The organism is Burkholderia sp. Ax-1724 (assembly GCF_011752995.1).
GTDB lineage: Bacteria > Pseudomonadota > Gammaproteobacteria > Burkholderiales > Burkholderiaceae > Paraburkholderia.
On record NZ_VWWL01000015.1, the window covers coordinates 115344 to 172382 of the forward strand.

The following is a 57039-nucleotide window of genomic DNA, read 5'->3' on the forward strand; positions in this document are numbered from 1 at the left end:
GTGCCCGCGCATCTGATCGTCGATGCGGCATTTCTCCACGAGTATGGCCTCGGCCTGCTGATGCCCGGCCGCGGTGCGGGACGCATCGCCGAATTCGAACGCTCGGGATATCTGGTGAAAGGCAACACGCTCGACGAACTGGCCGCGAAGCTCCAGATCGATGCGGCGGGCCTCGCCTGCACGGTCGAAAGTTATAATCGCGACGCCGCCAATGGCAACGACCCCGCATTCGAGCGAGGCAGCAGTCCGATGAGCCGCTTCAACGGCGACGCACGCCAGCAGCCCAACCCGTGCATCCGGCCGATCGGTGCGGGACCGTATTACGCCGTAACCGTATGGCCCGCCGATCTCGCGTGCAGCGCGGGACTGAGCGGCAACGCGAACGGCGAAGTGATCGACGAGGCAGGCCACGTGATTCCAGGCCTTTTTGCCTGCGGCAACGACCTCTCGTCGATCTTTCGCGGTACGTACCCGGGCCCCGGCACGACGCTCGGCCCGGCCATCGTGTTCGGCTGGCGCATCGCAAAGTTCGTCGCGCACGGCGGTGCGGCGAACGAAACACCCGGCGCGCGCGAGGCTAAAGCGCGCGTCTGACACGGAGAAAACACTCATGCAACGCATCGTCAATCGCCATCAACTGAACATGCCCAAGCTGGGCCTCGGCACATGGCCCATGCTCGGCGACGAATGCACGCGCGCTGTCGTGCAGGCCCTGGAACTCGGCTATCGTCATATCGACACCGCCGCCGCGTACAACAACGAAGCGGCGGTTGGCGACGCCCTCGTGCAATCGACGGTGCCGCGCGAGCAGATTCACGTGACCAGCAAGGTATGGTGGGACCAGTTGAGCCCCGAACGCATGCGGGCCTCGTTCGACAATACGCTGCGCGCGCTGCGTTCCGATTACGTCGACCTGTTCCTGATTCATTGGCCGACGCAGGACTGGGACCTCGCGCGAACCCTCGAAACGCTCGTGTCGTTCAAGGAAGAGGGACGCGCGCGGGCGATCGGGGTGGCGAATTTTCCGCTCGCTCTGGTGCGCGAAGTCGTGGAAGTGATGCAGGTGCCGCTGGCGGCGATGCAGGTCGAGTATCACGTCGCGTTGAGCCAAGCCAAGCTGCTCGACTTTGCCCGCCAGCACGATATGGCGCTGATTGCCTATAGCCCGCTGGCCCGCAACAAGGTCTCCGAGATGCCGGAAATCCAGCAAATCGCCGCCAGGCACGGCGTGCAGCCCACTCAGGTCGCGCTGAAATGGCTCGTCGAGCAGGAGCAGGTCGCCGCCGTGCCGAAGGCGAGCGGCAAAGCTAATCAGCTCGCCAATCTGGCATCGCTCGATGTGCCGCTCGATGACGAAGATCGCGCGCTCATCGCGCAATTGCCGAAGAATATCCGCATTGTCAGCCCGGCCTTCGCGCCGGCTTGGGACGCAGAGTGAGAGCGTAGCGCGGGCACGATAACGGGAGCATGTAGAATCAGGCGCTCACCTCTGCCCCGCTCGTCGTGCGAAACGTGCGAAACGTGCGAAACCCAATCGGACCTTCATCGTGCCAACCGTGAAAACACAGAAAGCCCAGCAAACTCAGGCAACGCCAAGCGGGCAACGAAGTGTCAACGCGGTCGGATCGACGAGAAGCAAGCTCAGCCGCAAGGATGAGGCCGATGAGATGACTCGCCAGATCGATTTGTCGCGCTGCGTGCCGGCCGTGCTGACTGCCGCAGCCAACCGGGTATCGCACGGCGCATCGACTGCGTACAGAAAGCACGCCGGCATTGGCTTCGTCGACTGGCGGATCGTTTGCTTTCTCGCCGCGGAAGGCTGGTCGAGCGGAGCCGAACTGGCGCAGGGACTCGGCCTCGACAAAGCGGCAATCAGCCGTAGCCTGAGCGCGCTGGTGAAACAGGGGGTCGTCGAAACGCGTGCTTCCTATGGAAGACGTAGTGAATCGAATCTCACGCGCGCGGGCACATCGCTCAGAACCAGGGTACTGCGGCTCGCACTTGACCGGGAAGAAGCCATGCTGCGCGGATTGACCACGGACGATAAAGAAAGATTGATTTCCATGCTCAATCTTATCTCACGCAATCTGATTGAAATCGACGGTTCTCAATAGGATTCGTGGTTCCACCGATACCGGACAACCTGGATTTCACCAGGCCTTAGGCACCCTCGACAGCAATAAAATCGGCGATCGCATAACCTTCACGCAGCGCCCGAGCCTGAGCGTACTCCGCTGATTTGTAATACGCCTTTGCCTGCTCGAACGACTCGAACTCGATCACGACATTGCGCGATCGACCGCTGCCTTCAAGCACCTCGCATGGGCCGCCACGCACCAGCACGCGACCGCCATAGGCTTTGATAACGGGAGTCGCGAACGCGGCATACTTTGCGTATTCCTCTTCGTTCTGAACATCCACTCGCGCAATGATGTAACCCTTCGGCATATGACCTCTGCTCATCCCAATCTCTTCAGGTTCCCGGCACCGCTCTCACCCTCGGCGGCCTTTTCTTCACAGATCAAATAATATTCTCGTCTTTCCATCCAGCAGGCGTGCAAACGCGAGGTTTCTCTTCGCACGTCTCCGCGCCTGCTGCATAACCCAAGCAATCAATCCACCGGACCGCCATGTGCCGCCCAACCGCCGTCCACGCTTAACGTCACGCCCGTAATATAGGTGGCGGACGACGACGCCAGATAGGCGACCGCATCGGCAATCTCGGACGACTCGGCAAATCGTCCCATCGGCGTACGCTTTTCGATTCCTGCCGTATTCAGGCGACCGTCCGCCACCAGGGTACGCACGATCTCGGTCATCACGTAGCCGGGAGCCACGGCATTGACGCGAATGCCGCTGCGCCCCCACTCCACCGCCATCGAGCGCGTCATGGACGAAATCCCCGCCTTCGCCGCACCGTAAGCGTTGCGCCCAGGAATGCCGCCCAACCCGGCAATAGAACTGAGGTTGACGATGGCCCCGCCCCCTGCGCCGAGCATCACCCTGGCCACCTCGCGAGACATCATGAACGTACCGCGAAGGTGAATGGAAAGGACCCGGTCGAATCCGTCGACGGTCTGCTCAACGGTCGAACCGGGCTGCTCTCCGATGCCCGCATTGTTCACGAGCACGTCGATCCGGCCATATTTCCGCGCCACCTCGCGCACCAGGGAAACGACGTCGTCTTCACTCGCCACGTTGACCCTGGCCGCCGTGTGTGAATCTCCGCTTAACTCCCCGATCCGCGCAGCGGCAGCGGCTTCGTCCAGATCCGCGATAACGACGCTATACCCGAGTTGCGCGAACTTCTGGCTGATCCCCCAGCCGATCCCACTTGCGCCACCCGTGACGATCGCCACCATCCTGTTCTCGGGATTCGACAATCCGGTTTCCGTGCTCTGACTCATCACTACCATTTCTCCGCACAAGACTGTCCTTCAAACCACGAGGTCAGTCGATGATCGAAGTGTATTGAGTCTTATGTTGATATGTCAACATGACGAAAACCCTGAGGCGATACCAGCCGTGTCCGAGATCACGCGCCGCCATCGCGCGAGACCTCGCACCGCACACCTGAGACGCCAATCAAGCGCGTGCGTCGATCACGCGTCGCGCCGCTTCCAGCGCCTGCGTCGCCCAGCCCAACGGCCCGAGCAGCGGTGCGCGCTGATCGTTCGGAATTTCGATGCTGACAGGCAGATCCCTCGGCAACGCATTCCAGAGCGCCACGAGATCGATGCCGCCTTCGCCGGGCAGCAGGCGTTCGCAACGCGCAGTGTGGATCAGCTCCGCATCCGTGCTCGGCGTCCCTCCCGGCGCGTCGCACATCTGCGCGTAGTGCAGCCATTTGCGCGGCAACGCGCGCACTTCGTCGAGCGTCGAATCGGAACGTGCGAAATGCAGCGCATCGACGAGCACGCCGGCGTTCGACGGCGTCCCCGCCTCCTCGACGAGCGCGACCGCATCACGCAGTCTCTTGACCGCGGTCCACGGCATGAACTCGATGTTGGCCGTCAGACCGAACGGCGCGGAAAGCTCGCACAAGGCGGCAAACGCCTGCGCGCGCCGCACGGGATCGCTGTCGTCGCATCCGACGAGCACAGCGCGCGCGCCGAGCTTTGCGCCGGTTTCGAAGAAGTGAAGATAATCGCGCGCATCGAAGCGCTCGCCGAGGCGGATAATTTCGAGATCGAACACGCGCACGCCGGTATCGGCCATGCGTGCGAGCGTGTCCTTCAGCATGGCCGCATCGGTCATCAACGAGTAGGCGGGCCCGCCGGGCGTGGCAGGCAGCAGGCGAAAGCTCACCTCGTCGTAACCCGCTTGCGCGGCAACCGATACGAGCTCGGGCGGCGTCAGCGACAACGCCGTCAGATGCGCGAGCGAAAACGCCGGCTTTTGAGCAACGGCCTCAGTCATGAACAATCTCCATCCGGTTAGGCGCGTGCGGCGAACTCCGCGCGCACGCGCGTGCATGAGGAATACGCGCTGGCCGCCTTACTTCAGCGGAGACACCGCGGTCGGCACGAACACCTGCGAACGCATCGACGTCGTCAACCAGTCGGGTCCGCCCTTCGGCGGCCAGATGCCCTGGCTGACCGAGTCGGCGCGCGCGGCGGCACGCTCGTCGAGGCTCGCATACGGCCAGATCTGCGTGAAGCGCGGCGTGCCATCGTAGGCAAACATCGCGGCCACGCAGGGCGAAACCTTCTGCCGCGCGGGCAGGTCGCGCTCCCAGGCGCTCAACGTCGGGCCGAGACCGCCCGTTTTGAACTCGTAGGTGCGGATTTCGTAGACCTTGCCGTGCTCGCCGGGCGTCGGCGCGGGCATCCATGCGAAGCCTTCATAGCTATGCATTTCGATCTTGACGAGCCATTCGCCGCAACCGAACGGATCGGCGCTGAGCAGCGTGCGCTTGCGCTCCGCGAGCATCTCCTCGGCCGTCTCGAAGCCGCGCAGCACGGCCATCTGATTGAGATCGCCGATATCCGAAAACCAGATGCCGTACAGCGTGCCGCGCGCCTGCGCATCGCGTGCGTAGGCATCGGCGGCGACGGACGCCTTGGCAACGGTGCCGAAGCGCAGTGTCATCGTGGTGAGTTCATAAAACATCTTTTTCTCCTGTCATTGCAGTACGGTTGGCGGATGCGGCCAGCGTCTTGCCGGCCGCGTCGTGTGCGGCGATATAGCCGAACGTCATCGCGGGACCGAGCGTGATCCCACCGCTCGGGTAACGCCCGCCCATCACGCTCGCCATATCGTTGCCGCACGCATAGAGGCCGCGCACGGGCTCGCCGTGCGCGTCGAGTACGTGCGCGTTCGCGTCCGTGCACAGGCCCGCAAACGTGCCGAGGCTGCCCGGCACGATTTGCACGGCATAGAACGGACCGTTTTCGAGCGGCGCCACGCAGGGATTCGGCGCGTGGTCGACATCGCCCTGCATGAGGTTGTACGGCGTCTCGCCACGCGCGAATTCGGGGTCCTGACCTTCGCGCGCGCTCGCGTTATACGTCGCGACGGTATGGTCGAGCGTCGCGGCATCGATGCCGCACGCTTCGGCGAGCGCCGCGATCGTTCTGCCACGCCGGAGGTATCCCGAACGCAGCCAGCGTCCGAGTGGAAACGGTGCGGGCTTGACGGCACCGAGTCCATACCGGCGGATAAAGCGGTGGTCGCACAACAGCCACGCGAACACGGGCTGCCCGGCAGGCACGGCGTCGAACAGCGCCTGCATGAAGTCGTAGTACGAATCGGCTTCGTCGACGAAACGCCTGCCCGCGCCCGTCACGGCGATCAGCCCGGGCTTGCCGCGCTCGATCAGATGAGGAAACGTGCCCGTGCTGCCGTCGGCGCGCTTGACGAGCGACACCGGCGCCCATGCGCCGGCCTCGGCAAACGAATCGTCGAGCATCCCACCGGCCGCTTCGGCAAGCCGCAGACCGTCGCCGGTATTGCCCGGCGACGCGGCCGACCAGTGCTCGCGCCCCGTCGGCGCATGCGCAAACAGCGCGCGCTTGCGTTGGACATCGTGCGGAAAGCCGCCGCACGCGAGCACGACGCCGCGGCGCGCCGTAATGTCGACTGCGCCTTGCGGCGTGTCGACATGCGCACCGCACACCACCCCATCGCGGACTATCAGGTGTTGGACCGAATGCGAAACATCGATCGATACGTTGTGATCGAAGGCCGATTTCGCGAGCCGCGCGACGAGCGCGTTGCCGTTCACGAGCTGCATGCTGCGCCCATGAAACAGCAGGTCCTTCAGATGAATCGCCACGCGCCGCGCCGCATAACGGAACGACGACCACGAGCGCGTCGCCTTCAGGAAGTGCCGCAGGTCCGCGCCCGCCGAGATGCCCATGCCCCACAACGACACGAGATCGAGCGGCGGCCTCAGGTCGCGAATCCGTGTGCCAAGCTCGCGGCCGTCGAACGGCGCGGCGCACACCGAGCGGCCGCCGGGCAACGCACCCGGCGAGCGGCCATGAAAGTCGGGAATGAGATTGCCGTCGATGAACTGCACGGCCGAATGGGCGCGATAAAACTCGATCATGCGCGGACCGTGTTCGAGGAACGCGTCGATGCGCGACTCGTCGTAGTACTCACCGAGTTCATGACGCAGATACGTGCGCGGCCCTTCTTCGTCTTCGCGAATGCCGGCGGCCAGCGCGAGCGGATTGCGCGGTATCCACATCCAGCCGCCCGACCATGCGGCCGTGCCGCCGAACACCGCTTCCTTTTCGAGCACGATCACGTCGAGCCCGAGAATGGCGGCCGTGACCGCGGCCGACAGCCCTCCGGCGCCGGCGCCGATCACGAGCAAATCACACGATCTCGCGGATTGCACCGGTCCCGCGTGGCCGTCCATGATCAGCCCTCCCCGACGAGAAAGTCGATCATCAGGCTCATCTCCGCGGTGAACATATCGACGCCGACGCTCGTCTTGCACCCGCGCGCGCGGGCCGCTTCGATCCACGGCGACACGAGCGGCGCCGTAATCACGCAGGCGGCAAACGCCTCGGGCGCGAGCTTCTCGACTTCGACGGGAAACGGGTCGCCGGGCCGCATGCCCATCGGCGTTGCGTTGACGACCATCCCGAAGCCCGTGGGGTCGGCGCTGCCAACGCTCACGCGCGCGTCGAAACGCGCCTTGAGCCGCGCGATCAACGTATCGCGGCGCGTCGCATCGGCATCGTGAATCGCGAGATGCGATGCACCGGCTTCGAGCAAGGCCAGCGCGATCGCACTGCCCGCGCCGCCGGCGCCGATCAGCAAGGTACGCTTGCCGTTCGGATCGCCGCCTTGCGACTTGATGCCGCCCAGCATGCCCAGGCCGTCGAGCATTTCGCCATGCCAGCCGCCATCGGCATTGCGGCGCAGAATGCTGACCGAGCCGAGAAAGTCCGCGCGATCGCTGGCCGTCGCGCAATGCGCGTACGTCGCGAACTTGTGCGGAATCGTGACGAGAATGCTGTCGCAGTTCTTCGCGAGCGACAGCCCGCGAATGAAGCCGTCGACATCGCGCGGGGGCACTTCGATCGGGATCACGACCGTGTCGTGCCCGCGTTCGTTGAGCATGCGCGTCACGTTGGCCGGCGATTTGACCTGCGCGATCGGATCGCCAATGATCGCGATCACGCGCGTGGCGCCGCTCAGGGTGGAATAGCTCATAGGGGTCCTAAAATCGGAAAGAATGAAAGTGGCTGCGGGTGCGCCTGCGTGGTTTACCCGACGGCTTCGGGCTCGCCCGTGACGCCGAGCAGACGCGCCTGCAGCGCGGCGTCGTTCGCCAGCGTGTGCGCGGGGCCCGCGAAGGCCATCTGTCCGTTGACCATCACGTACGCGCGATCGGCCATCGGCAGCACGCTCTCCGCGTGGTGCTCGACGATCACGAGGCTCGCGCGGCCGCGCAGCTTGACGACCGCGTCCATGATGTCCTTGACGACGGCCGGTGCGAGGCCTTCGAAGGGTTCGTCGAGCAGAATGATCCGGCTCGGCACCATCAGCGCGCGCGCAATCGCAACCATCTGACGCTCGCCGCCCGACAGCGCCTCGGCTTTCGACTTCTGCAGAACCCGCAGCTTCGGAAACAGTTCGTAGACTTCATCGAGGCTCGCGCCGCCCGCGCGTTGCGCGAGCACGAGGTTTTCGAGCACCGTGAGGTTCGGAAACAGCCGCCGCCCCTCGGGCACCATCGACAAGCCGAGCCGGTTGATTTCGTGCGGTCGCGCATGTGTGATGTCGCGGCCGTCGAACACGACGCGTCCCGCGCCGACCTGCGCGACGCCCATCATCGCGCGCAGCGTGGTGCTCTTGCCGACACCGTTGCGGCCGAGCAGCGCGACAACCTCGCCTTCGCGAATCTCCATGTCGAGGCGATCGAGCACCTGGCTGCCGTCATACCCGGCGCACAGCTTCTCGATCTTCAGGATCACACGGCCGTCGTGCTCGCGCGCCGCGAGCGCGGGAACCCCGGCCGGTGCAAGCGTTTCGGCGGCGTCCTCGTCCTTCGACTTGCCGAGATACGCGCTGATTACGTCGGGATGGCTCGCCACCTCGTGCGGCTTGCCGTCCGCGATCAGGCGCCCCTGGTGCAGCACCGTGAGCCGGTCGGACAACGCGATCACGCGATCGATATCGTGTTCGATCAGCAGGACCGCATGCGTCGACGCCAGACGCCGGATCAGCTTGCCGACGATCTCGCGATCGGCCTCGGCCAGCCCCGCGAGCGGCTCGTCGAGCAACAGCAGCTTGGCGTCGGTCGCCAGCGACACCGCGATTTCGAGCAGACGCTGTTCGCCATGCGAGAGATTCGCGCATTTCTGCTCGGCCCGGTCTTCGAGTCCCACGGCCTGCAACAGTGTCCAGGTCCGCGCGTTGATCGCGTCGATCCGGTATGCGTCGAGCCAGATCGAATGACGCAGCGGACTGCGCGCCTGCACCGCGACGCGCACGTTCTCGAACGCGGTCAGCTCGCGGAACACGCTGAGAATCTGGAACGAACGCGCAAGGCCGAGCCGCACGCGCTCGAACATCGGCAAGCGGCTCACGTCGCGCCCTTCGAACACGATCTCGCCCGTGTCGGGCCGCAACAACCCGCTAAGCATGTTGAAGAACGTCGTCTTGCCCGCCCCGTTCGGCCCGATGAAGCTGTGCAGCTGATACGGCATCACGTCGAGATCGATGCCCTTGGCCGTGACGATCGAGCCGAAGCGCTTGCCGAGGTTGCGCACCGAAAGAATCGGCTGGCCCGGATCGAGTTCGGCCTTCGCGCTCCTGAACGGCTCGATGACCGCGGGCCGCGCCGGGATCTGCGCACGCATGAGCGTCCAGCGCGGACGGCGCAGCAGCCGTTGCGCGATACCCTGGATGCCTTCGGGCGACGCCAGCGCCAGCACCACGATGATCGGCGCGAACAGCAGCCACCAGTTCTCGGTGATCGCACTGAGCTTGTCCTGCAGCAGCACGAAGCCGATCGCGCCCCAGAGCGGCCCGAGGAACTGGTGCACGCCGCCGAGCACGACCATCAGCAGCGCATCGCCGGCATGCTGCCAGCTCAGGTTATTCGCATAGACGCCCTGCATCAGCAACGCGAGCAAACCGCCCGCATAGCCGACCACCGCCGCCGACATCGCGAAGGCCGCGAGCTTCACGCGATACGCGTTGTAGCCGAGGCTCGACACGCGCTGCTCGTTTTCGCGCAGCGCCTGCAAGACGCGGCCGAACGGCGAGTGCGCGAGACGCCAGAGAAAGCCCATCGCGAGCACGATCGTGACCACGCTGAACGCATGGAAGGTGGGCATCGAACCGAGCCACGGACGCGCAACGTCCTGAATGCCGTTTTCGCCGCCGGTGAAATCGGTCCATTTGAAGGCGATTTCGTAGGCGATCTGCGAGCACGCGAGCGTGAGCAGCGAGAAGTACAAACCGCGCCGCCGCAGAATCACGAGCCCGACGAGCGAGCCGAGCACGAGCGAAAACACAATCGCAAACGCAAGCGCCTCGATTTCGTTCGAGAACAGGCGGCCCATACCGATACCGACGGCGTAACTCGCGCAGCCGAAAAACACCGAGGCGCCGAACGGCACGAGACCCGTGTAGCCGACCAGCAGGCCGACGCCCGCCGCGTACAAGGTGTAGATCGCGATCTCGGTGATGCGCCCTAGCGGAATGCCGAGGCCGACCGCGCCGAACGACAGGGCCGCGAGCACCAGCGCGAGCCAGAGGATCGGATGGCGAAGCATGGAAGAAGATTGAGACTTCATTCGAAACGCTCCCAACGTTCGCCGAACAGCCCGCGCGGCCGCACCAGCAGGATCAGCGCCATGAGCACGTACATCGCCGCGCCGGAAGCTTCGGGCTTGAACTGCACCGTCAGCGACGTGACGATGCCGACCAGCAGCCCGGCGACGATCGCGCCCGCATACGAACCGAGTCCGCCGATCGTGACGATCACGAACGCGGGCATGATCGCGTCGGAAGCCATCGACGGCGTGACCGTCCAGAGCGGCGCCGCGAGCAGACCGGCGACTCCCGCGATGCAGCAGCCGAGTCCGAACACGCCGGTCAGCACGCGTGGCAGATTGATGCCGAGCATCCCGACCATTTCGGGGTCGCGGCTGCCCGCGCGCAGAATGCGGCCGAACGGTGTATAGACGAGCCCCGCCCACAGCAGCACGAGCAGCACCAGCGTTGCGGCCAGCACCGCGAGCCGATAGGTCGTGAGCAGCACCGGACCGAGCACGACGAAGCCGGACAGCAGCGGCGGTGCGCTGAACGGCTGGCCGCCGGCGCCCCAGAACTGACGGATTACGGCCTCGACGAACAGCGCGAGGCCGAACGTCACGATCAGGCCGATCAGCGGCTCCTTGCCATACAACCGGCGAATCAGCGTGAACTCGACCACGACGCCGACGAGCCCGGCCAGCAGCGGCGCGAACACGACGGCGGGCCAGCCGAACTGCTGCTGCAACGTCACGGCGAAGTAGGCGCCGAGCGCGAAGAACGCGCCATGCGCGAAGTTCACGATGCCGAGCATGCCGAAGATGACCGACAGGCCGATCGCGATCAGCACGTAGAGGAAGCCGAGCACGAGCCCGTTCGCGACCTGGGACAGCAGGAGTTCAAGCATGCCGTGCTCCTTGAACGTGAATCGTGGCGTGGACCGTGGCGCGCATCAGAGCGCACCCATCTGGCAGCCGACGTCGGCCTTGTCGCCGTACAGCGCGTCGAGGCCCGCCGCGTTGTCGGGCAGCGTCTTGACGACGTCGAGGAAGTCGTAGTTGTCGGGGATCTTCGACTTGACCTTGGCGACGAGGATCGGCACCAGCATCTGGTGATCCCATGCACGGTAATACGCGGGCATCGGACGGTTGGGGTCGCGCCAAGCTTCGAGCGCCTTGACGATCGCGGCCGGCTCGACCGACTTCGCCTGATCGATCGATTGCAGCAGCGAACGCATGACGAACCAGCCGGTCCACGCGCGATCGGGCGCGGGATGCTTGTATTTCTTCTGATACGCGGCCGCGAAGGTCTTGTCTTCGGCGACGTTCGCGGAGTTGTTGAAGTACCAGTCCTTCGAGTAGTAGCCCGCTACCGCATTCGGACCGACGCCCCAGATATCGCTGTCGGCCGAGCCGATCTGCGCGATCGGAATCTGCCCTTTCATGCCCATCTCGTTCCACTGCTTGAGGAACGTCGAGACGTCGCTGCCCGCGAGGCCGCTGACGACGACATCGGGCTTGGCCTGGCGAATCTTCAGGATGTACGAGGTGTAGTCGGGCGTGTTCAGCGGCGCGGCATCGGCGCCGGCCACCGTGCCGCCCGAGGCGAGGAGCTGCTTCTGGAATTGCTCGCTGACGCCCTGGCCGAACGCATACGACGCGGTCAGGAAGTACCAGCGCTTGCCGAGCGTCAGCAGTTGCTGCGACATCGCGCGAACCTGCGGCTTGACCGGCAGATGCGCGCGGAACGTATAGCGGTTGCAGGCCTTGCCCGTGAGTTCGTCGGCCGCCGCGTTCGGCGCGATGAACGGAATCTTCGCGCGATTCGCGAGCGCGCTGAGTGCGAGCGCATTGGCGCTCGTGCCGCCGCCGACGATGGCGACCACCTTGTCTTCGTCGATGAGCTTCTGCATGTTCTGCTGCGCCGCCTGCGGGCTCGGCTCGTCGAGCCAGATCAGCTGCACCGGACGGCCGAGCACCTTGCCGCCGTCTTCCTCGAGCGCCATGTTCGCGCCCTGCATCAGGTACTCCGAGTGGATCGCGACGGCGCCCTGCTTGGCGAGCACCATACCGATCCTGATCGGCTCGTCGGCCCGCGCCGGCGCGGGCACGGCCGCGCCCGCGAGCAGGCACGCGAGCGCCGCGAGGGAGGTCGTTTTTTCAGTCCAGCGCAAAACCGCTGCCGACGCGGCCGGGCTCTTCGAATGACGCATGCGTTATCTCCATGATTTGATTTGTATTGGGGCGGCATGAGGGCAAGGGTCTCGCCGTTTTTTGAACTATATTCCATATTTACGTATTTTGGAAATTATTTCCAATAGACGACACTGGACGCGCCAGGTACCATCCAGGCTGGCAACCAGGTTGCAATGACTGACAGGAAGAGTGAGCTACTGATGGCTGGACCGACTACCCGAACCCTGAGCGTGCTCGAACATCTCGCGCATCATTTCGAAGGACTGCCGCTCGTGGCGATCGCCGACGATCTCGGGATGCCGCGCAGCGCAGCGCATCGGCTGCTGACCGAACTCTGCGACGCGGGTTATGTGCGCCAGGTGCGCAACCACGGCGACTACGTGCTGACGACGAAGCTCGCCTCGCTCGGCCTCAGCTATCTGTCGAATACGGGCGTGCAGGACATCGCCCAGCCGATCCTCGACCGGCTCGCGCAGGATTCGGGCGAATTCGTGCGCCTCGGCGTGATCGACGTCGATCACATCGCGTGGCTGGCGCGCTCGCAAGGCGCGCGCTCGGGCCTGCGCTACGACCCGGAAATGGGGATGGTCGCGCAGCTGTCGTGCACCTCGGCCGGCCTTGCATGGATGCTGACGCTCGCCGACGAAAAGGCGATCGAGCTCGTGTCGAAACAGGGTTTCGGCTCGCGCGACGAGTTCGGACCGAACGCGCCGCAAACCGTGCGCGAGCTGCTCGCGCATATCGAGGCGTCGCGCAAGCGCGGCTACAGCATGACCGTCGACATGTTCATGCCCGGCATGGCCGCGATGGCGGCGCCGATTCGCCGCCGGGGGCAGGAAGCGGTCGGCACGGTGAGCATCGCGGGACCTTCGTCGCGGCTGACGGAACAGCGCATGATCGAGCTGGCGCCGCGGCTGCTCGACGCCGCCAACGAACTCGCGGCGTCAGGCGGCGGCACGTTGTTGCTGAGGGGCTCGTCGCTCGCGGGCGGACATCCGGTGCTGTCGTCGGGGGATTGAAGCGATTGCAGCGCGGCATGGCGCATGCGGCTCCTCATGTGGCTCATAAGGCGCATGCGCCGGCTGACCCGAGGCGCAGGTGCACAGACCGGACACGACTCCTCTTTCCCACATCCAGGCATGTCGACAAACGCATCTGCTCATCCGGAACACTCGTGGTCAGGCGTGCTCGCGCTGACGCTGACCGCGTTCATCTTCAACACCACGGAATTCGTTCCCGTCGCGCTGCTGAGCGCCATCGGCGAGAGCCTGCACATGCGGCCGACCGACGTCGGGCTGATGATGACGATCTATGCGTGGACGGTCGCAGCGGTGTCGCTGCCGTTGACCGCGCTCACCCGCCACGTCGAACGCCGCAAGCTGTTGAGCGGAGTACTCGTTCTGTTTGTCGTCAGCCATCTCGTGACGAGCGTGGCGTGGAACTTCCCGGTGCTCGTCATCGGGCGCATCGGCATCGCCTGTGCACACGCGACCTTCTGGTCGATCTCCGTTGCGCTGGTCGTGCGGCTCGCGCCGCCGGAGCGGAAAAGCCGCGCCCTCAGCCTGCTGGCGATGGGCACGTCGATCGCGATGGTGGCCGGCATTCCGATCGGGCGCGTGATCGGCCAGGCGCTGGGCTGGCGGATCACCTTCCTGACACTCGCGTGCGCGTCGGCCATTACGCTGCCGATACTGCGCGCCACGCTGCCCGAGTTGCCCAGCCATCAAACGGGCTCGCTCGCGCACCTGCCCGCGCTGCTGCGCAAGCCGATGCTGGTGGCGCTCTACGCGATTACGGTTCTCGTCGTGTCCGCGCACTTCACGTCGTATACCTACATCGAGCCGTTCGTGCGCAGCGTCAGCCATGCGAGCGAAGGCCAGATCACCTACCTGCTGATCCTGTTCGGCAGCGCCGGCATTCCGGCGGCCCTCTGCTTCAACCACCTCTACTCTCGACGGCCGGCGCAATTCCTGCTGACATCGATTGTCGCGCTGTCCGTGTGCCTGCTGATCCTGTTCCCGTGCTCGCTCGATATCGTCACGCTCTCCGTACATATCGTGGTCTGGGGCGGCGCGATCGTCTGCTTCGGGCTCGCGATGCAGGCATGGATGCTCAAGCTGGCGCCGGAAGCGACGGACCTTGCCGTATCGATCTATTCCGGTCTGTACAACGTCGGGATCGGCGCCGGCGCGCTGTTCGGCAATCACATCGCAGACCGCTTCGGCATGCCATGGATCGGCACGTTTGGCGGCCTTGCGGGCGGACTCGGCGCCGGCATGGCATGGCTGGCATCGCGCGCGCATGGCAAGAACACCGCGGCGCCACCGGCCGTCTAGCGTGCGATGAGATGCCGCCTGGGGTGACGCCTGAATGGCCGCTACAACGCGTAGCGGCCCTCGCGCGGTTCATCAGAACCGGTGCCGCAATCCCGCCAGCACGGCGATCTGACTGGTGCGTCCCGCCCCCGCGGGCCCGAAGAAGTTGATCGCGACCGTGCTCGCATCGCCGGCGAGGTGCTGATAAACCAGCGACATATGCACGTCCGTGCGCTTGGACAGCAGATAGCTGATGCCCGCGTTGACCTGGTGCCACTTCGGCCGGTCGCCGGTCGCGAAGGACGTTGCGCCGGTGCCGGTATAGCCGTGGCCGTCGGTGAAGATATAGCCGATGCCGGCCATCAACGCCGGCGTGAACTGGTAGCGTCCGTTGATTTCGTAGTTGTCCACCCGCATGGTCTGACCGCCTCGATAGTCGAGCCGCGTATCGGTCACCACGGCGTTGACCGTCGCGGCACCGAACGTGTAGCCGGCCCCGAGCGCCGAAATCCGCTGCCGTTCGACAAAACCCGCGTTGTAGAAGATGCTGGTCGAGCCGCTATATTCATCGCCGACCGCCCCGTTCGGATTGCTGCCCGAGGCGAGCCCCGCCGACGGATTGTTCAGTTGCAGATAGCTCGCGACCGCATGCAGCGCGCCGCGCTGGTAGTCGAGGCCGAACCCGTAGGCGCGATTGTTGGCGAAGCCCTGGCCATCCGCGCCGGCTGCCTGGTTGCTGAACGCGTAGATCGCGCCCATCTTCAGGCCCGTGAGCGGGCTGACTTCGTACTTGACGGTGTTGTCGAGCCGGAACGTCTGGAACGTATCGTCGACGTCGCCGATATGGGCGCCGTAGATGCTGCCGAACTGTAGCCACGACAGCAGCGGCGCGACGTAGTCGAACGTATAGTCATACTGACGGCCGAAAGTGAGCTGGCCGTAGCGCTCGCTGGCCAGCCCCACATAGGCCTGCCGGCCGAACAGCCGGCCACCCTGCGACGACGTGCCGTTCAGTCCGCTGAACCCCGCTTCGAGCCGGAATATGGCGGCGAGGCCACCGCCGAGGTCCTCTCGCCCGACGAAGCCGAAGCGGTCACCGCTGCCCCACCCTGTCGCCATCGACCAGCGCGAAGCGCCCTGCGTCGTGATCGACGATGCGACCGAATTCGTCCACGCGATGCCCGTATCGATGATGCCGTACAGCGTGACCGAGCTCTGCGCGTGAGCCGCCAGCGGCGCTGCGCAGGCGCAAACGACCGCAGCAGTGCAAACTGCTGTTTTCATTGTCTCTCTCCAGTTTGAATGTGATGTGGACTGCAAATGAAAGCCGATGAGCAGGAGCCTTGCGCGCTAAAGTGCCGGCTCCCGCCACGATGCGCGGCCGCGCATCCCGCCTGTCTGTCCTACCGTTTCGCCGCGGCGCCGGCAGCCGGCAACGGTGCATCGGTGGACATGACGTCGTCCTCGATACCGCCGGGCCGGTACATGCGGCCGAGCACGAACATCAGCACCGCGACACTTACGACCGGCAGCGCTGCGACATGAAACAGATCGCGCACCGGCAGATGTCCGGCCAGCAGCATGCCGCCGATCATCGGACCGGAGATCGAGCCGATCTTCGCCACGCCGATCGCGGTGCCGGTGCCTTTCGAGCGGAAGCTGGTCGGGTAGACGATCGACGCGACCGCGTTGAGCCCGGCCTGGGTTCCAGCCACGCAGAAGCCCACGCCGAACACGGCGGCGGTCAGCAAACCCATCTTCAGATCCATGCCGAGCGCCGCGACGAGCGGAAAGCCGATCAACGGCAGGCAGGTGACGAGCCGCACGCCATGCCGGTCGATGAAGCGCATCAGCACGAGACCGCCGAGTGTGCCGCCGACCGAGAACAATGTCGTCATCAGCGCGGCGCGATGCGCATCGACGCCGGTCGCCTCGATCAGCACCGGCAACCAGTTTTGCAGGAAGAACAGCGCCATCGAGTTGGCGATGTACGCGAGCCACAGTGCCGTCGTCACGTAGCGCAAGCGGCCCGCGAACAGCATGCGCGGCGAGAATTTCTCGACGCGGCGCTCGTCGGTCACGACGAAATGCGCGTCGGACGGCAGTGCGAGTTCCGGCCTGAGGCGCGCGGCGGTCGCCGCGATGCCGTCGCGAGACCAGCCCTTCAGCACCTGGTAGCGCAGCGACTCGGGCATCACGAACCACAGCAGGGCCGCGACGACGAGCGGCGCGACGCCACCGACCACGAATACCGCCGGCCAGCCGTAATGCGGCACGAGCCACACCGCGACGCCACCGCCGAAGCCCGCGCCGAGCGTGTAGCCGGTGAACATCAGCGTGACCCAGGTTGCGCGCAGCCGCTTCGGTGCGAACTCAGAGACGAGCACGAACGCGTTCGGCACCGCGCCGCCGATGCCGATGCCCGCCACGAAGCGCAGCCACAGCAACGGGTCGACGCTGGACGCCCACACGGTCGCGAGCGTGGCGACGCCGTACCAGCATGCGCCGAACAGGATCGCGCGCTTGCGGCCGATGCGATCCCCGACGTAGCCGAACACGATCGAGCCGATCATGATGCCGAAAATATTGGCACCGAACACGGGCCCGAGCACGCTGCGCTCGATGTGCCACGCGCGGATCAGCGACGGCGCGGCGAACGCCAGCGCGCTCAGTTCGTAGCCGTCGGTCAGCATCACGAGCCATGTCGATGCAATTAGCAGGACTGCGAACCAGCCGACCTTCTGTTCGTCGATCAGACGCGACACGTCAAGTGTGCGCGCCTCGGGCAAGGTTTGAATCATTGTCTCCTCCAGGAAGTTCCGCATTGACCGCCGGGCAGTGCCCGACGCGTCATGGGGTTCCGGTCATGCAGTGAGTGGACTCGCGGGAACGGGGGCTTGTCGCGCACCTCTGTCGGATTCCCGCGATACGGGCAAGCCGTGCGTCAGTCCTTCAGATGCGGCGGATCGATACGGTCGACGTTGTCGGAGAGCCGCTCGCGCAGCGCGCCGCGATCGATCTGCTGAACGCTGCCGCCGTCCGCGAGATCGAACGCATGCGCGGCCGCCGCGCCCATCGCGATACACGGCCCCATCACGCGCACGCTCGACAGCGCGCTCGCGTCGGCGTCGATACAGCGGCCGACCGCGATCAGATTGTCCGCGCCCTTCACGACGAGACTGCCGAACGGTACGGTATGCAGATGGTCGTCGCCGAACGGCTTCCATTCGTAGCCTTCGGCGCGGTCGTGCAATTCGATCGGCCACGACGTGCGCGCGACGGCGTCGGGAAACTGCTTCGCGGTAATCACGTCTTCCGAGGTCAACTGCTGCTCGCCGACGATCCAGCGCGTCTGCCGGATACCCGGCAAACCGTAGCTGCGGATGTGCGCATTGCGATAGATGTGCGGATACTCGCTGCGCAGGAACTCGAACGCGCGGTCCGCCTGGTCGCGCCCGACGAGCGCGGTGTGCGACGCCGCCATCGGTTCGAGCGGCGTCTCGATGTGCGTCATGTTGGCAATGCCGATGTTGCGGCCGCGGAAATAGAACACGAGACCGTCCTTGCGCTCCAGCCCGTACTCGTTCGCCTTCGCCTCGACGCGTTCGCGGAAAGCGGTCGGGGTCGGCAGATCGGTTTCGTCGAGGTTTTCCAGCACGATCATCTGCGTGCCGCGAATCGGCGTGTCCGGCTCCTGGCAGTCGAAGCCGGCGAGCCACGTGAGCGCCGCGTCGCCGCTCGCGTCAACGAAGCCTTTCGCCGCGATGCGCACGTCGCCGTAGCGCGTCGCCACATCGAGCTCGCTCACCCGCCGGCCGTCGCGCGTCACGTCGCGCAGTACCGCGCCGAGCACGACGGTGATGCCGGCGTCGAGTATCTTCTGTTCGATCCAGCGCGCGAGCGCGACTTCGTCGTACAGCACGACGGTCGTCAGAGGTCCTTCCTTATAGTGCAGCGCGCCCTTCTCGCCGAGATCGCGCAGGATGCCGTCCGCGATGCCGTGCGTGACCTGAAAGCGCTTCGGTCCGTTCGAGAACAGTCCGCAGAACGTGCCGATGATCGAGTTGACCGCCTGGCCGCCGAGCGCGGGCAGGCTGTCCACCAGCACGACCTTGCGGCCGAGTGCCGCCGCTTCGAGTGCGGCCGAGGTGCCGGCAATACCCGCGCCGACGATGCACACGTCCGCGTCGAGTTTCCAGCTCGTCGATTGCCCGCTGCGGCGGACGATACGAGTACCAGTCTTCACAACATTTTCTCCATTAAAACAATGTCAGGTGCGCGCGGATGTCCCGCGCGACAAGCTCAGGCGCGACCGCGCTTCAGCACTTCGACGACACCACGGTCGGCATCGACGCGGACCCAGTCGCCCGTTTCGATCACGTCGAGCGGATCGACGTCGAAGTCGGTCAGCGAGGGCGCATGGCTGACCACCGCGCCGAGCGCGATCTTCGTGGTCATTTCGTTGAACAGCATCGCCGCCGGCGCGGTGCCGGCGATCCGTGCGATATGGAACTGGCTCGACCAGCCCGACGAGCCCTTCGCGCCCGGAAACACGAGCACCTTGTTCGCGAAGCTCTGTCCGCGCAGTTCGTGGCGCGTCTCGATGATCGTGCCGGTGCGCGGGTCGATGCCGCCCCAGCCGGAGATGCGATCGCGCGTCACCAGCGCTTCGCCCTCGATACAGCCGCCGACCACCTTGCGGCCATGCAGCACGATGGCCGCGTCCGCTGCGCCCGCCGTCGTGTCGTCGTTCTTCGCGTTCATGCGGTAAGCCCTCCTTGCCAGCGGCCCGTCACTGCGGCCTCGATGCAGTCGGCCGTGGTGCCGAACCATGCCTGTACGCCCATGATCGCGGGCAGATAATGCGCCTGCTTCGCCGAGTCGAGCGCGACGACGCGCGTGCCCTTGGGCATCACGCGGCCGATCGCCGAGCACGTATCGGTCATCAGCACGCCGCCCGCGTCCTCGATCAGCTTCGTGTAGCCGGCCTGGTCGGCGAGTTGCCGTGTCGCGCGCGCGGTGAAGATCCATAGCTCGGTGTTCGCGCCGATGCGCCGGCCTTCCAGCAGTTGGCACACTTCCCAGATCTGCTCGATCGAATAGTGCGGACAGCCAAGCATCACGAAATCGACCTGCGCATCCTTCGCGGTGGTGTTCACGCGTTCGTACGCGAGACGCCGCTCGGCCGCGCCATAGCGGATCGTCTCGACCGGCCGGCGGCCACGGAACGCTTCGTCGCGCGTGCGCGCCTCCGGCGTCTGACCGACGATGTGATACATCTCGACACCGCCGGACGATGCCGCCGCCGCGCCGAAGTGCTTGAGCTTCGGCAGGTTCGGCACGTCGCGCAGCCCGTCGATTACCGGAATGCGGTCCTGCACGACTTCGCCGACGTAGTAGCCGAGCAGCCCCCAGTCCTGCACCGTCTTCACCTCGATATCGAGCTCGATCAGATGCGTGCCGCCGCGGTTCTCGTCGAGGTGCAGACCCCAGTAAGGAATCTTGCCGGTCAGCATCGCGGCGCCCGTGCTCTCGCGGCCTTCCGCGTTCGTGCGCGCGCCGAGCACCGCGTTGATGTAGATCACCGCCGACGACTCCATCCACGCGCAATGCTCGCCGCGCACCGGCACGTTGCCGGCCAGATACGGCGCGCAGGTATTGAGCGGCTGGATGCCGAGGCGCCCCGTGTAGGCTTCGCCCTGGCGATAGAGCTTGACGATCTGGCTATCTATCCCCTGGCGCTGCGCATGCTCCGGGTCGAGCCCCTGCTGCAAATGGCTGCTGAACACCTTCGCCTTCGGCACCTCGACGACATCCGGGCTGTCGAGATTGAATTCGGAAAACACCGCGTCGAGGCCGCCGTGCTGCGCCGCGTAATCGCGCAGGAACGGCATCGTCGCGCCGACCGTGCCGCATACGTTGTTGGTGTCCACCAGCCGTGGCGCACCGAGCGCTTCGCCATAGCGCACGAGCAGATCCATCGCGCGCTGCACGGCCGGGCCGTCGCGGCCGTCGAGCATCGCCTGTTCGTCGTCGTTCAGCTTCATTTACCGCGCTCCGTGTGCAGGTTCGGGTTGAGCCGTGTTCGGCCCGGCGTGGCGATCCACGTCGATCGTCGTCGCGCGCCGCAGTTCGCGGCGCACCGACAGGTCGTAGCGGCGGCCTCGATGCAGCGTGCAGCGGTTGTCCCAGATCACGAGGTCGCCGGGCTGCCACTGATGCGCGTACACGAAGCGGCGCGCGGTCGCATGTTCGAGCAGGTCCGCCAGCAACATGCGTCCTTCGGCGATCGTGCGATCGACGACATGCGTCGTATGCGCGCCGATAAACAGATGCCGGCGGCCCGACCCCGCGTGCTCGCGAACGATCGGCCAGCGCACCGGCGGCAACGCGTTGCGCTGTTCTTCGGTGTACTCGGTATCGCCGAGCAGGAAGCGCGAGTACAGCGCGTAGTGCTCCGCTTCGAGCCCGTCGAGGTCCCGCTGGTCGCGCGGATCGAGCGCGTCCCACGCGGCACGCATGTCCGCGTACTCGGTCTCGCCGCCCCACTCGGGCACCACGACCGCATACAGCATCGAATAGCGCGCAGCCGGCTGCTGGAACGAACTGTCGCTGTGCCATAGCTGGTTCGCCAGGTTGCCGACGATGCGCCGATGCGCGCGGTCCGCAACCTGTCCGGACTCGTCGATGTTCGAGATGTCGGCCAGCTCCTGGTAGGCGAGCCGCGCATGCGGACGGGCCACGCGCTTGAAGCCGAGATCGAGCGGCCCGAGCGCGCCCGCGAACGCAAGCTGCTGTTCCTGCGTGAGCGGCTGCCCGCGGAACACGAGCACCGCGTAGTGGTTCATGGCCGCGTCGATCGCGCAGGCGACGTCTTCGGCGACCGGCCCGGCGAGATCGACGCCTCGCGCGAGACCGGCGAAATCCGGACGCGCGGCGTCAATGGGAACGACTTCAAGCGACATGGGCTGCTCCTGATTGAGTGTTGTCCGGCGCGGCGTCGTCGCGACGACGATGCAGGCGGCCGAGGACGAAGGCGAGTGCCGCGACGAGCGCGACCGGCGCCGCGCCGAAGAAGAACAGTTGCTCGACGGGCAGATGCGCGGCCATCAACATGCCGCCGATCACCGGCCCCGCGATGGCACCGATCTTCTGGATGCCGACCGCCGAACCGGTGCCTTTCGCGCGCAGCGCGGTCGGATAGACGAGCGCGGCAACGGCGTTCAGGCCGAACTGCGTGCCGACCACCGTGAAGCCCGTGAGAAACACGGCCGCGACGAGCATCGGCCCCGGCAAGCCGGTGCCGAGCAGCGCGACGAGCGGCGTACCGACCAGCGGCAGCACGGTGATGATGATCGCGCCGCGCGTGTCGACGAAGCGCATCAGCGCGAGACCACCCAGCGTGCCGCCGAGCTGGAACATCGCCGATACGAGAGCCGCCTGTTGCGGCGCTAGACCGACGCTTTCGATCAGCACCGGCAGCCAGCTGCTAAGGAAAAACAGCGCCATCGAGTTGGCGATGTACACGGCCCACAACACCGGCGTCAGCGCACGCAGCCGGCCCGCGAACAGGAGCCGCAGCGAGCCGTCGCGGGCATCGCCATGCGCGTCACCCTGCGAACCGCCGCCGGTCGCGAAGCGCGCTTGCGGCTCGACGACGAAACCCGGCGAGATCCGCGCAACGATTCGCGCGACTTCGGCATGCCGGCCCTTCAGCGTCAGGAAGCGGATCGACTCCGGCACCGCAAACCACAGCATCGCGCTCGTCACGAGCGGCGCGATGCCGCCGATCACGAACACCACCTGCCAGCCGAACTTCGGCACGAGCCACGCGGATACGAGACCACCGACGCTACTGCCGATCGTGTAGCCGGTGTACATCAGCGTGACCCACGTCGCGCGCCAGCGCTTCGGCGCGAACTCGGTGGTGTACGCGATCGCGTTCGGCACGACGCCGCCGATGCCGATGCCTGCGAGAAAGCGCAGCACGAGCAACTGTTCGAGCCCCGTCGCGCGCGACGCCGCAAGCGTGAACACTGCGAGCACGACGCTGCCGATGATGATCGTGCGCTTGCGGCCGATCACGTCGCCGAGATAGCCGAGTGCGAACGCGCCAATCATCGTGCCGAACACGAACGCGCCGAACACCGGGCCGAGCACGCCGTGCCCGAGATGCCACGCGCGGCTGAGCGCCGGCGCCGCGAACGCCATCGCGGCGAGGTCGTAGCCCTCGGTCATCATCATCACGCCCATCGCGACGATCAGCAGTACCCCGAAGCGATGGGTCTGCTGCCGCTCGATGACCGTACCGATGTCGATTACGGTTTCGGCGCCCATCTCAACGCTCCCGCGCCGGCCGGTCCGCGCCGAGCACCGCGCCTTGCGGCATCGTGCCGACCGTCGCGCGATAGATCTTCAGCCAGCCGGTGTCGTTGACGGGCGCGGGGCGCTGCCACGCGGCGCGGCGGCGCGCCACTTCGGCTTCGTCCACCTGCAGATTGCAAACGCGCCGCTCGAGGTCGATCTCGACCGTGTCGCCGTCCTCCACGAGCGCGAGCGGCCCGCCGGTCGCCGCTTCCGGCGAGACCTCGGCCACCACCAGCCCCTTGCAGACGAGACCGGACAGGTGTCCGTCGGTCAGCATGGCAACCTGTTCGGACAGGCCCGCGCCATCGATCGCGAAGACGACGCGCGAGGCGCCGCCGCCCATCGCCGGGCCGCCGCACACGCCCGCGCCGCGCATCACGACGACGTTGCCCGGCTGGATGCGGCCGTCCTTGATCGCCGCAATCGCGTCGTCGGAAGTCGAGTAGCACAGTGCCTTGCCGGTGAACGTACGCTGCTTGTCCGGCGAAATGCCGAATTTGACGATGCCGGCCTGCGGTGCGAGATTGCCGCGCACGAGCACGATGGCCGGATGATTGGCGAACGCGCGCTCAGGCGTGCGAATCACTTCGTCGTCGGCAATCCAGACATCCTGCAGGTTGTCCTTGACCGTGCGCCCCGTCACGGTCAAGGCGCCGGTGTCGAGCCATGCTTCGAGCCGCTTCATCACGCCGCGACCGCCGCCGGCCGCTTCCAGTTGCTCGATCGTGTGCGAGCCGACCGGACGCACGCCGGTCAGCACCGGAATCTGGGCGGCAAATTCCTCGAACAGCGCATACACGTCGACGTCGATCCCGCCTTCGGCCGCGACCGCCTGCATATGTTTCACCGTGTTGATCGAACCGCCGACGGCCAACACCGTCTTCACCGCGTTCGCGAACGCGCCGCGCGTGAGGATATCGCGCGGCTTCAGGTCGTCGCGCACCATCTCGACGATGCGCGCGCCGGCTTCGCGCACGAAGGCGAACATCTTTTCGCTGTTGGCGGCCACCGGCGTGCTGCCCGGCAGCGACATACCGAGCGCCTCGCTCACCATATGCATCGAATTCGCGGTGCCGAGTCCCGAGCACACGCCGGGGCCGCGAATCGCGTTCTGGCTCATGCCGATGAGGTCCTCGACCGGAAGCTTGCCGGTCAGCGTGTGCATCGCGCCGACGAACACGTCTTCGATATCGACGTGCTCGCCCCGATATTCGCCGCTCGGCTGATAGCCGCACGCAACGACGATGGTCGGTATGTTCAGCCGCGCGGCGGCCATCAACTGACCCGGCACTGTTTTGTCGCACGAGGCGAGGCACACCATGCCGTCGAGTTGCGCGCCTTCTACGGCCACTTCGATGTCGTTCGTGACGAGGTCGCGGGCAGCCAGCATGTATGCGCCGCGCGCGCCGGCACCGGTAATGAAGTCGCTCGGCGCGGCCGTGCGGATTTCGAACGGCAAGGCCCCCGCCGCGCGAATCGCCTCTTTCAGCTGCGCGGCAATGCCGTCGAGGTGGCTGAAGCACGTCGCGAGTTCCGACGACGAATTGACGATGGCGATCTTCGGCTTGTCGAGGTCCTCTTCGCTGATGCCGAGATTGCGCCACTGGGCGGCGCGTACCGCGCCGAGATAGGAACCACGGGGGAAATTGCTGCGCAACGGGCGTTGCGGCTTCTGTTCTTCAGACATGGTGTCTCACTCCTTTAGTTTGGAAACGATGTTAAAAACGGCGATAAAATCCGTCAATTATGTAACGTCGATAGGGATCATCCAAACTATGGATATTCGTCAGGTCGATCTGAATCTGCTGAAGGTGTTCGATGCGCTGCTGAAGAAGCGCCATGTGACGCAGGCCGGTGTGAGCATCGGCTTGAGCCAGCCGGCAATGAGCTATGCGTTGTCGAAACTGCGCGAACTGTTCGGGGACCCGCTCTTCGTGCGTACCGGGCGCGGCATGGAACCCACGCCCCGCGCGCAGGCGCTCGGCGATCCGGTGGCGCGGCTGCTCGATCTCGTGCAGACCGAGATTCTTCCGGCCCCTGAATTCCGGCCCGCGGAGTCGTCGCGCAATTTCGTGCTGTGCATGTCCGATATCGGCGAGATGGTGTTTCTGCCGCGTCTGCAAAGCTTTCTCGCCAGAACCGCGCCGCACGTGAGCATCAAGACCGTCGCGCTCAGCATGCCGGAGCTCGAGGAAGGCCTCGCGAGCGGCGAAGTCGATCTCGCGATCGGCTACTTCCCGGGGCTCAAGAGCGAGGCGCTCAAGCGCAAGGCGCTGTACCGGCACTCCTACGTGTGCATCGCCCGCGACGATCACCCCGAGATTGGCGACACGCTATCGCTCGATCAATACCGCAACGCCGCGCACGTGATCGTCCATCCCGAGGGCCGCGAGCAGGACGTGCTCGAACGCGCTCACGAACGCCTCGGCATTCGCATCAACGTGCGCTTCAGCGTGCCGCGCTTCATCGGCGTGCCGTTCATCGTGGCCGGGTCGGACATGATCGCGGCCGTCCCTCAGGCGGTCGGTCGGCGTTTCGCGGAGTTCGTGAACGTCAAGCTGTTGCCGCTGCCGTTCCCCGCGCCCAAGTACGACCTCTATCTGTACTGGCATCCGCGCTTTCATCACGAGCCGGCCAACCGCTGGGCCCGCAACGCGATGAGCGAACTCATCAAGGGACCGATGCAGCACGAACCGCTGCCGAATACGAAACGGATGCACCTGAGCGCGGGGCTATAGCGCGCGCCGGCTGGCGCAGCGCGGCTCGCGCGATCGTCTTTCGAGCCGCGTGGAAATACGATGCGCGATCTTTAATCGTCTTACGTTGTACACAATTTATGTTTTGTCGCTCACAAAATCTCGTGGTTTACCCGTAATTCCCCCTGCTATGTTTTGAAAATAGCGCCTCGATGTATACACTCTGTATCCATCGAGCGAGGCAGCCGAGCCATTTCCTGAATCGGCCCGCCCGCGCAACCCTTCCGGACATGCCATGCCCGACATCGAAAATTCCACCGTCGACAGCAAATCCGCCGCCTCGGCATCGCAAACCGTGCGCGCCCTTCTCGGCTTGAGAGAACTGATTCTCGGCGGCGACCTGAGCCCGGGAGAACGCATCTCCGAACTCTGGGTCGTCGAGCGCCTCGGCGTGTCGCGCACGCCCGTGAGGGCCGGGCTGATCCGGTTGCAGGAAGAAGGTCTGGTCGAGCCGATCCCGTCCGGCGGCTTTGCGGTACGCTCGTTCAGCGAATACGAAATCCGCGATTCGATCGAACTGCGCGGCACGCTCGAAGGACTCGCGGCCAGGCTCGCGGCCGAGCGCGGCATCTCGCATACGATGTTTCGCGACCTCAACGATTGCGTCGACGAAATCGACGCCTTGCTGGTCGGCGAACTTTCCGAAGAAACCTTTTCGCGCTACGTGGAAGCGAACGCGAACTTCCATCGGCTCCTCGCCAGCGCGTCGGGCAGTCAGGTCGTGCAGCGCCAGATCGAAAAAGCGTCGACCTTGCCGTTCGCGTCGGCGAGCGCCTTCGTCGTCGTGCAGTCGCTGGACCCGCGCGCGCGCGAAACGCTGGTCGTCGCCCAGGCCCAGCATCGCGCGGTGCTCTCGGCAATCGAGAATCGCGAAGGTGCGCGCGCCGAAGCGTTGATGCGCGAGCACGCGCGAATCGCGCACGAGAACCTGAACCGCGTGCTCGAAAACCAGCGCGCGTTATCGCGCCTGATCGGCGGGAATCTGATCCGCCGCGGCACACGCTAGATCCCGGACCGCGCACGCGGTCACCCCACCGCCTGACCTATCCCATAGACACAGGGCGCCGCGATGCGCCATGGAGGAGAGAACATGTTTCCCAAAAACGCGTGGTACGTTGCCTGCACGCCCGATGAAATCGACGGCAAGCCGCTCGGCCGGCAGATTTGCGGCGAGCGCATGGTGTTCTATCGCTCGGCGGACGGCTCCGTGGCCGCGCTCGAAGACTTCTGCCCGCACCGCGGCGCGCCGCTGTCGCTCGGCAGCGTGCGCGACGGCCTGCTCGTGTGCGGCTACCACGGTCTCACCATGGGCGCGAACGGCAAGTGCGTGAGCATGCCGTGTCAGCGTGTCGGCGGCATTCCGTCGGTGCGCGTGTTCCCGACCGTCGAACGATACGGCTTTATCTGGGTCTGGCCCGGCGACGCCGGCAAGGCGGACCCCGCGACGATCCATCATCTCGACTGGGCGGAGAATCCCGCGTGGGCTTATGGCGGCGGGCTCTATCACATCGACTGCGATTACCGCCTGATGATCGACAACCTGATGGACCTGACGCACGAAACCTACGTGCACGCGACGAGCATCGGCCAGCCTGAGATCGAGGAAGCCCCGCCCGCCACGAAGGTCGACGGCGACACCGTCACGACGAGCCGCTTCATGGAGAACATCGCGCCGCCGCCGTTCTGGGCCGCCGCGCTGCGCGGCAACGGCCTCGCCGACGACGTGCCGTGCGATCGCTGGCAGATCTGCCACTTCACGCCGCCGAGCCACGTGATGATCGAAGTCGGCGTTGCGCATGCCGGCCACGGCGGTTATGACGCGAACTCCGAGCACAAGGTGTCGAGCATCGTGGTCGACTTCATCACGCCGGAAACCGAAACGTCGATCTGGTATTTCTGGGGCATGGCGCGCAATTTCGCCGTCAACGACACGGCACTGACCGAGACGATCCGCACGGGCCAGGGCCGCATCTTCTCGGAAGACCTCGAAATTCTCGAGGCGCAGCAGCGCAACCTGTCGCGCTGGCCGGAGCGGCCGATCATGAAGCTCAACATCGATGCAGGCGGCGTGCAGTCGCGCCGTGTGCTGGATCGAATCCTGCAGCAGGAATGCTAACTCGAGGTTGCGAGCGAGGCGGCCGCACGGCCGCCGTGAACGCCTCACCGTTATTCGAAGCGCCATGAAAGCCATCATTACACGCAAGCTGCCCCTCGCCACCGACATCTGCCTGTTCGAACTGTCGTCCGCCGATAGCGAGCCGCTGCCGCCGTTCTCGGCCGGCGCGCATATCGACGTGCACGTCGACGGTTTTACGCGCCAGTATTCGCTGTGCAACAGCCCCGCCGAACGCGGGGTGTATCAGATCGGCGTGCTGCGCGATCCCGCCTCGCGCGGCGGGTCCATCGCGATGCATGCCTACGCCGCCGGCGCCACGCTCGAGATCAGCGAGCCGCGCAATCACTTTCCGCTCGACGCGCATGCAAAGCACACCATTCTGCTGGCCGGCGGCATCGGCATCACGCCGATTCTGTGCATGGCGATGGAGCTTCTCGACACCGGCCGCTCGTTCGAACTGCACTACTGCACACGCGAGCCCGCGCGCGCGGCATTCCTCGATCGCCTCGCGCAAGCCGGACTGAAAGAGCATTCGCACCTGTACTTCGATAGCGACACGGCCGAGCAACGGATCGACCTTCAAGCCGTGCTTGCCCAGCCGGACCAGGACACGCATGTGTACGTATGCGGCCCGGCCGGATTCATCGACGCAGTGCTCGGCGCGGCGACGAACGCAGGCTGGCCCGCCGCGAACCTGCATCGCGAATACTTCGGCGCGAGGCAGGAGGTCGAGGGTAGCAGCGACAGCAATGTGGCGTTCCAGGTGTCGCTCGCGAGTTCCGGCAAGCTGGTGGAGGTTCCCGCGGGCACGACCGTCGTCGAGGCTTTGCGCACGTGCGGCATCGAGGTGCCCGTATCGTGCGAGCAAGGTGTGTGCGGGACGTGTCTGACTCGCGTGCTGGCCGGAGAGCCGGATCATCGCGATGTCTATCTGACCGATGAGGAGCGCGCGGCAAACGATCAGTTTTTGCCGTGTTGTTCGCGCTCGAAAACGCCGGTGCTGGTTATCGATCTCTGAGTTCGGCGCGGCAGAGGAAATTTCTGCCGTTAGTGTTAATAAGGAGTTCGTTGCGATCTTACGTGTTAGCACCGACACTTCGGGCGAATCCTGCCGATCCGCCCGTCACCGTCTTCGCCCTACGTGGAACCGTGCTTACATCAGGCTTGCCACATCCTGAACCGCACCGTCCATGGCCGCGACGATTTCGGCAACGTCACTGTCCGTCATCGGCGTGGACAGCGCCATCAGGCCATAACTCGCGGCCATGACACCCCGGTTCAACAGCGAGAGATTGAAAGCATTCAACCGCTGAGCCTCGGTCGTGTCGGGAAGCGCGCTGCGATAGTCGGAGACTTCCCGCGCGGTCAAATGCACCTTCAGCAGCGAACCGCACCCGACGACACTCCCCGGTACGCCATGCCGGCGCAACGAAGCCCGCATCCCATCCCGCACCGCATCGCCGATCGCGTCGAGACGGGCGAACGCTTCCCGATCGAGCAGCTTCATCGCCGCAAGGCCCGCGCGCATCGTCATCGGATTCGCCGAGAACGTGCCCCCGTGCGGTAACGCCGGCTTGCCGCGCAGCGGGCTGAACACGTCCATGACGTCGCGCCTTCCGCCCACCGCGCCGACCGGAAACCCGCCGCCGATGACCTTGCCCATCGCCGTCAGATCCGCCTCGACGTTCCAGAACGGTTGCGCGCCGTGATAGCCGATGCGCAACGTAATCACTTCGTCGAAAACCAGTAGCGCGCCGACCTTGGTGCTCGCCTCGCGCAGCGCGCGAATATAATCGCTCGTTGCGGGAACGAGACCCGCGCGATTAGGCATCGGGTCGACCAGCACGCACGCGAGTTCGTCGCCATGCTGTTCGATCAGACGTCGCGCCCCTTCGGGATCGTTGAACGGCAGGACGATCACGTCATTGGTCACACCGCGCGGCGTTCCCGCGGCGTACGCGACCGAAGCGGGCTGCACGCCGCCCCAGTTTTCCGGCGTCGGATCGAGGCTGACTTCCGAGTAATCGTAAGAGCCATGGTAAGCACCTTCCACCTTGGCGATCTTTGCGCGGCCCGTGTAGGCGCGCGCCGCCTTGAGCGCATTCATCACCGCTTCCGTGCCCGAATTCATGAACCGCACGGTTTCGACTGATGCAATGCGCTCGCAGAGCAACTCGGCCAGTTCGATCTCCGATTCGGTCGGCATGCCGAATGCAGTGCCGAGTTCGAGCTGCTCCTGTATCGCCGCCTTGATCGCGGGATGTCCATAGCCGTGAATCTGCGACGTGAAATTGTTGATGCAGTCGATGCGGACAACACCGTCTGCATCCCACACGCGACACCCCTCGCCGCGCACGGCATACACGGGATGCGGCTTCATGAAAACCGTCGTGCGGGTATTGCCGCCCGGCAGAGAACGTTGTGCCCGTTCGAACAGGGCGCGTGATGCGGACGAATCGGCTGGATATGTCATGATTTGATGGATCTGATTGCGTGACGTAAGAAGAAAATGCGACGCGCGCGACCTGCTGTGCGCCGCGCTCCGGGTTACGAAAACAGCGCTTCGGCCAGTTCGCGCGTGTAATAGCCGAGTTCGATATCGGCCTCGAGCGCATCGTGCGCGCGCTCGCCGGGATTGCCGAAGCCGCCGCCGCCCGGCGTGAACACCTCGACGATATCGCCCGCCTTCAGCACGATGCCCTGATCCTTGCTGACGTGAGGCGGCTCATACGGCTCGCCGTCGCGATAGATGACGATGCGCGTCTTGCCGCCGTCCTTGCCGCCGCGCGCGCCCGGCGGCCCGAACCGGCCGTGGTCCATCACCATCGACGCCTTCGCCGTGCCGCGCAGCAGACGCAGGCGGAAATGAATCCCCATGCCGCCGCGATACGTGCCCGCGCCGCCCGATCCTTCATGAATCGCATATTGCTCGAACAGTATCGGATAATTCTGCTCCAGAATTTCCACGGGCTGCGACTTCGAAATGCCGATGGTCGAGCAGCCGTTCGTCAATCCGTCGCCGCCTGAATAGCCGCCATAGCCGCCGCCCGAAATCGCATACATCACGTACGAGCGGTTGCGTTCGGGATCGTGGCCGCCAATCGCGAGATTCGCCGTCGTGCCGGCCGGCGCCGCGAACAGCAGATCGGGCAGCGCATCGACCAGCGCATGAAACACGGCCTCGGCGATGCGCTGGCTCACTTCGGCCGCGCAGCCGGATACCGGGCGTGGATATTGCGCGTCGAGAAACGTGCCGACCGGATCGAGCACCTCGATCGGCGCGAACGTTCCCGCGTTGATCGGCACGTCCGGAAAGATGTGCTTCATCGCGAGGTACACCGATGCCTTGGTGGTCGCCAGCACGCTGTTCATCGGCCCCTGGCACGGCGGACTCGATTGCGACAGATCGAACGTCAGCGAGTCGCCCCGTTTGGTGACCGTGAGATCGATGACGAGCGGCTCGTCGACCACGCCGTCCGAATCGAGATACGAGCGGCCGCGATATTCGCCGTCCGGAATCTGCCGGATGCAATCGCGCATCTGTGCCTCGGAGCGATCGTTGAGCGCCGCGATTGCCGCTTCTATCGTGTCCTTGCCGTAACGATCGAGCATTTGCGTCAGACGTTCCGCGCCGATCGTCAGCGCCGCGGCCTGGGCCTTGATGTCGCCGATCCGCTGCTCGGCAATGCGGATGTTCGACATGATGATCGACAGCAGCTCCTCATCGAGCTGACCTTCCTTGAAGAGCTTGACGGGCGGCAAGCGCAGGCCTTCCTGCTCGATCTCCGTCGCGTGCGCGGAAAAGCCGCCCGGCACCATGCCGCCGATGTCGGGCCAGTGGCCGGTATTCGCGAGCCACGCGAACAGTTCGCCACGATAGAAGAACGGCATTGTGAAACGCACGTCCATCAGGTGCGTGCCGCCCATATACGGATCGTTGATGACGAAGATGTCGCCTTCGCGAATCTCCTTCGCACGCCGGATGACTTCCTGCGTCGAGAACTGCATCGTGCCGACGAAAATCGGCAGACCGTAATCGCCTTGTGCAATCAGGCGCCCCGTCTCGCGATCGTAAATGCCGTTCGAGCGGTCCTGCGATTCCGAAATCACCGGCGAAAACGCGGCGCGGCAGAACGCCAGATCCATTTCGTTGCAGACCTGCTGCAACCCGCTTTGAATAACGCTGAGGGTGACCGAATCGATGGTCTTCATAAGAGCCTCTTTTATCCAGCAACTTTCACGATGAGATTGCCCGCGCTATCGAGTTTCGCGGTATTGCCCGGTTCGAGCACGGTGGTCGAATCGAGCTGCTCGACGATTGCGGGGCCCGCGAATTCGCATTCGGGCAGGCGTTCGCGGCGAAAGACCGGTGTGTCGTGCCAGCCGCCCTGCTCGAACCACACCGGCCGGATGCCGACTCGCGCATCGGCAAGCGACGCTACGGGCTCGGCTTTCGCGAGCGTGCCGAGGTCCGGCACGTAGCGCTTCGCGACGATGCTGGTGTTTAGCGATACCAGTACCGGCCGCAGTTCGGACAGCTTGACCTTGAAGCGCTGCCAGTACGCTTTTTCGAACGCTGCGGCCAGCGCGGCGCGCGTCGCCTGCTCGCGGAGAATGTCGACGACCAGCAGATGGCTTTGCCCCTGGAACTGCATTTCCGCCGTGTAGCGCAACTCGATGTCGAACACGGCGATGCCGCTTTTCTCGATACGCTGGCGCCCTTCCGCGGTCTGGTGCGCGAGGCTGGCTTCGAGATCGGCGTCGTCGATGAGACCCAGCGGTTTGTTGAACGACTGCACCAGATCGTGACGCACATCGGCGACGAGGCAGCCGAGCGCATTGGTCAAACCCGGTCGCACCGGAATCAGCACGGTCGGGATACCGAGCTCGCGCGCAAGCGCCGTCGAATGCAGCGGCCCCGCGCCGCCGAAACCGAACAGCGCGAAATCGCGCGGATCGTAACCGCGCGCGAGACTGACGAGCCGGATCGCATTCGCCATATTCTGATTGCCGACGCGCAGAATCGCCGCCGCCGCGTCATGCACGCTCAGACCGAGCGGCTCCGCGACTTCCTTGCGAATACAGTCGGCGACGAAATCCATCGACACCTTGTTGTCGACGCTCAGGAGCTTGTCGGGATTCAGACGGCCGAGAACGAGATTGGCGTCGGTGATGGTCGGCAACGTGCCGCCCCGTCCATAGCAGATCGGGCCCGGCATCGAGCCCGCGCTTTCCGGCCCGACCTTGAGGATGCCGCCCGCGTTCACGCGCGCAATCGAGCCGCCGCCCGCGCCGACCGTATGCACGTCGACCATCGGCACATGGATCGGCATCGCATATTCGAGTTCGAGTTCGCTCGAGACTTTCGGCACGCCCCCTTCGATCAACGCCACGTCGGACGAAGTGCCGCCCATGTCGTAAGTAATCAGGTTCGGAAAGCCGCACACGCGCGACACGTGCGCGGCGGCCATCACGCCGGATGCGGGTCCGGACATCACCGTGTTGACGGCCGTGCGGCTTACCGCGCGGGCCGGCACCGTGCCGCCGTTGCCTTGCATCACGAGCAGATCGGTGCCGAAGCCCGCGTTCTGCAATTCGTCCTGAAGCCGCCGCACATAGCGGTCGAGAATCGGCTGAACCGAGGCGTTGACCGCGCCCGCCGTACCTCGCTCGTACTCGCGAAACTCCGCCGTGATCTGATGGGCCGCCGTTACATATTCGTTGGGCCAATGCTCGGCGGCCAGTTCGAGCGCGCGCTGTTCATGCCCGGGATTCGAATAGGCATGCAGAAAGTGGATCAGCAGCGACTCGGCGCCCTGCTCGACGAGTCGATTCATGGCCTCGATAAACTGCCGCTCGTCGAGCGGCGTCACCACGTTGCCCGATGCATCGCAGCGTTCGTCGACTTCGACACGCAGGTTACGCGCGACGAGCGGCACGAAGTTGCCGCGCAGACCGTATGCGGTCGGGCGCGTGCGGCGCCCGAGTTCGAGCACGTCGCGAAAGCCGCGCGTCGTAATCAGGCCGACTTTCGCCAGCTTGCGCTCCAGTACCGCATTGGTCGTCGTGGTCGTGCCGTGCACGATGCTGCCGATGGTGTCGAGCGCGACACCGGTCTGTTCGAGCGCCTGCAATACGCCACGCGCCTGATTGTCCAGCGTGCTCGGCACCTTGGCGAGCCGCACGTCGCCCGTGCTGTCGTCGATGAGCACGAGATCGGTGAACGTACCCCCCACATCGATTCCGACCGTAGTCGTCATTACGTTTACTCCAGGATGAATGACTTGATGAATGTCCGTTACGGCATGCCCGAGCTCGCGGACCCCGCTTCGCCGATATTTATTAGCCATCCGTAATATTTACCGGATGGTTCGCCCTTTTCTCATCGGGCGAACCGGCGCTATCGCCGGTTCGCCGCGCCGTTGCTATTTGCCGAGGTAGGCCTCGCGAATGCGCGGATTGTTCGCCAGCTCCTTCGACGAACCGGCAATCGCAATGCTGCCGTTCTCCAGCGCATAGGCGCGCGCCGCCACCTTGAGCGCGAGCACCGTGTTCTGTTCGACGATCACCATGCTCAGGCCTTTGCGGTTGATCGCGCCGATCCGCGCGTAGACGTCTTCCGCGAGACGCGGGGCGAGGCCGAGCGACGGCTCGTCGAGCATCAGCAGACGCGGGCGCGACATCAGTGCCCGGCCGATCGCGAGCATCTGCTGCTCGCCGCCCGACAGCGACCAGCCGAGTTGCGTGCGCCGTTCGGCAAGGCGCGGGAACAGGTCGTGGACCCATTCGAGATCCTCGGCAATTTCCGCCTTCGTCGAGCGATGCGCGGTCGCGCCGACCAGCAGGTTCTCGATCACCGTGAGACCGGGGAAAATACGGCGCCCTTCAGGCACATGCGCGATGCCGAGCCGCACGCGCGCTTCCGGCGTGCGTGCGCCGAGTTCGCCGCCCTGATACTGGACGCTGCCCGATTTCAGCGGCACCAGCCCGGAGATCGCGCGCAGCAGCGTCGTTTTGCCCGCGCCGTTCGCACCGATCAGCGCAATCGCCTCGCCTTCGCGCACTTCGATATCCACGCCGCGCAGCGCGCTGATGTCGCCGTACGCGACCTTAATCTGGTTGCACTTCAACATGTTCGTAACCGGTTCCCAAGTACGCTTCGAGCACGCGAGGATCGCGCTGGATTTCGGCGGGCGTGCCCTCGGCGAGTTTTTGCCCGAAATTCAGCACGACGATCCGCTCGGCCAGGCGCATGACCATGCTCATGTTGTGCTCGATCAGCAGGATCGTCAGGTCGTGATCGGCTCGCAATTGCCTGAGCCGCGTCATCAGCGCCTCGACCTCGCCGAGATTGAGACCTGCGGCGGGCTCGTCGAGCAGCAGCAAACGCGGACGGCCCGCCAGCACCTTGGCCATTTCGACGAGACGGCGATTGCCGTAGGACAGCGAATCGATGCTGCGCGTGGCGAGCGACGCGAGTCCGAAGCGTTCGAGCATCTGCAGCGCGGCGTCGCGCCACGCCGCTTCCGCGTGACGGCGCGACGCGAACGAACCGGCCGGCGCCGGCGCGATAGCCGCGCCGAGCATCACGTTCTCGACCACGCTCAGGCGCCGGAACAGCTTGCCGTTCTGGAAGATGCGTCCCACCCCGCCACGCACGATGATGTCGGGCCGCATCCCCGTGATGTCCTTGCCGTCGAACGCGACGCGTCCCGCACTCGGCTTGTAGAGACCGGTGAGCGCGTTGAGCAGCGTGCTCTTGCCCGCGCCGTTCGGCCCGATCACCGCGAGCAGTTCCCCCGTGTCGATCCGCAGATCGACGTCGGCGAGCGCCTTCAGGCCGCCGAACGTCACGCCCAAACCATTGGCTTCGAGTAGCGGCATTATTTTTCCTCCGCGATCGGATCGAGCCGTGGCGAGCGCTGACGGCGTCGGAACACGGGCAGCCGCGCGAGACTGACGAGGCCGTCGGGCAAAACGATCAGGACGACCAGCACCAGCACGCCGAAGATCAGCAGATACGCGTTGCCGGCGCCGCGCAGCAACTCGGGCAGCAACGTGACGCCCACCGCGCCGATCACCGCGCCGACGATCGAGCCCGCGCCGCCGACCACCAGCATCGACAGATAGAGAATCGATTGCACATACGAGAAGTCGTCCGGCGAAACGAAGCGGTTGTGGACCGCGAAGAGGCATCCGGATACGCCGGCAAACGCACCGCCTATCGCAAACGCCGCGGCCTTCGCGCGCGTGACGGCGATGCCGCTCATGCCGGCCGCCATCTCGTCGTCGTTCACAGCGATCATGCTGCGGCCCAGGTGACTCGTGCGGACGGCTTGCGTCAGCGCACACAGCGCAACCAGCACGACGGTGGCAAACAGGTACAGTCTCGCGTCGGTGTCGAGCGCGAACGATCCGAGCGTTAGCGAGGGAATGCTGGCGATGCCGTCCGTGCCGCCCGTCAGGCTGGTCCAGTTCGACACGACGATGCCGAAGCTGACGTTCAGCCCCAGCGTCGCGAGCGCGAGATAGTGACCTTTCAGACGCAGCAGTACGATGCCCACGACATAGGCGAACGCGCCGCACAGCGCCACACCGGCCATGCTCGCGAGCCATGGACTCCAGCCCGTCTGGGTGGTCAGCACAGCCACCGTGTACGCGCCAATGCCGATGAACGCCGCCTGCCCGAGCGAAATCAGACCTGCATAACCGAACACCAGATTCAGGCCGAGCACGGCGATCGATGCGATGGCGGCCGTGGACAACAGCCGCACCATATAGTCGGAACAGAACGCCGGCAGCGCGAGCGCCACGGCCAGCGCGACGCCAACCGGTACAGCCGACAGAAAGCGTGAGCGGTTCATCCGCGATCTCCAATTCTTTCGCCGAAGATGCCCTGAGGACGCACCAGCAGGAAGGCGATCATCACGCCGAAGGCCAACAGGTCCTTGTAGGTCGACGTGAGATACGAGGCGCCGAGAATCTCCACGAGACCGACGAAGAGTCCGCCGAGAATCGCGCCCTGCACGCTGCCGAAGCCGCCGATCACCGTCGCCGCGAACGCTTTGAGCGCCACCGGTTCTCCCATGTTGACGTCGGCAAACCACATGGGGCCGACCAGCAGGCCCGCAAACGCCGAACACGCAGCCGCTAGCACCCAGGTGACGATCAGCGTCAGCGTGACCGGCAAGCCGATCAGACGCGCCGCTTCGCTATCCTGAGCGATTGCGCGCATCGAGCGACCGATACCGGTGCGATACAGCAGCGCGTACAGCGCCGCGATCAGGAGCGCGGTGATCACGATGGTGGCGAGCGCGTGCATGCTGATCGCCGCGCCCGCAATCGATATCACGGTGTCGCCGAACGGGGACGGCAGGCGCGCGGGCCACGGTCCCCAGATCAGCAGCGCCGCGTTCTGCATGACGATGCCGATTGCCACCGTGCCGATGATGACCGAGACGACGGGCCTCTTGCGCAACGGCAGATGCACGCCGAGAAAGAACAGCACGCCGAACAGCGCCATGCCGATCACCGCGGCGAGATAGCCGAGCGCGATCGGAAAATGCGCCTGCACAATGGCCGCGACGCCGAAGAACGTGCCGAGCATGACGAACTGGCCCGCAGCGAAATTCACGACGCCCGTCGCCGAATAGACGATGACGAAGCCGAGCGCGGCAAGCGCATAGACGCTGCCGAGCGCGACGCCGTTCACCAGGAGTTGAAGAAGCTGTTGCATGATCCGGGTCCGCGGGACAGGGAAACGCGCGTGAACGCGGCGAATGGAAATGGCGCCTCGCTCGGCATCACTTGCTCGTGATCTGCTGGATCAGTTGCATGTCCTTGGTGCCGGGTGCGAACTTCACGATCGACACGTCATGCACGCCGTTGCCCGCGGCATCGAACGTATAGATGTGCGCCACGCCCTTGAAGTCCTTCAACGTGCGCAGATAGTCGCGCACCTTGACCGGATCGGTGCCGACTGTGCGCATCGCCTGCGCCATCATCATCGCGCCGTCGTAATAGGCGGCGGCATACGGATCGGCGTCCACGCCGTAGGCGGCCTTGAACCGCTTGAGGAACGATTGCGCCGCGGGCTGCGAGGTCAGCATCGCATCGACGACGCCGTAGACGCCTTGCAGATCGTCAGGCGAAATCAGTTGCATCGCGGCCGGCACGAACGCGGCCGACGACGAAACGACCGGCGTCTTGAGGCCGAGCAGCTTGATCTGATGCAGCAGCAACGCGCCGTCCTGCGGATAGACGAACAGGAGGATCGAATCGGCACCCTTGTTCTTCAGGGACAGGATCTGCGCGGACATGTCCTTGTCGTTCTGGCCATAGGCTTCGGCGCCCACCACCGTAATCCCCGCTGCCGCAAATGCCTTCTGCGCGGCCTTCGCGCCGCCCTGGCCGAAGTCGTTCTGGATGTAGAGGATGCCGGGTTTCGTCGAGTGCAACTGTTCGTGCGCGTAACGCGCCATCGCCTCGGCCGTCAGGCCGTCGCTCGGACGGATGCGGAACATCCACGGGTTCTTCTGCTCCGCGACGATGTCGGCACCGCCCGCGTACATGGCCGGACGCTGCGCCTTCAGCACTTCCGGGCCGACCGCGACGTTCTGCGTGCTGTAACTCGTCAGGAATACGAAATCGGGCTTCTGCTCCTGCACGACCTTGATGAACGCGTTGATCGCAGTGCCGTTCGACGCCTGCGCATCCTGGAACGACAGGCCGACCTTGCGACCATTGATACCGCCGCCCGCGTTGATGTCCTGCTCCGCCAGCTTGAGCGCATCGACATAGCCCTTGCCCGTCAGGGACAATGCTCCCGTCATCGGCGCTGTCACGCCGACGGGTATCTGCTGGGCCCATGCCGCGCAAGGTGAAACGGCTGCGCCAGCGGTGAGCCATGCACAGGCGATACGAAGTGACATTGCGCGCTTCAGGTACGTGATCATCGTTGGATCTCCAAGGGCTAGCGATTTATTGCAGTGTCTCGATTTTCGAAATATAGTTTCGATTTACGATTCATGGTGCGTGGCCAAATAAGCGTTGTCAAGCCAGGCAACGCCCTTTAATCCATCAAAAATCAGGAAGAACGACATGCCGGGTCTGGACGACGCCCCCCCGCTCGAGCGCTACATGCGCATCCTTGAATTGCTGGCCGGCTTTCCGGACGGTCTATCGCTGTCGGAAATCACGGCCATGCTGGGCTTGCCGAAACCGAGCGGTCACCGGCTGCTCAAGTCGATGCTGGAATGCCGGCTGGTGGAGACGAGAAAAGGGGGGGCGACGAGCTATCTGGTCGGCGCGCGGATGCGCCGCCTCATCTACGCCACGACGAAGAATGCGTGGCTGGACTCCGTGGTGCGAGGCTATCTGCGCGAACTCGTGCAGGAGACGGGCGAAACGGCCTACATCACGAAACTGGAGCACGGTGTGGTCCGCTCCATCCTCACGGAAGCACCGGACACGCCATGGCGCGGTTATGTGCTGCCCGGCAGCGAGATGCACGTCTTCAATGCCGCGACGGCTAAAGCCATCGCCGCCTATCAGGATGCCGAAACGGTTGAGCACCTTCTCGCCCAGCCGCTCACGCAAAGGACGAGCAAGACCAAGAGCGAAAAATCGGAAGTGATGGCGGATCTGGAGAACGTGCGTGCACGGGGATACGCAACGTGCCTGGGCGAGGTCGACGAGGGACTGGCGGCCATCGGCGTCCCCCTGATGCTCGGACGCGGCGAGGTCATTTTCAGCCTCGGCATTACGGGGCCCTATCGCCGGGTGGTGGACCAGGGAATCGAAAAGCTGGCTGAAACAATGAAGCGATACGCGGCGGAGATGTCGGCGGCGATTACCGTGGGGTTTGAAAAGCAGCGGGAGAGTTGAGGCAGGGCCCGGAGAACGACTCTCATCGCTTCGGATCATGGCGCACAACAGCTGCACCACGCGGATGCGCAGACGCTACTCGGTGTCTTCCAGCATCCGCTGCGCTGCCTTCTCGGCATTCGCTACGTGCAGCCGCGCAAGCTCCTGGGCCGCATCGGCGTCGCGTGCCTTCAGCGCCTTATAAAGCTTGTCGATTTCGCGCAGACTATTGGGCAGCCGGTCCGGATTCATCAACGACGTCGTACGCAGCAGATTGATGCGCGAATAAAGACTGTTAAGGACTTCCCTGACGAGCGTGTTGCCGCAGTTATCGAGCAGCACGCCATAGAGTGCCGTCTTCGCGCGCAGCACGCCGTCCTGGTTCTGCGCGACAGCTTCCGCGCGCAGCTCCTTCGCGACCTCGCCAAAGCGCGCGATTGCATCGTCGCTGGCAAGGCGGGCGAACTCATGCGCGGCGAAACCTTCGAGCAGACCACGCAGCGCGTACAGCTCGCTGGCTTCGTGTTTCGACATGACGGCGACGATCGGCCCCTTGTGCGGCACGTTGCGCACGAGCTTTTCGGCTTCGAGCCTGCGCAGCGCCTCACGCACCGACGTACGGCTCACGCCGAGCGTCTCGCACAATTCCCGTTCGATAAGGCGCGCACCAGGTGCGAAACGCCCGCTTACAATCGCTTGCCGAAGCACATTTTCCACCTGATGACGCAGCGTCTCAGGCCTCACCAGGTCCATGTCTGTTAGCATTATTGTATTCCCGTCCGACAAAATTCAGCCTCCATGATACTTCACCGGTATCGTGACGGACAGCATCCATAGCCCATCACGGCGAGAAACGGCATGCCTTTCAGCGGGTCGGGAGCAGCGCGCCGAGCGGCATGCGCGAACAGATCTCAAGCGCGGCGTCGAACCTCATCACGAGCGGTTCGGCATGCGCGACCTCGACCTGCGCGATCGCGTCATCGCCAATCTGGTCGAGCTGCTTGAACAGTGCGCGCAACGAGTTGCCGTGACCGACCATCAGCACCGACTGCCCACGCACGAGTGCCGGCGCGACGCAGTCGTCCCACAGCGGCAGCACGCGATGCAGCGTATCGCGCAGGCTCTCGGTGCGCGGCAGCGCAGCGGGCGCGGGCATCGCGTCATCGCACAGCGCGCCCACCAGCTTCGCATGCGCGACGGCATCGAGCGGCGGCGGCGCAAGGTCGAAACCGCGCCGCCATTGCCGCACGCATTGCGCGCCATACGCGAGCGCTGCCTCATCTTTTTCCATGCCGGTCAGCGCCCCGTAGTGCCGATCGTTCAGCCGCCACGAGCGAATCGTTTTCGACACCGGCCGGTCGAACGTGTGCAACGCGTGCGTGAGCGTATCGGTGGCTCGTGATAATGCCGACGTAACCGCAAGGTCGAAGTGCAGACCCGCAGCGCGCAACTGCTCACCGACGCGCTGGGCATCCGTCACGCCCTGCGCGGAGAGTCCGACGTCACTCCAGCCGGTGAAGCGGTTCGCGCGATTCCATACCGATTGGCCGTGTCGCAATACGACAAGCGTGGCGGATTGACTGCTCATGGGGAGCATCGCACGTCAGTTGTAGCCGAGAATCGCGACGGCCCGCACACTCGTGTGCTCGTTGCCGTTCGACGCAAGTGCCGACAGGGGCGGCGATTGCATTGCGCGCCACGCGGAATGGCACGGCCCAGCTGTCTTGCCGGCTACCGATGAAAATGCGGACGAAAACGCGGACGCAATCGCAGAGGTGAATATCGTGCGCGGCGCATCGACATTGTGCGAGTCGGACAGGTCGCCCGGCGCGGCACGCAACGAAAACATCGGCTCGGGTTTTGTGGCATCACGCATGCGGTTTCTCCGGCGCGCCAGCGGCATTCGCCAGCGCGGCTTCGAGCAGCGGCGCGCCCAGTTCCGCGCCGTGGATGCCCGTCACGCTGACGATCTCCAGCAATTCCATCAGTTCTTCAGCCGTCGCTCCATAATGCAGCGCATTGCGCATGTGCAGCTTGAGGCCGGGTACGTACAGATGCGTGGCCGACGCATCGAACGCACAATACATGAATTCCTTGAGCTTCGGGCTCAGCACACCGCTACGCCACGGCACCGAAGAGAATTCGACGTATGCGTCGAACAGGTCCGGATCGAGTTCGAGCAGCCCTTCCCAGCTCGGATGCCAGTAGCCGCGGTTCTTCTCGAACGCGGCTTTCAGCGCCTGCCGCCGCTCGTCGAGTGGGGCCGGGCCGTCGCGCAAGCCCTCTTCTTCCAGAACTTCCAGCAGCACCGGCACGCCGACGTTGCTGGTATGAATACCGATCGTGCTGATCAATTCGAGTACTTCGACCAGTTCATCGCGCGTCGCGCCGAACGATAGTGCCCGCTCGATGTGACGCGCCACACCGGGCGCATAGAGCTGCGTCGCGCAGGCGTCGGCAGCCAGCGCGATGAACGCGCGGGTCTTGTCGTCGAGATGGTTGCGCCGCCGCGGTACGCCGGCGAACTTCAGATACGCGGCGACGAAAACCGGGGCGAGCCTCATGAGGCTGTCCCACTCGGGACTCGCCTGACCGTGCAGGCTCGCGAGTTCGTCGCGCAGGCGTGACAGATCGGGTTGCGGCGGAGTCTGGGTCATGATGTCAATTCCATCGAAGGCTTAACAATATCGGCAACCTCACATCGGTGGCGCGCGCCGGACAGCTTCAGCTTCGCGGCGAACCGGACGCGAAAGTCGGCCCGAACGCAGGCTGGAACATCGACGCGCGCGACGGCACGAACCTCAGCCCCCCACACCCTTCGGATAATCGGCTTGCGCGACCTCTTCCTGCCACGTCCCCTTGCCGATCGACGTCGCGATATGAACCATGTAGCTGCCTTCGCTCGCGCCGTGCCAGTGACGCTCGTTCGGGCCGATGAACACGATGTCGCCCTGGCGGATCGGCCGCGGCTCCTCGCCGTCGAGGCAAATCCAGCCCTGGCCGGCCGTCACCTGCAGCACCTGGCCGTACTCGTGCGTGTGCCAGTAGGTACGTCCGCCCGGTTCGAAACACACCGTGTTGATCGTCACGCCGTTGGTCGCGGGCATCACCGGATCGGCCCAGACCGTCCCCGTGAACGTATCGCCGCGACGCTCGGACATTGCGCCTGCCGCTCTGCCGTGAAAGACTTTCATGCTTTTTTCTCCTTTGCTCCGTCGAACAGCCGGACGCCGCCCGACACGTCGCCGATCGCATCGACGACCCGATTGCTGATCACATCTCCATAGCCGAGCGCGGTGCCGAGCCCGAAGCTCGCGAGCGGCCCCGCCGCGTTCAGCGACATCACACCGAGTTCGCGCACGCGATCGACGTACAGCACGACGTCCTTCGTCATGAGCTTGCCGGTCAGGCCACCTTCGAGATAATCGCCGTCGACGATTTTCGGAAAACGGTTGAGCGTCGCGAAGTTGACACCACTGCTACTGTTCAGCACATCGAGCAGCAGGTGCAGGTCGAGCCCGGCCTTCTTGCCCGCCACCATCACCTCGGCACTCGCAGCCAGGCTCACTGCGTTCAGGAAGTTGTTGAGCAGCTTGGTCGTGTGACCGGCGCCGCTCCCGCCCATGTATGCGACCTTCGAGCTGATCGGCCCGAACGCCCATTGCAGTTCGGCAACCGCTTCGGCCTCGCCGCCCACCATCAGCGTCAGCGTGCCCTTCTCGGCTGCGGCCGCGCCACCCGAAATACCCGCGTCGACGTAACGCACGCCGCGCTCGGCGAAGCGCTTCGCGAGGCGGATCGTCGAACTCGCGGCGGCCGTGCTCAGATCGACGACGATCTGTCCGGCGCGGCAATGCGCGAGCACACCGTCCTCGCCTTCGACGACCGCTTCGACCACCTTGCTGTCAGGCAGCGACAGCATCACGACGTCCGCGTAGCCGACCACTTCGCGCAGCGTGCCGGCAGCCTGCGCGCCGGCTGCTTCGACGCGCTCCCGCGCCGTGTCGTAACCGAGCACCGCGATGCCCGCGCCAACGAGGCGCTGCGCCATGCGTCCGCCCATGTTGCCGAGGCCGATAAAACCTACCCTTTCCTTGTTCATGACTTCCGTTCCTCTGCTTCGCAATTAGAAATCGACATCTTTCGTTTCCGGACCCATCATCGCGCCGATCATGCCGAGCAGCCCGCCCACGCACAGCAGCACGACCGACGTGAGCCGCAGCGGCATGAACGCGCCGAGCCAGTTCATATAGAACGCGTAGAACGACGGGATGATGACCGAGAGGCTGAAGCCGACGCCGAAGCCGGTCGCGCGCACGTCCGTCACGAACCGCTCGTTGATGTACGTGACGATCACGCCCCACGGCGACGTGACGAGCACCGCGAGTACGCAGGTCAGCAGCATGATGGCCGGCAACGACAGTCCGTCCACGTTCGCGAGCACGTACAGCAGCACGGCGCCGAGCGTGGCGATCAGCGGACCGACGATCACGAAGAAGCGACGTCGTCCGATACGCTGCGCGACCAGACCCGAGGCGATGTAGCTGAAAAACAGCACGAAGTACGTGAGCATCAGCGTGGCGGTCATCTGGAAGCCGGTCAGGTGCAGCGTCTTCACGAGCAGCCCCGTGGGCAGGAAGATCGTAATGATGTTCTGCGTGAGCCAGAAGCCCGTCATCATCACCAGCACCTGCAGCAGGTTGCGCCCGCTCTTGCCGCGCAGCAGATCGGAAAGCGGCAGTTTTTCGGTGACCGTCGGCTTGTCGGCGGCCTCGCTCTTCCAGACTTCCGATTCGGCGACCTTGCGCACGTAGTACATCGCGAGCAGGCCCGCGAGCGCCGCACCGAGCACAAACGGAATGCGCCAGCCCCATTGCGCGTACGGCGAATTCATGCCGCTCAGCGGAAAGAGCGCGAACATCAGCATCGCAACGAGGTTGATCGTCACGTACGCGGCCGGAAATCCGGCAATGATGAAGCCGCCGACGAAACCACGCTGCTCCTTCTTCGCATACTCGATCGCGAGCGGCATCGCACCGGTGTAGCCGCCGCCGAGAAAGATCCCGTCGACGAACCGCAGCAGCACCAGCAGCCAGTACGACGCGATGCCGATGTGCTGATAGCCAGGCAGAAGCGCGATCAGCAACGTCACCACGCCGAAGCCCGACACCGACCAGATCGAGGCCTTGCGACGCCCGATGCGGTCCGCGATCATGCCGAACAGCAGCGAGCCGACCGGCCGTCCGAGCAGCGTCGTGATGAACACCAGCGATGCGAGAATCGCCTCCATGCCCGCCGACAGATGCGGCGGCTGAAAATAGCCGAGTACGGGCGAAAGCACCACCACCGGCAAATAGATATCGAACATGTCGATGAATTCGGAAAAGAACGCGCCCTTGATCGCGTTGCGTCTCTTCGTTTCGATCGACTGTTCGCCCTCCGACTCTACGACGTCATGCGCAGTCAGCGCTTTCATGGCTGTCTCCATTCGTTATGCGCACCGCGCGCGGTGCGGGTTCTCCCTGCGTTACCCCGTGGCTTTCGTGTGCTTTTTTGCCGGATCAGGAAGCCGCCGCTTCGGCTTCGTATGCCTTGATCGCCTCGCTCGCGACGCGAAACGCCGCCAGCGCGAGCGGCGCGCCGCAATACGCAGCCGCCTGCATCAGCACCGCGCGGATCTCTTCCTTCGTCACGCCATTGCGCAGCGCGCCCTTTACATGCACCGCCAGCTCGTGGTGCTGGCTCATCGCGGTGAGCATGCCGAGGTTCAGCATGCTGCGCGTCTTGAACGACAGCGTCGGGTCGCCCCAGATGTCGCCCCAGCAGCTTTCGGTGACGAACTTCTGCATCGGCCGGTTGAAGTCGTCGGCATTCGCCCACGATTTCTCGACGTGCGCGGCGCCGAGCACTTCCTTGCGGTTGTTGAAGCCTTTGTTGAAACGGTCGTTGGTATCCATCGCGATTCCTCAGTAATTCAGACTGTTTTTAAAACGGTGCGCCAGGCAGGCATGATGCGAACCGGTCTGCGCGCGGAAATTTTCACTCTGCGCCGTAACCGACCATCGCCTTGGTTTCCAGGTATTCGCGCAAGCCGGCTTCGCCCCACTCGCGCCCGTTGCCCGAGCGCTTATAGCCGCCGAAAGGCGCCTGGAAATCGGCGGGCGGGTAATTCAGATGTACGCCGCCCGCGCGCAACGCGCGGCCCACCTTGCGCGCACGCGCGAGATCGGCGGATTGCACGTAGGCCGCGAGACCGTAGTCGGTGCCGTTCGCGATCGCGATCGCCTCTTCTTCCGAGTCGTAGGGAATCATCGACAGCACCGGCCCGAAGATCTCCTCGCGCGCGATCGTCATGTGCGGCGCGACATCGGCGAACACTGTCGGGCGCGCATAGTAGCCCGCGTCGATGCCGTCCGGCCGTCCGATGCCGCCCGTGACGAGGCGCGCGCCTTCGTCGATACCGGTCTGGATCAGCGCCTGCACACGCTTGAACTGACTCGCGTTGACAAGCGGGCCGAGCTGCGTCGCCGGATCGTCGGTCGGGCCGGTGCGATACGCCTGCGCCGCGTGCTTCGCGATCTGCGCCGCGTCGTTCATCAGATGACGCGGCACCAGCATGCGCGTCGGGATCGAACACGACTGGCCCGAATTCGTAAAGCACGCTGCCACGCCGCGTGTAACCGCCTGTTCGAGATCGACGTCGTCGAGCAGGAGGTTGGCGGACTTGCCGCCGAGTTCCTGCGCGACGCGCTTCACGGTCTCGGCCGCCGATTGTGCGACCAGCACGCCCGCGCGCGTCGAGCCGGTAAACGACACCATGTCGATGTCCGGATGACTCGCAATCGCCGCGCCGACACCCGGACCATCGCCATTGACGAGATTGAACACGCCGGCGGGCACGCCCGCGTCATGCAGCACTTCCGCGAACGCCAGCGCGCTGAGCGGCGAATACTCGCTCGGCTTGAGCACCATCGTGCAGCCCGCGGCCAGCGCCGGGGCGATCTTCACGACGATCTGATTGATCGGCCAGTTCCACGGCGTGATGAGTCCGCAGACGCCGATCGGTTCCAGCACGACACGCGTATTGCCGCGCTGTTCCTCGAATTCGAAACGCTCGAGCACCTCGATCAATGCGTTCAGATGCGCCGGTCCGCGCGCGGCCTGACCGTTGCGCGCAAACGTGATCGGCGCACCCATTTCGCGGCGCATCAATTCGGCGAATTCGTCGTAACGACGTTCGTAGACGGCGACGACGCGCTTGAGCAACGCCACCCGCTCGGCCACGCTGGTCGCGGACCACGCCGGAAATGCGCGGCGCGCGGCGGCGACCGCGCGATCGACATCGGCCGCGTTGCCGAGCGCAAGCTTGTCGAAGACCTTTTCCGTCGATGGATCGACGAGGTCGAACCAGACGGCGGACGCGGGTTCGACCCACTGTCCGTCGATATAGAACTGTGCAGCATGTGACATGACAGGCTCCAGAATCGGTGAATCGGAAGGCGGCCTCAGGAAGCCGCGCCTGGCAACAGCCGGTACATTTCGGTGTGATCGGTCACGGGCGTCGACTGCTGTGCCGCTTCGTTCCACACCTCGATGCAGGCCGTGCCAAATGTCATCGGATGGCCGACCGCCTGCGCGAGCGCATACGCGATCTTCAGATCCTTGTTCATCAACTGCAGCGCGAAGCCCCACGCAAACGTGCCGCTCAGCATGAACTGCTTGACCTTGTTTTCCGACGTATTGCTGCGCCCCGACGACGCGTTGAGCACGTCTGTCATCACGGCCGGCTCGATGCCGAAACGGCTCGCGATCTGCAGCGCCTCGACCGTCGCGGTCAGTCCCGCCGCCGACACATAATTGTTGAGCGCCTTGGCCGCATGACCGGCGCCCGCGCCGCCGATATGCAGCACGCTCGCGCCCATCGCATCGAGCAACGCCTTGCAGCGCGCAAGCACCTGCGCGTCGCCGCCGACGAGAATCGCGAGCGAGCCCTCCTTCGCGCGCTTGACGCCGCCCGACACCGGCGCATCGAGATACGCAAGGCCGCGCGCTTCGAGCGTCCTGCCGAGTTCGCGCGAGCGCTCCGGTTCCGACGAACTCATGTCGATGACGACAGCGCCCCGCGCGAGTTTCGCGGCCCAACCGTCGCCGAGCACCACGGCCTCGACAATCGCCGAGTTCGGCAGCATCGTGATCAATGCATCGAGCGATGCCGCGTTGTCGTCATTCAGACGCTGCGCACCGGTTTGCTCGGCGAGCGCGGCGGCGCGTGCGGCGTCAGCGTCGGCGATGAACAGTTCGAAGCCGGCTCTGCACAGGCACTGCACCATCGGCGCGCCCATCATGCCGAGACCGACGAAACCGATCCGCTTGAGTTGTGTCATTGCGAGACCTCGTCTAGCGCAGCGCCGAGAATGCGGTCGGCGTCAGAAAATGATTTTCGATACGCTCGACGATCGGCTTCTCGGCTTCCGTCGCCGCGCGTTTGACGATCCAGTCGGGGTCGGACTGGAACGCGTTCCACTTCTGCTCGCGCTCGGCGAGACTTTCCCACTTGAGCATGTAGGTCAGCGCGTGGTTGCTCGGTCCGATCAACGTGGTCCAGAAACCGAGCTGCTCGATGCCGTATTTTTCGAAAAAGCCGAGCGTGGTCGACGTGAAGCGATCGAGCAGTGCCGGCAAGCGCGTCGGCGCGCAGTGGTAAATACGCATTTCAACGATCATGAATAACCCCTGTTTGATCCGGTACGATGGGCCGGAAGTCCGGCCAGATGCCTGTTTGCGGAAGTGATTGCGAGGCGCTCAGTCGGCGAGCCCCTCCGACGACGACCAGCGCTCGACGTATTTGACGAGTTCGGTCATGTCACGCTTCGCGCCGTCCTGCATCGCCGCGTAGTTCCACACCTGACGCGCGACGCTGCCGACCCACATCGGCACGCCGAGCGCCTGGCATTCGTCCACCGCGAGGCCGATGTCCTTGCACACGCTGCCGACCGGAAAACCGAAATCGAAGCCGTGTGTCAGCACGTGTTTCGGGAATTTGTCCATCGTCGCGCCGTTCTTGCCGCTGCCCGAATTGATCACGGACATCATCACTTCGGGATCGAGGCCGCCGCGCATGCCGGCAACGAACGCTTCCGACGTGATCGCAAAAGCAGTCGACGACAACATGTTGTTGAGCAGCTTCAGCAACTGTCCCTGCCCTGGCTGATCGCCGACGACGAACACCTTGCCGAACACGTCGAACAGCGCGCGAACCTCGTCGAGCGCGGCCGGCTTGCCCGCCGTCATGATCGCCAGCGTGCCTTTCTTCGCGCCCGCAGCGCCGCCGCTTACCGGCGCGTCGACGGTTTCGATGCCCTTCGCGAGCAGAGCGTCGGCCACTTCCCTTTCGATGCGCGAACCGACCGTCGACAGATCGACGAGAATCTTCACCGCGCTACCTTCGATCAGGCCGCCGTCGCCGAGCGCCACCGCCTTGAAAATCGCCGGCGTCGGCAAGCTCGTGAAAACGACGCGCGCGGTGTCGGCCACTTCGCGCACCGACTTCGCCGCGCGCGCGCCGATCGCCGCGAGTTCCGCGACCGCCTGTTCATCGCGATCGAACACGACGAGCGTATGCCCCGCTTCGATCAAACGGCGCGCCATCGGCCGCCCCATCACACCTACGCCGATAAAACCGATCTGCTTGCTGCTTTGTTCGCTGCCTGACATGACTATCCTCATCCGTTGAAAATCGATCGATCGCGCTACTCAGTTCGCGCACGCTAGTTTCATCAGCACCGCCGCATCCGCTTCGCCGTCGAAACGCCACAGCGTATCGATCAGCGGTTGCGGTGCGACCCCCGAGCCGCCGTATGCGGCAAGTTCATGCAGCTTCGCCGCGAGTTCGACGTCGGCGAGTGGCGCGGCGAGACTGCCGCGCGCCGCCTGAATACGCCGCGATATCGTGTCGCCCGAGCGCAGCACGACAGCGACCTGAGCCGACTCGACCGGCCACGACGGATCGTCGATGAAACGCAAGCGCGCGCCGAATGCGCGCAGCGACGGATCGCCCACTGCGCTATCGCTAAACTGCGCGAGGCCGGCCTTGCCCGTCGCGAGCGCGACGGCCACCGCGTGCTGCGCGCTGACCTGCGATTCGCGACCGCTGCGCACAGCGGGCCGGTCGGTACGTTCGCGCAGCAGCGGATGGCCCGTCAGCTCGACCCGTTCGACATCGTCAAGGCTCCAATGCGCATCGCGACGCAGATCGAGACACGCGTCGATCACCGGGTTCAACACCACGCCGCACGGATACGGCTTGTAGGTATTCGACAGCAGCGACCATTCGAGCCCGAGACCGTCGGTCAGTGCCTCGATCTTCGGCTGCGCGGCCGTGACGCGCAGAAAACCGCGCGTGCCTTCGAGCGGCGCATCGGGACCGGAAAAATCGTCGGCGGCGAGCAGCGCCGACAGCAGGCCGTTACGTGCCGCATTGCCTACGCTGATGCTCTTCGACATCGTGCCCAGCGTCTCGACGAGACCGCCCGCCTGCGCGGATGCATTGCCGAGCGCCCACGCGATCTGCCGCGCGTTCAGGCCCAGTACCTTGGCCACGGCGGCGGCCGCGCCGAACACGCCGCACGTCGACGTGATGTGCCAGCCGCGTTGATAGTGCTCCGGCGAAACCGCGTTACCGATGCGGCACTCCACCTCGACGCCGAGCACGAACGCGAGCAGCAGTGCTTCGCCCGTCATCGGCCGTGTTTGAGCGAGCGCTAACAGCGCAGCGGCGACCGGCGCGCTCGGATGAATGATGGTCGGGATATGCGTGTCGTCAAAATCGAACACGTTTGCGCTCATCGCGTTGAGCGCGGCGGCGTTCAGCATGTCGAAGCGTTCGCACCGGCCGATCATGCCCGCACTGCGATCTGCGCCGAAGCGCTGGTAGACGCGCACCGCCTTGTCGAGCGTCGGATCGGTGCAGCCCGCCAGCGCGACCGCCATATAGTTGACGAGCGCGCGCTTCGCTTCGTGCCGCACTGCGGCGGGCACGTCGCGCCAGGTCGCCGCAGCACCCCATTGCGCGATGCGTTGCGTCGCATGGCCGGCGTGGCGGTTGGTGCTGCTCTGGCTGGAACTGCTCTCTGACTGTGCTGCCATGGGCGGATTTGTCCTCTACAGTGTGGCGCTTTCGCCGGATCTTTCGCGGAGCATGCGGATGAGCCCGCACAATGCGATCCGGTCTGCTCTGATGGATAACACCGCTGTCCTCTACGGCCTCGTAGCCGATGCCGCACGATCGTCGTTCGGCTGGCCACCTGCTGCAAACGTATTGCCGACTTCGGCCGCGATCGATTCGAGCGAACGCCGCCGCGTTTCCGTGCCGAGTACGCCGACGATCGCGGCCTGCACGAGCAGCGTGCCGACGATCAGCGCCAACACGCCGGCGATGCCGAAATCCGTGAACGCCGACGCCACCACATACGGCACCACGATGCTCACCGCGCGGCCCACCGTATTCGACACGCCCGAGCCACGCAAACGCAGCTCGGTCGGGAACAGTTCCGGCACATACGTTGCGACGCTGAACGACGACAGCACGTAGATGCAGCAGGTGATCGCGAAACCGAGCGCGGCAATCGCCACTTCCGACTGCGCGAACGGATAAGCGGCGCCAAACCCCGCGCAGATCAGCGAAAACAGCACGATGCCCCACTTGCGGCCGACACGCTCCGCCAGTGCAAAGGCGATCAGCGAACCCACCGGGCCGCCCGCGAACATCACTGCCGTCAGTCCCAGCGAATTCGAGACGCTATGGCCTTGCTTGACAAGAAAAGTCGGAATCCAGCTGACGAACGCGTAGTTGACGACGAACAGCGCGACTAGCACCGTGATGCCGGTAATCGTGCGCGTGAGCAGTCGGCGCGCGAACAGATCGCCGAGACGTCCGTTGTCCCGCGTGTCGGGATGGCGCAGCTGCTGAGCCGCAGCCGCGATCGCCGCGGTTGAATCGACGCCGCATGCGGTCTCGATGTTCGACACGATCCGGTCCGCCTCGGCGACGCGATTGCGCGATGCGAGCCAGCGCGGCGACTCCGGCATCGACTTGCGCAGGAACCACACGACAAGCGCGCCGCAGCCCGCGATCGCGAACATCCAGCGCCAGCCGTAGTGCGGCACGATCAGCCAGCCGAGGAAGGTTGACAGGAACAGCGACGTATTGATGATGAGATTGAGGATCGTGCCGAACCGGCCGCGCCACGCAGCCGGAATGAATTCACTCAGCGTGCCGTAGCCAACGACGATCTCCGCCCCCATGCCGATGCCCATCACGAGGCGGAAGAAAATCAGCCAGTACATCGAAGGCGCAAGCGCCGCGGCAATCGATGCGAAGCCGTAGATGCCGAGATTGAACTGATAGCAGAAACGCCGCCCGAAGCGGTCGCCGAGCAGACCGGACAGCCATGCGCCCGCCATCATGCCGAGGAACGTGACGGACACGAACATCGCGTTGAGCTTCAGCGTGGATTCGCCGCTGTGGATCATTGCGGCAAGCACCGTGCCGGCGATGTAGATGTCGAACGAGTCGAAATACATACCCGCCGCGATCAAGCCAAGCAGCCGCCAGTGATAACCGGACAGCGGCACGCTGTCCAGTCGGTATCCAATACTCGCTTCGTTCTGCATAGGTACTGTCTCCGTCAAAGGCACTTTTCTTGTTGTCGGGTTGCGGCTTCACGCTGCGTCGCTCATCGAATGTGAGCGTTACCATAAAGATCGATTATATTCGCGTAATACAATCGGTCAAGAAGACATTTACCCTGGCAAGATTTTTTCTGCCGATGCACGGAGAAAACACGTACGTATGTTGCAATGCGATTGGAGCGCATACCGGTACAGTACGGCGTGCGTGGCGCCCGCCAGCCGGTATCAGACGCGGCCGTCCACCCCCGCCGTATTCCACTGTCCCGCGCCACCGCTTGGCCTCACGGTGCTCACGATCGCCGAGCCGCCGTCCACCGACAGCACGTCGCCGTTGATATAACTGGACTCGTCGCTGAGCAGGAATGCGACCGCATTGGCGACTTCGTCCGGCGTGCCGACTCGCCGCATCGGCACAGTCGTGCCGCGCTGCACCACATCGCCGCCGGCGCCGGAGCCAGCGGCATTGGCAGCGAACAGCGCGGTCGGCACCAGTCCCGGCGCAACCGCGTTGACGCGAATACCACGCGGCCCCCCGTACATCGCCCCTCCATGCACGATCCCGAGCACACCGTGCTTCGAGGTCTGGTACGGCAACAGGTCGTCACTGCCGAGCAGCGCGCCGATCGATGCGGTAATCACGATCGAGCCCGTACCCTGCTGCACCGCGTATTGACGAAAGGCCGCGCGCGCACCGAGAAACGGGCCGCGCAGATTCACGCGCATGACCGCATCGAATTCGTCGACGCCGATGTCCGGAAAGAGCGCCAGCGTTCCGACGATGCCCGCGTTCAGGTGATGCAGATCGACGCGTCCGAATCTATCGAGCGTCTCGCGCATATAGCGCTCGACATCTTCTTCGCGTGACACGTCTGCCTGAACAGCCAGTGCGTTGCCGGGTTCCGGCAATGAAGCCGCGACCTCCTGCGCCAGTGCGCGCTCGACATCGACCACGACGACGCGCGCGCCGTCCTCGGCGAGCCGCCGTGCGGTTGCCGCGCCGATGCCGCTGCCGGCCCCCGTTACGATGACAACTTTTCCTTGAAGCGATGCAAAGCTCACGCTGTTATTCCTCCATGCAAAAGAAGCGTCCGGCGCAACCGACGCGCCGGGCGCAGAACCTGGCGCCCGTCAGAAGTGATGCCGGATGCCGGCACGCACGACCACCTGTGAATTCGACGCCGATGAGCCGCCGCCATTCGACGCATCGCCCACAGAAGCGGTTGCGTCGACCACGTTGCCGAACGCGTCGAGCGTGCGGCCCGACGCATGCTGATAGCCGCCGACGAGGAACAGGATGGTCCGTTTCGACAGATTCTTGAACGCAGCGACGCTGATCTGGTTGTACTGCGGAGGCGATGACGAACCGTCCACCGAACTGCCGCGCGAATACGCGTACGCCGTGGCAAGCGCGAGCGTCGAGGTGACTTGCCACGACGCAACGGCGCCGCCCGTGTTGAATTTCTGATTGCGATGGAACAGCGAGAACGGCCCCGGCCTGTACTGCACGTTGCTGTAGTTCAAGCCGAGCGTGACCGGGCCGATCACGTAATTCCACGCGGTGCCGATGATCTGCAAGGTTTCCGCCGACGCGAAACCCGCGTTGATCGACGAATTGAAAATGCTGTCCGACGAGCCGACCCACGTGCCGTTCGTCACGTCGTCGGGACCCGTCTTGCTATTGTCCGCACGGTAGTACGCGACGCTGCCCGCGAGCGGACCGCGAGCATAAGCCGCCCCGATACCGTAGGTGCTTTTGTCGTGCATCGATCCCGGCTGTCCGCCGAAACCGTACAACGCCTCGATGGTAAAGCCGCCCATCACGGGGCTCGTGTATTTGACCGAGTTGCTGATGCGCAGGCTATTGTCGAAATCGTCGAGGTCGCCCGGATGCGCTGCAATACCGTTCAGAAAGCGCGTCGGCCCGAGCGGCTCGACGAGGTCGACCAGCGGATCGTACTGACGCCCAAAGGTCAACGTGCCATAGCGCGTATTGCCCAGACCGACGAACGCCTGACGATTGAACATCGTACCGGCCGACGCGAACGCGCCGGTGCCGATATTGAAACCGTTCTCCAACGTAAATACCGCACGATAGCCGCCGCCCAGATCCTCGACGCCCTTCAGACCCCAGCGATCCGCAAAGGTCGAACCGCTGACGAAGCCGAGCTTCGAATGGTTCACCAGCATCGCGGGCCGACCCGCCGCGCCCGGTGTCACGGTAACCGCCTGGTTGTTCGAATACCCGATGCCGGCATCGAGAATACCGTACAGCGTCACGCTGCTTTGCGCGCAGGCCGCGCCGGCGCCCGTGCCGAGCACGAGCGAAGCCAGAATCAGTTTCTTCTTCATCGTTGTTCTCCTGACCGGGAGGTGCAAGTCCACCCCGGTGTCTCCATTGAATGTGATTTTGAGATTTTTATATGTGATCCTAAACACTTAACTGGCGATGCAACCTGATGCCACCCGGCATCGCGCGCATCGCAAGCCGATGTGTTTGCGGGCGGACCGTGGCCTGCCTCTTACCGCTGCTACCTGCCCTTTTCCGAACCGCGATCGCATGAACCGCGGCGCGATAACCGCCTGCTACAACTCGACGTAGACGGTGCCGTCTTCGATCCTGATCGGATACGCGCGCACGTCTTCACGCGCGGGAGGACCGATCACCTTGCCGGTGCGGATCGAGAAGCACGACTGGTGCATCGGGCATTCGATCACGTCGCCGTCGATAAAACCATCCGACAGCCGCACCTCGGGCTCGTGCGTGCAGCGGTCGCTGATCGCATAGACTTCGCGGCCCAGCCGGTACAGCGCGATTGGCGTATCGCCGATCAGCAGCGGGCACGGCGTGCCCTCCGCCACGGCGTCGGCCTGGATTGCGGGGTGCCATTCGCTCATCGTGTCTGTCTCCCAGTCGGGCAGCTCAGAGGCCCATTTTTTCGCGGTAGTAGTGATAGAAGCTGCGGATCAGCGTCTCCGTCAGCATGGTTTCCTGCGGCGCGTAATCGCGCCCGCCCATCTCGACGGCCTGCACCGAATCCGGCGCGCTTTGCGCAACTGGCTGCATCAGCGCGAGCACTTCGCTGTCGTCGACCGCGACATAGCCGGCCGGCCCCATCAGATTCGCCTGCTTGATGCGGCGGTTCTGCATCGTCTCGTCGTCGTCCTCGAAGCCGTAGTGCGTCCACGACAGCTCTGTCTGCGATTCCGACTTCGGAATCACATGGCGGATCGCCAGCGAATTTCCATGCTGCTGAAAGAACACCGACGGCAATACCGAGAAATTGATCATCGAACTGTCGCCGAATTCGTCAACGGGCCGCACCATGTCCATGTCCTGCAGCGAGAAATCGCTTTTCAGCGACGCAAGCTGCTGCGTGACTTCGTTCTTCTCGCTCGCGGTAGCGGCCGAATAGGTCGACGCCATGATCGCGTGGCGGCCGCCGAGCGTCGGCACCGCCTTGAACGCGGTATCCGCACGCAGCAGGCCGAAGGTCAGGAAAAAGCTGTGCAGCAGCGTCGCGTGATACGGATCGCGACTGTTCTCGACATACAGTTTCCAGTTGCATGGCAATAGCTGGCGGTTGTAGCCGAGCAGTTTGAGACGGCCGTTGCCGGTTGCGCGATCGATCAGCGCGGCGATTTCGTCACCCAGATAGGCCTCGAGATCCGGTGCCGATTCGTCGAAGGTCGCCCACACGAGACCTTTGCGTTCCTCTACGCGCAGCTTGCGCAGGCCGTGCTCGCCCTTGGCGAAATCCCGCGGCATGCCGCCCTTGCCCATTGCGCCGCGTAAAAACGGCAGGCCGAGCAGGTTGCCCTTCAGATCGTAGCTCCAGTGGTGATAGGGACAAGTGAAGTCCTTCACGACACCATTGTTTTTCCAGCACAGCATCGATCCGCGATGCGCGCAGCGGTTCTCGACCACATTGATGGTGCCGTCTTCATCGCGCACCATCAGTACCGGGCGCGTGCCGATCCAACTGCGTTTGAACGCGCCCGGCTCGGCGATTTCACAGGCGAGACCAACGAAATTCCAGGTGGAGCCTTCGTAGAAGACTTCCATTTCGCGCTTGAACAGATCCGGATCGGAATAGATCCAGGCAGGAATGCGCGCGTCGCGCTGTTCTGGCCAGCGGCGCAACTGCGCGGTGGAAACCGTGCTCGTATTCATTCGGCGTGCCTCGTTAGACGGGATAAATCAACGACGTGCGGATGCGGTAATTGTCGAACACGCAGATCCGCTGACGGAATTTCAGCGCGCCGCCCTCGCGCACGACGCGGTCGATATAGCGGCCAACCAGCAGCAGATGCGCTTCGCGGTCCGACATGCTTTCGAAAATCGCGAAGTTCGCCTGCGACGACCAGCCCTGCGCGTCGATCGCGTTGACCTGCACGCCGTTCACCATATGGCGCAGCACGCGAGGCTCGAACACGGCCGTCTCGCGGATGCCGGCAATGCGGTCGCGGATCATGCCGATGCCCTCGCACTGCATCGTCGACAGCGGCAGTTG

At 64.6% G+C, this 57039-nt stretch carries 54 protein-coding genes (2 of these 54 running past the window's edge); 10 read left to right on the top strand and 44 right to left on the bottom strand.

Annotated features, from left to right (window positions below):
- The 3 genes from F3J19_RS18940 to F3J19_RS18950 all read left to right on the top strand — a co-directional run.
- A protein-coding gene (locus F3J19_RS18940; protein WP_167044252.1) for an FAD-dependent oxidoreductase crosses the window boundary here: on the top strand, positions 1-594 show its 3' portion. It extends 1203 nt beyond the left edge of the window; the window shows 594 of its 1797 coding nt (coding positions 1204-1797); its start codon lies off the left edge, out of view; the stop codon is at positions 592-594.
- Positions 595-610: 16 nt separating this feature from the next.
- Positions 611-1438, top strand: a complete 828-nt coding sequence (locus F3J19_RS18945) for an aldo/keto reductase (RefSeq protein WP_167044255.1) — start codon at positions 611-613, stop codon at positions 1436-1438.
- Positions 1439-1556: 118 nt separating this feature from the next.
- Positions 1557-2114, top strand: a complete 558-nt coding sequence (locus F3J19_RS18950; protein ID WP_167044258.1) for a MarR family winged helix-turn-helix transcriptional regulator — start codon at positions 1557-1559, stop codon at positions 2112-2114.
- 46 nt (positions 2115-2160) lie between these two features.
- On the opposite strand, the gene F3J19_RS18955 is transcribed toward F3J19_RS18950, so the two are convergent.
- The 9 genes from F3J19_RS18955 to F3J19_RS18995 form a co-directional block, all read right to left on the bottom strand.
- Positions 2161-2448: a DUF1330 domain-containing protein gene (locus F3J19_RS18955; RefSeq protein WP_167044261.1), complete on the bottom strand. Its 288-nt coding sequence runs from the start codon at positions 2446-2448 to the stop codon at positions 2161-2163.
- 164 nt (positions 2449-2612) lie between these two features.
- Positions 2613-3407, bottom strand: a complete 795-nt coding sequence (locus F3J19_RS18960) for a glucose 1-dehydrogenase (protein WP_240159073.1) — start codon at positions 3405-3407, stop codon at positions 2613-2615.
- Between the two features lie 178 nt (positions 3408-3585).
- Entirely contained in the window at positions 3586-4419 is an 834-nt protein-coding gene (locus F3J19_RS18965) for a sugar phosphate isomerase/epimerase (RefSeq protein WP_167044264.1), read from the bottom strand.
- Between the two features lie 78 nt (positions 4420-4497).
- Positions 4498-5112: an NIPSNAP family protein gene (locus tag F3J19_RS18970; RefSeq protein ID WP_167044268.1), complete on the bottom strand. Its 615-nt coding sequence runs from the start codon at positions 5110-5112 to the stop codon at positions 4498-4500.
- A complete protein-coding gene (locus F3J19_RS18975; RefSeq protein WP_167044271.1) occupies positions 5102-6868 on the bottom strand; it encodes an FAD-dependent oxidoreductase in 1767 nt (588 codons plus the stop codon). The genes F3J19_RS18970 and F3J19_RS18975 overlap by 11 nt, the downstream gene beginning before the upstream one ends.
- A gap of 2 nt (positions 6869-6870) precedes the next feature.
- The gene (locus F3J19_RS18980) at positions 6871-7671 is read right to left on the bottom strand and encodes a shikimate dehydrogenase (RefSeq protein WP_167044274.1); all 801 of its coding nucleotides are present in this window, start codon (positions 7669-7671) and stop codon (positions 6871-6873) included.
- 53 nt (positions 7672-7724) lie between these two features.
- Positions 7725-10265: a branched-chain amino acid ABC transporter ATP-binding protein/permease gene (locus F3J19_RS18985; RefSeq protein ID WP_240159075.1), complete on the bottom strand. Its 2541-nt coding sequence runs from the start codon at positions 10263-10265 to the stop codon at positions 7725-7727.
- Positions 10262-11131 carry a branched-chain amino acid ABC transporter permease gene (locus F3J19_RS18990; RefSeq protein WP_167044277.1) on the bottom strand — a complete coding sequence of 290 codons (870 nt, stop codon included), beginning with the start codon at positions 11129-11131 and terminating at the stop codon, positions 10262-10264. The genes F3J19_RS18985 and F3J19_RS18990 overlap by 4 nt, the downstream gene beginning before the upstream one ends.
- 45 nt (positions 11132-11176) lie before the next feature.
- Complete coding sequence (locus F3J19_RS18995) at positions 11177-12436, bottom strand: ABC transporter substrate-binding protein (protein ID WP_167044280.1); 1260 nt, start codon at positions 12434-12436, stop codon at positions 11177-11179.
- Between the two features lie 183 nt (positions 12437-12619).
- Between F3J19_RS18995 and F3J19_RS19000 the strand changes: the two genes are divergently transcribed.
- A complete protein-coding gene (locus tag F3J19_RS19000; protein WP_167044284.1) occupies positions 12620-13438 on the top strand; it encodes an IclR family transcriptional regulator in 819 nt (272 codons plus the stop codon).
- A gap of 120 nt (positions 13439-13558) precedes the next feature.
- On the top strand, positions 13559-14755 hold the full coding sequence (locus tag F3J19_RS19005; protein ID WP_167044287.1) for a sugar transporter: 1197 nt from the start codon (positions 13559-13561) through the stop codon (positions 14753-14755).
- Positions 14756-14827: 72 nt separating this feature from the next.
- Here the strand turns inward: F3J19_RS19005 and F3J19_RS19010 are convergent, their stop codons facing one another.
- The 8 genes from F3J19_RS19010 to ilvD form a co-directional block, all read right to left on the bottom strand.
- Positions 14828-16018, bottom strand: a complete 1191-nt coding sequence (locus tag F3J19_RS19010; RefSeq protein WP_167044291.1) for a porin — start codon at positions 16016-16018, stop codon at positions 14828-14830.
- Positions 16019-16137: 119 nt separating this feature from the next.
- Positions 16138-17535, bottom strand: a complete 1398-nt coding sequence (locus tag F3J19_RS19015; protein ID WP_167044294.1) for an MFS transporter — start codon at positions 17533-17535, stop codon at positions 16138-16140.
- A 143-nt stretch (positions 17536-17678) separates the two neighbouring features.
- Positions 17679-18980, bottom strand: coding sequence for an FAD-dependent oxidoreductase (locus F3J19_RS19020; RefSeq protein ID WP_167044297.1), 1302 nt, complete (start codon positions 18978-18980; stop codon positions 17679-17681).
- A 56-nt stretch (positions 18981-19036) separates the two neighbouring features.
- On the bottom strand, positions 19037-19498 hold the full coding sequence (locus F3J19_RS19025; protein WP_167044300.1) for a DUF126 domain-containing protein: 462 nt from the start codon (positions 19496-19498) through the stop codon (positions 19037-19039).
- Positions 19495-20781: an aconitase X catalytic domain-containing protein gene (locus tag F3J19_RS19030; RefSeq protein ID WP_167044303.1), complete on the bottom strand. Its 1287-nt coding sequence runs from the start codon at positions 20779-20781 to the stop codon at positions 19495-19497. Before F3J19_RS19030 ends, F3J19_RS19025 begins: the two co-directional genes overlap by 4 nt.
- Positions 20782-21699 (bottom strand): TauD/TfdA family dioxygenase, encoded by a 918-nt coding sequence (locus F3J19_RS19035; RefSeq protein WP_167044306.1) that lies wholly within the window; start codon positions 21697-21699, stop codon positions 20782-20784.
- Positions 21689-23071 carry an MFS transporter gene (locus tag F3J19_RS19040; RefSeq protein WP_167044310.1) on the bottom strand — a complete coding sequence of 461 codons (1383 nt, stop codon included), beginning with the start codon at positions 23069-23071 and terminating at the stop codon, positions 21689-21691. Before F3J19_RS19040 ends, F3J19_RS19035 begins: the two co-directional genes overlap by 11 nt.
- A 1-nt stretch (position 23072) precedes the next feature.
- Positions 23073-24788 carry a dihydroxy-acid dehydratase gene (gene ilvD / locus F3J19_RS19045; RefSeq protein WP_167044313.1) on the bottom strand — a complete coding sequence of 572 codons (1716 nt, stop codon included), beginning with the start codon at positions 24786-24788 and terminating at the stop codon, positions 23073-23075.
- A gap of 88 nt (positions 24789-24876) precedes the next feature.
- Between ilvD and F3J19_RS19050 the strand changes: the two genes are divergently transcribed.
- From F3J19_RS19050 to F3J19_RS19065, 4 genes are all read left to right on the top strand, one after another.
- A complete protein-coding gene (locus F3J19_RS19050; protein ID WP_167044316.1) occupies positions 24877-25839 on the top strand; it encodes a LysR family transcriptional regulator in 963 nt (320 codons plus the stop codon).
- A 253-nt stretch (positions 25840-26092) separates the two neighbouring features.
- Entirely contained in the window at positions 26093-26863 is a 771-nt protein-coding gene (locus tag F3J19_RS19055) for a GntR family transcriptional regulator (RefSeq protein WP_167044319.1), read from the top strand.
- A gap of 84 nt (positions 26864-26947) precedes the next feature.
- Positions 26948-27973: an aromatic ring-hydroxylating dioxygenase subunit alpha gene (locus F3J19_RS19060; protein ID WP_167044322.1), complete on the top strand. Its 1026-nt coding sequence runs from the start codon at positions 26948-26950 to the stop codon at positions 27971-27973.
- A gap of 64 nt (positions 27974-28037) precedes the next feature.
- Entirely contained in the window at positions 28038-28991 is a 954-nt protein-coding gene (locus tag F3J19_RS19065) for a PDR/VanB family oxidoreductase (RefSeq protein ID WP_167044325.1), read from the top strand.
- Positions 28992-29126: 135 nt separating this feature from the next.
- Here the strand turns inward: F3J19_RS19065 and F3J19_RS19070 are convergent, their stop codons facing one another.
- The 8 genes from F3J19_RS19070 to F3J19_RS19105 all read right to left on the bottom strand — a co-directional run bounded on the left by F3J19_RS19070 (position 29127) and on the right by F3J19_RS19105 (position 38904).
- A complete protein-coding gene (locus tag F3J19_RS19070) occupies positions 29127-30353 on the bottom strand; it encodes an aspartate aminotransferase family protein (protein ID WP_205193016.1) in 1227 nt (408 codons plus the stop codon).
- A gap of 167 nt (positions 30354-30520) precedes the next feature.
- On the bottom strand, positions 30521-32185 hold the full coding sequence (locus F3J19_RS19075; protein WP_167044331.1) for a hydantoinase B/oxoprolinase family protein: 1665 nt from the start codon (positions 32183-32185) through the stop codon (positions 30521-30523).
- 11 nt (positions 32186-32196) lie between these two features.
- The gene (locus F3J19_RS19080; RefSeq protein WP_167044334.1) at positions 32197-34233 is read right to left on the bottom strand and encodes a hydantoinase/oxoprolinase family protein; all 2037 of its coding nucleotides are present in this window, start codon (positions 34231-34233) and stop codon (positions 32197-32199) included.
- A 165-nt stretch (positions 34234-34398) separates the two neighbouring features.
- On the bottom strand, positions 34399-35106 hold the full coding sequence (locus F3J19_RS19085) for an ABC transporter ATP-binding protein (RefSeq protein WP_167044337.1): 708 nt from the start codon (positions 35104-35106) through the stop codon (positions 34399-34401).
- Positions 35084-35857: an ABC transporter ATP-binding protein gene (locus tag F3J19_RS19090; protein ID WP_167044340.1), complete on the bottom strand. Its 774-nt coding sequence runs from the start codon at positions 35855-35857 to the stop codon at positions 35084-35086. The genes F3J19_RS19085 and F3J19_RS19090 overlap by 23 nt, the downstream gene beginning before the upstream one ends.
- Complete coding sequence (locus F3J19_RS19095) at positions 35857-36837, bottom strand: branched-chain amino acid ABC transporter permease (protein WP_167044342.1); 981 nt, start codon at positions 36835-36837, stop codon at positions 35857-35859. Before F3J19_RS19095 ends, F3J19_RS19090 begins: the two co-directional genes overlap by 1 nt.
- Positions 36834-37709 carry a branched-chain amino acid ABC transporter permease gene (locus F3J19_RS19100; RefSeq protein ID WP_167044345.1) on the bottom strand — a complete coding sequence of 292 codons (876 nt, stop codon included), beginning with the start codon at positions 37707-37709 and terminating at the stop codon, positions 36834-36836. The genes F3J19_RS19095 and F3J19_RS19100 overlap by 4 nt, the downstream gene beginning before the upstream one ends.
- A gap of 67 nt (positions 37710-37776) precedes the next feature.
- Entirely contained in the window at positions 37777-38904 is a 1128-nt protein-coding gene (locus F3J19_RS19105) for an ABC transporter substrate-binding protein (protein ID WP_167044348.1), read from the bottom strand.
- 169 nt (positions 38905-39073) lie between these two features.
- Here F3J19_RS19105 and F3J19_RS19110 point away from each other — a divergent pair, with 169 nt between their 5' ends.
- On the top strand, positions 39074-39859 hold the full coding sequence (locus tag F3J19_RS19110) for an IclR family transcriptional regulator C-terminal domain-containing protein (RefSeq protein ID WP_167044350.1): 786 nt from the start codon (positions 39074-39076) through the stop codon (positions 39857-39859).
- A gap of 75 nt (positions 39860-39934) precedes the next feature.
- On the opposite strand, the gene F3J19_RS19115 is transcribed toward F3J19_RS19110, so the two are convergent.
- The 19 genes from F3J19_RS19115 to F3J19_RS19205 form a co-directional block, all read right to left on the bottom strand.
- Entirely contained in the window at positions 39935-40603 is a 669-nt protein-coding gene (locus F3J19_RS19115; RefSeq protein ID WP_167044353.1) for a GntR family transcriptional regulator, read from the bottom strand.
- 100 nt (positions 40604-40703) lie between these two features.
- Positions 40704-41426, bottom strand: a complete 723-nt coding sequence (locus tag F3J19_RS19120; RefSeq protein ID WP_167044356.1) for a 2,3-bisphosphoglycerate-dependent phosphoglycerate mutase — start codon at positions 41424-41426, stop codon at positions 40704-40706.
- Positions 41427-41441: 15 nt separating this feature from the next.
- Positions 41442-41714: a hypothetical protein gene (locus F3J19_RS19125; protein WP_167044359.1), complete on the bottom strand. Its 273-nt coding sequence runs from the start codon at positions 41712-41714 to the stop codon at positions 41442-41444.
- Positions 41707-42495 (bottom strand): carboxymuconolactone decarboxylase family protein, encoded by a 789-nt coding sequence (locus tag F3J19_RS19130; protein WP_167044363.1) that lies wholly within the window; start codon positions 42493-42495, stop codon positions 41707-41709. The genes F3J19_RS19125 and F3J19_RS19130 overlap by 8 nt, the downstream gene beginning before the upstream one ends.
- Before the next feature lie 144 nt (positions 42496-42639).
- A complete protein-coding gene (locus F3J19_RS19135; RefSeq protein ID WP_167044366.1) occupies positions 42640-43032 on the bottom strand; it encodes a cupin domain-containing protein in 393 nt (130 codons plus the stop codon).
- The gene (locus F3J19_RS19140) at positions 43029-43940 is read right to left on the bottom strand and encodes an NAD(P)-dependent oxidoreductase (protein WP_167044369.1); all 912 of its coding nucleotides are present in this window, start codon (positions 43938-43940) and stop codon (positions 43029-43031) included. The genes F3J19_RS19135 and F3J19_RS19140 overlap by 4 nt, the downstream gene beginning before the upstream one ends.
- Positions 43941-43964: 24 nt before the next feature.
- Entirely contained in the window at positions 43965-45314 is a 1350-nt protein-coding gene (locus F3J19_RS19145; RefSeq protein WP_167044372.1) for an MFS transporter, read from the bottom strand.
- An 85-nt stretch (positions 45315-45399) separates the two neighbouring features.
- Entirely contained in the window at positions 45400-45795 is a 396-nt protein-coding gene (locus F3J19_RS19150) for a carboxymuconolactone decarboxylase family protein (protein ID WP_167044375.1), read from the bottom strand.
- 82 nt (positions 45796-45877) lie between these two features.
- Positions 45878-47308: an aldehyde dehydrogenase family protein gene (locus F3J19_RS19155; RefSeq protein WP_167044378.1), complete on the bottom strand. Its 1431-nt coding sequence runs from the start codon at positions 47306-47308 to the stop codon at positions 45878-45880.
- Positions 47309-47343: 35 nt separating this feature from the next.
- Entirely contained in the window at positions 47344-48222 is an 879-nt protein-coding gene (locus F3J19_RS19160) for an NAD(P)-dependent oxidoreductase (protein WP_167044381.1), read from the bottom strand.
- 13 nt (positions 48223-48235) lie between these two features.
- A complete protein-coding gene (locus F3J19_RS19165; RefSeq protein ID WP_167044384.1) occupies positions 48236-48562 on the bottom strand; it encodes an NIPSNAP family protein in 327 nt (108 codons plus the stop codon).
- A gap of 78 nt (positions 48563-48640) precedes the next feature.
- Complete coding sequence (locus F3J19_RS19170; RefSeq protein ID WP_167044387.1) at positions 48641-49552, bottom strand: NAD(P)-dependent oxidoreductase; 912 nt, start codon at positions 49550-49552, stop codon at positions 48641-48643.
- A 39-nt stretch (positions 49553-49591) separates the two neighbouring features.
- Entirely contained in the window at positions 49592-50983 is a 1392-nt protein-coding gene (locus F3J19_RS19175) for an MmgE/PrpD family protein (protein WP_167044390.1), read from the bottom strand.
- Positions 50984-51094: 111 nt separating this feature from the next.
- Positions 51095-52510: an MFS transporter gene (locus F3J19_RS19180; protein WP_167044393.1), complete on the bottom strand. Its 1416-nt coding sequence runs from the start codon at positions 52508-52510 to the stop codon at positions 51095-51097.
- 243 nt (positions 52511-52753) lie between these two features.
- Positions 52754-53587: a glucose 1-dehydrogenase gene (locus F3J19_RS19185; protein WP_167044395.1), complete on the bottom strand. Its 834-nt coding sequence runs from the start codon at positions 53585-53587 to the stop codon at positions 52754-52756.
- A gap of 69 nt (positions 53588-53656) precedes the next feature.
- Positions 53657-54877: a porin gene (locus F3J19_RS19190; protein WP_167044398.1), complete on the bottom strand. Its 1221-nt coding sequence runs from the start codon at positions 54875-54877 to the stop codon at positions 53657-53659.
- 234 nt (positions 54878-55111) lie between these two features.
- Positions 55112-55423 carry a non-heme iron oxygenase ferredoxin subunit gene (locus F3J19_RS19195; protein ID WP_167044399.1) on the bottom strand — a complete coding sequence of 104 codons (312 nt, stop codon included), beginning with the start codon at positions 55421-55423 and terminating at the stop codon, positions 55112-55114.
- 25 nt (positions 55424-55448) lie between these two features.
- A complete protein-coding gene (locus F3J19_RS19200) occupies positions 55449-56699 on the bottom strand; it encodes an SRPBCC family protein (protein ID WP_167044402.1) in 1251 nt (416 codons plus the stop codon).
- 13 nt (positions 56700-56712) lie between these two features.
- Positions 56713-57039, bottom strand: partial view of an aromatic-ring-hydroxylating dioxygenase subunit beta gene (locus F3J19_RS19205; protein WP_240159076.1) — the 3' portion only. Its footprint extends 186 nt past the window's final position; only the last 327 of its 513 coding nucleotides appear in the window; its start codon lies beyond the right edge, outside the window; it ends in the stop codon at positions 56713-56715.

Coding starts and splice junctions, on each gene's coding strand:
- F3J19_RS18945 (WP_167044255.1), top strand. CDS start 611: ATGCAACGCATCGTCAATCGCCATCAACTGAACATGCCCAAGCTGGGC.
- F3J19_RS18955 (WP_167044261.1), bottom strand. CDS start 2,448: ATGCCGAAGGGTTACATCATTGCGCGAGTGGATGTTCAGAACGAAGAG.
- F3J19_RS18960 (WP_240159073.1), bottom strand. CDS start 3,407: ATGAGTCAGAGCACGGAAACCGGATTGTCGAATCCCGAGAACAGGATG.
- F3J19_RS18965 (WP_167044264.1), bottom strand. CDS start 4,419: ATGACTGAGGCCGTTGCTCAAAAGCCGGCGTTTTCGCTCGCGCATCTG.
- F3J19_RS18970 (WP_167044268.1), bottom strand. CDS start 5,112: ATGTTTTATGAACTCACCACGATGACACTGCGCTTCGGCACCGTTGCC.
- F3J19_RS18975 (WP_167044271.1), bottom strand. CDS start 6,868: ATGGACGGCCACGCGGGACCGGTGCAATCCGCGAGATCGTGTGATTTG.
- F3J19_RS18980 (WP_167044274.1), bottom strand. CDS start 7,671: ATGAGCTATTCCACCCTGAGCGGCGCCACGCGCGTGATCGCGATCATT.
- F3J19_RS18985 (WP_240159075.1), bottom strand. CDS start 10,265: ATGAAGTCTCAATCTTCTTCCATGCTTCGCCATCCGATCCTCTGGCTC.
- F3J19_RS18990 (WP_167044277.1), bottom strand. CDS start 11,131: ATGCTTGAACTCCTGCTGTCCCAGGTCGCGAACGGGCTCGTGCTCGGC.
- F3J19_RS18995 (WP_167044280.1), bottom strand. CDS start 12,436: ATGCGTCATTCGAAGAGCCCGGCCGCGTCGGCAGCGGTTTTGCGCTGG.
- F3J19_RS19000 (WP_167044284.1), top strand. CDS start 12,620: ATGGCTGGACCGACTACCCGAACCCTGAGCGTGCTCGAACATCTCGCG.
- F3J19_RS19005 (WP_167044287.1), top strand. CDS start 13,559: ATGTCGACAAACGCATCTGCTCATCCGGAACACTCGTGGTCAGGCGTG.
- F3J19_RS19010 (WP_167044291.1), bottom strand. CDS start 16,018: ATGAAAACAGCAGTTTGCACTGCTGCGGTCGTTTGCGCCTGCGCAGCG.
- F3J19_RS19015 (WP_167044294.1), bottom strand. CDS start 17,535: ATGATTCAAACCTTGCCCGAGGCGCGCACACTTGACGTGTCGCGTCTG.
- F3J19_RS19025 (WP_167044300.1), bottom strand. CDS start 19,498: ATGAACGCGAAGAACGACGACACGACGGCGGGCGCAGCGGACGCGGCC.
- F3J19_RS19030 (WP_167044303.1), bottom strand. CDS start 20,781: ATGAAGCTGAACGACGACGAACAGGCGATGCTCGACGGCCGCGACGGC.
- F3J19_RS19035 (WP_167044306.1), bottom strand. CDS start 21,699: ATGTCGCTTGAAGTCGTTCCCATTGACGCCGCGCGTCCGGATTTCGCC.
- F3J19_RS19040 (WP_167044310.1), bottom strand. CDS start 23,071: ATGGGCGCCGAAACCGTAATCGACATCGGTACGGTCATCGAGCGGCAG.
- ilvD (WP_167044313.1), bottom strand. CDS start 24,788: ATGTCTGAAGAACAGAAGCCGCAACGCCCGTTGCGCAGCAATTTCCCC.
- F3J19_RS19050 (WP_167044316.1), top strand. CDS start 24,877: ATGGATATTCGTCAGGTCGATCTGAATCTGCTGAAGGTGTTCGATGCG.
- F3J19_RS19055 (WP_167044319.1), top strand. CDS start 26,093: ATGCCCGACATCGAAAATTCCACCGTCGACAGCAAATCCGCCGCCTCG.
- F3J19_RS19060 (WP_167044322.1), top strand. CDS start 26,948: ATGTTTCCCAAAAACGCGTGGTACGTTGCCTGCACGCCCGATGAAATC.
- F3J19_RS19065 (WP_167044325.1), top strand. CDS start 28,038: ATGAAAGCCATCATTACACGCAAGCTGCCCCTCGCCACCGACATCTGC.
- F3J19_RS19070 (WP_205193016.1), bottom strand. CDS start 30,353: ATGAAGCCGCATCCCGTGTATGCCGTGCGCGGCGAGGGGTGTCGCGTG.
- F3J19_RS19075 (WP_167044331.1), bottom strand. CDS start 32,185: ATGAAGACCATCGATTCGGTCACCCTCAGCGTTATTCAAAGCGGGTTG.
- F3J19_RS19080 (WP_167044334.1), bottom strand. CDS start 34,233: ATGACGACTACGGTCGGAATCGATGTGGGGGGTACGTTCACCGATCTC.
- F3J19_RS19085 (WP_167044337.1), bottom strand. CDS start 35,106: ATGTTGAAGTGCAACCAGATTAAGGTCGCGTACGGCGACATCAGCGCG.
- F3J19_RS19090 (WP_167044340.1), bottom strand. CDS start 35,857: ATGCCGCTACTCGAAGCCAATGGTTTGGGCGTGACGTTCGGCGGCCTG.
- F3J19_RS19095 (WP_167044342.1), bottom strand. CDS start 36,837: ATGAACCGCTCACGCTTTCTGTCGGCTGTACCGGTTGGCGTCGCGCTG.
- F3J19_RS19100 (WP_167044345.1), bottom strand. CDS start 37,709: ATGCAACAGCTTCTTCAACTCCTGGTGAACGGCGTCGCGCTCGGCAGC.
- F3J19_RS19105 (WP_167044348.1), bottom strand. CDS start 38,904: ATGTCACTTCGTATCGCCTGTGCATGGCTCACCGCTGGCGCAGCCGTT.
- F3J19_RS19110 (WP_167044350.1), top strand. CDS start 39,074: ATGCCGGGTCTGGACGACGCCCCCCCGCTCGAGCGCTACATGCGCATC.
- F3J19_RS19115 (WP_167044353.1), bottom strand. CDS start 40,603: ATGCTAACAGACATGGACCTGGTGAGGCCTGAGACGCTGCGTCATCAG.
- F3J19_RS19120 (WP_167044356.1), bottom strand. CDS start 41,426: ATGAGCAGTCAATCCGCCACGCTTGTCGTATTGCGACACGGCCAATCG.
- F3J19_RS19125 (WP_167044359.1), bottom strand. CDS start 41,714: ATGCGTGATGCCACAAAACCCGAGCCGATGTTTTCGTTGCGTGCCGCG.
- F3J19_RS19130 (WP_167044363.1), bottom strand. CDS start 42,495: ATGACCCAGACTCCGCCGCAACCCGATCTGTCACGCCTGCGCGACGAA.
- F3J19_RS19135 (WP_167044366.1), bottom strand. CDS start 43,032: ATGAAAGTCTTTCACGGCAGAGCGGCAGGCGCAATGTCCGAGCGTCGC.
- F3J19_RS19140 (WP_167044369.1), bottom strand. CDS start 43,940: ATGAACAAGGAAAGGGTAGGTTTTATCGGCCTCGGCAACATGGGCGGA.
- F3J19_RS19145 (WP_167044372.1), bottom strand. CDS start 45,314: ATGAAAGCGCTGACTGCGCATGACGTCGTAGAGTCGGAGGGCGAACAG.
- F3J19_RS19150 (WP_167044375.1), bottom strand. CDS start 45,795: ATGGATACCAACGACCGTTTCAACAAAGGCTTCAACAACCGCAAGGAA.
- F3J19_RS19155 (WP_167044378.1), bottom strand. CDS start 47,308: ATGTCACATGCTGCACAGTTCTATATCGACGGACAGTGGGTCGAACCC.
- F3J19_RS19160 (WP_167044381.1), bottom strand. CDS start 48,222: ATGACACAACTCAAGCGGATCGGTTTCGTCGGTCTCGGCATGATGGGC.
- F3J19_RS19165 (WP_167044384.1), bottom strand. CDS start 48,562: ATGATCGTTGAAATGCGTATTTACCACTGCGCGCCGACGCGCTTGCCG.
- F3J19_RS19170 (WP_167044387.1), bottom strand. CDS start 49,552: ATGTCAGGCAGCGAACAAAGCAGCAAGCAGATCGGTTTTATCGGCGTA.
- F3J19_RS19175 (WP_167044390.1), bottom strand. CDS start 50,983: ATGGCAGCACAGTCAGAGAGCAGTTCCAGCCAGAGCAGCACCAACCGC.
- F3J19_RS19180 (WP_167044393.1), bottom strand. CDS start 52,510: ATGCAGAACGAAGCGAGTATTGGATACCGACTGGACAGCGTGCCGCTG.
- F3J19_RS19190 (WP_167044398.1), bottom strand. CDS start 54,877: ATGAAGAAGAAACTGATTCTGGCTTCGCTCGTGCTCGGCACGGGCGCC.
- F3J19_RS19195 (WP_167044399.1), bottom strand. CDS start 55,423: ATGAGCGAATGGCACCCCGCAATCCAGGCCGACGCCGTGGCGGAGGGC.
- F3J19_RS19200 (WP_167044402.1), bottom strand. CDS start 56,699: ATGAATACGAGCACGGTTTCCACCGCGCAGTTGCGCCGCTGGCCAGAA.